At 37.0% G+C, this 57,671-nt stretch carries 62 protein-coding genes, 1 pseudogene and 1 other annotated feature (2 of these 64 cut by a window edge); of the genes and pseudogenes, 16 read left to right on the top strand and 47 right to left on the bottom strand.

Annotation, left to right across the window (positions count from 1 at the left end):
* Positions 1-299: the start of an ORF6N domain-containing protein gene (locus RRV45_RS15315; RefSeq protein WP_315665565.1), read on the bottom strand. It extends 388 nt beyond the left edge of the window; the window shows 299 of its 687 coding nt (coding positions 1-299); it begins with the start codon at positions 297-299; the stop codon falls past the left edge of the window.
* Positions 300-423: 124 nt separating this feature from the next.
* Positions 424-654 carry a helix-turn-helix transcriptional regulator gene (locus RRV45_RS15320; protein ID WP_315665566.1) on the bottom strand — a complete coding sequence of 77 codons (231 nt, stop codon included), beginning with the start codon at positions 652-654 and terminating at the stop codon, positions 424-426.
* Positions 655-889: 235 nt separating this feature from the next.
* Here RRV45_RS15320 and RRV45_RS15325 point away from each other — a divergent pair, with 235 nt between their 5' ends.
* From RRV45_RS15325 to RRV45_RS15335, 3 genes are all read left to right on the top strand, one after another.
* Complete coding sequence (locus RRV45_RS15325) at positions 890-1,213, top strand: helix-turn-helix domain-containing protein (RefSeq protein WP_315665567.1); 324 nt, start codon at positions 890-892, stop codon at positions 1,211-1,213.
* A gap of 208 nt (positions 1,214-1,421) precedes the next feature.
* Positions 1,422-1,574, top strand: coding sequence for a hypothetical protein (locus RRV45_RS15330; RefSeq protein WP_315665568.1), 153 nt, complete (start codon positions 1,422-1,424; stop codon positions 1,572-1,574).
* Positions 1,575-1,618: 44 nt separating this feature from the next.
* Positions 1,619-3,073 (top strand): recombinase family protein, encoded by a 1,455-nt coding sequence (locus RRV45_RS15335; RefSeq protein ID WP_315665569.1) that lies wholly within the window; start codon positions 1,619-1,621, stop codon positions 3,071-3,073.
* Here the strand turns inward: RRV45_RS15335 and comGA are convergent.
* Positions 3,069-3,803: pseudogene (gene comGA, locus RRV45_RS15340) on the bottom strand (competence type IV pilus ATPase ComGA); the annotation flags it as partial. The gene RRV45_RS15335 and the pseudogene comGA overlap by 5 nt on opposite strands.
* Positions 3,804-4,088: 285 nt before the next feature.
* Between comGA and RRV45_RS15345 the strand changes: the two are divergent.
* Together RRV45_RS15345 and RRV45_RS15350 are read left to right on the top strand one after the other, a co-directional pair.
* Complete coding sequence (locus RRV45_RS15345; protein WP_315665570.1) at positions 4,089-4,790, top strand: helix-turn-helix transcriptional regulator; 702 nt, start codon at positions 4,089-4,091, stop codon at positions 4,788-4,790.
* Positions 4,791-4,946: 156 nt separating this feature from the next.
* The gene (locus RRV45_RS15350) at positions 4,947-5,192 is read left to right on the top strand and encodes a DUF2626 domain-containing protein (RefSeq protein WP_066293532.1); all 246 of its coding nucleotides are present in this window, start codon (positions 4,947-4,949) and stop codon (positions 5,190-5,192) included.
* Positions 5,193-5,236: 44 nt separating this feature from the next.
* Here the strand turns inward: RRV45_RS15350 and RRV45_RS15355 are convergent, their stop codons facing one another.
* Entirely contained in the window at positions 5,237-6,301 is a 1,065-nt protein-coding gene (locus RRV45_RS15355) for a class I SAM-dependent methyltransferase (protein WP_315665571.1), read from the bottom strand.
* A gap of 174 nt (positions 6,302-6,475) precedes the next feature.
* Complete coding sequence (locus tag RRV45_RS15360) at positions 6,476-7,111, bottom strand: MBL fold metallo-hydrolase (protein WP_315665572.1); 636 nt, start codon at positions 7,109-7,111, stop codon at positions 6,476-6,478.
* A 110-nt stretch (positions 7,112-7,221) separates the two neighbouring features.
* Here RRV45_RS15360 and RRV45_RS15365 point away from each other — a divergent pair, with 110 nt between their 5' ends.
* Both RRV45_RS15365 and RRV45_RS15370 read left to right on the top strand, forming a co-directional pair.
* Complete coding sequence (locus RRV45_RS15365) at positions 7,222-7,707, top strand: hypothetical protein (RefSeq protein WP_315665573.1); 486 nt, start codon at positions 7,222-7,224, stop codon at positions 7,705-7,707.
* A gap of 114 nt (positions 7,708-7,821) precedes the next feature.
* Positions 7,822-7,995, top strand: a complete 174-nt coding sequence (locus tag RRV45_RS15370; protein WP_221846527.1) for a DUF2759 domain-containing protein — start codon at positions 7,822-7,824, stop codon at positions 7,993-7,995.
* A 48-nt stretch (positions 7,996-8,043) separates the two neighbouring features.
* Here RRV45_RS15370 and RRV45_RS15375 read toward each other — a convergent pair whose 3' ends face one another.
* The 11 genes from RRV45_RS15375 to RRV45_RS15425 form a co-directional block, all read right to left on the bottom strand.
* The gene (locus RRV45_RS15375) at positions 8,044-9,186 is read right to left on the bottom strand and encodes a YqgU-like beta propeller domain-containing protein (RefSeq protein WP_315665574.1); all 1,143 of its coding nucleotides are present in this window, start codon (positions 9,184-9,186) and stop codon (positions 8,044-8,046) included.
* Positions 9,187-9,310: 124 nt separating this feature from the next.
* Positions 9,311-10,498 (bottom strand): M14 family metallopeptidase, encoded by a 1,188-nt coding sequence (locus RRV45_RS15380; protein ID WP_315665575.1) that lies wholly within the window; start codon positions 10,496-10,498, stop codon positions 9,311-9,313.
* A 98-nt stretch (positions 10,499-10,596) separates the two neighbouring features.
* The gene (locus RRV45_RS15385) at positions 10,597-12,498 is read right to left on the bottom strand and encodes an LTA synthase family protein (RefSeq protein WP_315665576.1); all 1,902 of its coding nucleotides are present in this window, start codon (positions 12,496-12,498) and stop codon (positions 10,597-10,599) included.
* Between the two features lie 375 nt (positions 12,499-12,873).
* Positions 12,874-13,074 carry a YqgQ family protein gene (locus RRV45_RS15390; protein WP_315665577.1) on the bottom strand — a complete coding sequence of 67 codons (201 nt, stop codon included), beginning with the start codon at positions 13,072-13,074 and terminating at the stop codon, positions 12,874-12,876.
* Between the two features lie 34 nt (positions 13,075-13,108).
* Complete coding sequence (locus RRV45_RS15395) at positions 13,109-14,653, bottom strand: rhomboid family intramembrane serine protease (protein ID WP_315665578.1); 1,545 nt, start codon at positions 14,651-14,653, stop codon at positions 13,109-13,111.
* 143 nt (positions 14,654-14,796) lie between these two features.
* Positions 14,797-14,994 carry a hypothetical protein gene (locus RRV45_RS15400; RefSeq protein WP_315665579.1) on the bottom strand — a complete coding sequence of 66 codons (198 nt, stop codon included), beginning with the start codon at positions 14,992-14,994 and terminating at the stop codon, positions 14,797-14,799.
* A 63-nt stretch (positions 14,995-15,057) separates the two neighbouring features.
* A complete protein-coding gene (locus RRV45_RS15405) occupies positions 15,058-15,837 on the bottom strand; it encodes a DUF92 domain-containing protein (protein ID WP_315665580.1) in 780 nt (259 codons plus the stop codon).
* A complete protein-coding gene (locus RRV45_RS15410; protein ID WP_315665581.1) occupies positions 15,830-16,399 on the bottom strand; it encodes a 5-formyltetrahydrofolate cyclo-ligase in 570 nt (189 codons plus the stop codon). The genes RRV45_RS15405 and RRV45_RS15410 overlap by 8 nt, the downstream gene beginning before the upstream one ends.
* 68 nt (positions 16,400-16,467) lie before the next feature.
* The gene (rpmG, locus tag RRV45_RS15415; protein ID WP_057771568.1) at positions 16,468-16,617 is read right to left on the bottom strand and encodes a 50S ribosomal protein L33; all 150 of its coding nucleotides are present in this window, start codon (positions 16,615-16,617) and stop codon (positions 16,468-16,470) included.
* A gap of 77 nt (positions 16,618-16,694) precedes the next feature.
* Positions 16,695-17,333 (bottom strand): hypothetical protein, encoded by a 639-nt coding sequence (locus RRV45_RS15420; RefSeq protein ID WP_315665582.1) that lies wholly within the window; start codon positions 17,331-17,333, stop codon positions 16,695-16,697.
* A 33-nt stretch (positions 17,334-17,366) separates the two neighbouring features.
* Complete coding sequence (locus tag RRV45_RS15425; RefSeq protein ID WP_315665583.1) at positions 17,367-19,127, bottom strand: glycosyltransferase; 1,761 nt, start codon at positions 19,125-19,127, stop codon at positions 17,367-17,369.
* 338 nt (positions 19,128-19,465) lie between these two features.
* On the opposite strand from RRV45_RS15425, the gene RRV45_RS15430 reads away from it, so the two are divergent.
* A complete protein-coding gene (locus tag RRV45_RS15430; RefSeq protein WP_315665584.1) occupies positions 19,466-19,846 on the top strand; it encodes a hypothetical protein in 381 nt (126 codons plus the stop codon).
* 3 nt (positions 19,847-19,849) lie between these two features.
* A complete protein-coding gene (locus tag RRV45_RS15435) occupies positions 19,850-20,320 on the top strand; it encodes a hypothetical protein (protein ID WP_315665585.1) in 471 nt (156 codons plus the stop codon).
* Positions 20,321-20,360: 40 nt separating this feature from the next.
* Here RRV45_RS15435 and phoU read toward each other — a convergent pair whose 3' ends face one another.
* The 9 genes from phoU to RRV45_RS15480 all read right to left on the bottom strand — a co-directional run bounded on the left by phoU (position 20,361) and on the right by RRV45_RS15480 (position 31,087).
* Positions 20,361-21,017: a phosphate signaling complex protein PhoU gene (phoU, locus tag RRV45_RS15440; RefSeq protein WP_315665586.1), complete on the bottom strand. Its 657-nt coding sequence runs from the start codon at positions 21,015-21,017 to the stop codon at positions 20,361-20,363.
* Between the two features lie 26 nt (positions 21,018-21,043).
* Positions 21,044-21,859, bottom strand: coding sequence for a phosphate ABC transporter ATP-binding protein PstB (gene pstB, locus RRV45_RS15445; RefSeq protein ID WP_410489385.1), 816 nt, complete (start codon positions 21,857-21,859; stop codon positions 21,044-21,046).
* Positions 21,860-21,900: 41 nt separating this feature from the next.
* On the bottom strand, positions 21,901-22,779 hold the full coding sequence (pstA, locus tag RRV45_RS15450) for a phosphate ABC transporter permease PstA (protein ID WP_315665588.1): 879 nt from the start codon (positions 22,777-22,779) through the stop codon (positions 21,901-21,903).
* On the bottom strand, positions 22,779-23,741 hold the full coding sequence (pstC, locus tag RRV45_RS15455) for a phosphate ABC transporter permease subunit PstC (protein WP_315669049.1): 963 nt from the start codon (positions 23,739-23,741) through the stop codon (positions 22,779-22,781). The genes pstA and pstC overlap by 1 nt, the downstream gene beginning before the upstream one ends.
* Positions 23,742-23,796: 55 nt before the next feature.
* Positions 23,797-24,789, bottom strand: coding sequence for a PstS family phosphate ABC transporter substrate-binding protein (locus RRV45_RS15460; protein ID WP_315665589.1), 993 nt, complete (start codon positions 24,787-24,789; stop codon positions 23,797-23,799).
* 196 nt (positions 24,790-24,985) lie between these two features.
* Positions 24,986-27,151, bottom strand: a complete 2,166-nt coding sequence (locus RRV45_RS15465; protein ID WP_315665590.1) for a peptidoglycan D,D-transpeptidase FtsI family protein — start codon at positions 27,149-27,151, stop codon at positions 24,986-24,988.
* 151 nt (positions 27,152-27,302) lie between these two features.
* Positions 27,303-28,520 carry an MFS transporter gene (locus tag RRV45_RS15470; RefSeq protein WP_315665591.1) on the bottom strand — a complete coding sequence of 406 codons (1,218 nt, stop codon included), beginning with the start codon at positions 28,518-28,520 and terminating at the stop codon, positions 27,303-27,305.
* Positions 28,521-28,643: 123 nt separating this feature from the next.
* Complete coding sequence (locus RRV45_RS15475) at positions 28,644-29,252, bottom strand: superoxide dismutase (RefSeq protein ID WP_315665592.1); 609 nt, start codon at positions 29,250-29,252, stop codon at positions 28,644-28,646.
* Between the two features lie 224 nt (positions 29,253-29,476).
* Positions 29,477-31,087 carry a Na/Pi cotransporter family protein gene (locus RRV45_RS15480; RefSeq protein ID WP_410489386.1) on the bottom strand — a complete coding sequence of 537 codons (1,611 nt, stop codon included), beginning with the start codon at positions 31,085-31,087 and terminating at the stop codon, positions 29,477-29,479.
* Positions 31,088-31,346: 259 nt separating this feature from the next.
* Between RRV45_RS15480 and RRV45_RS15485 the strand changes: the two genes are divergently transcribed.
* Entirely contained in the window at positions 31,347-32,120 is a 774-nt protein-coding gene (locus RRV45_RS15485; RefSeq protein ID WP_315665594.1) for a DUF1189 domain-containing protein, read from the top strand.
* 41 nt (positions 32,121-32,161) lie between these two features.
* Here the strand turns inward: RRV45_RS15485 and RRV45_RS15490 are convergent, their stop codons facing one another.
* Positions 32,162-33,868 (bottom strand): methyl-accepting chemotaxis protein, encoded by a 1,707-nt coding sequence (locus RRV45_RS15490; RefSeq protein WP_315665595.1) that lies wholly within the window; start codon positions 33,866-33,868, stop codon positions 32,162-32,164.
* 169 nt (positions 33,869-34,037) lie between these two features.
* Between RRV45_RS15490 and RRV45_RS15495 the strand changes: the two genes are divergently transcribed.
* Positions 34,038-34,361: a hypothetical protein gene (locus RRV45_RS15495; protein ID WP_315665596.1), complete on the top strand. Its 324-nt coding sequence runs from the start codon at positions 34,038-34,040 to the stop codon at positions 34,359-34,361.
* 131 nt (positions 34,362-34,492) lie between these two features.
* Entirely contained in the window at positions 34,493-35,665 is a 1,173-nt protein-coding gene (ispG, locus tag RRV45_RS15500) for a flavodoxin-dependent (E)-4-hydroxy-3-methylbut-2-enyl-diphosphate synthase (RefSeq protein ID WP_315665597.1), read from the top strand.
* A 58-nt stretch (positions 35,666-35,723) separates the two neighbouring features.
* Here the strand turns inward: ispG and RRV45_RS15505 are convergent, their stop codons facing one another.
* A complete protein-coding gene (locus RRV45_RS15505) occupies positions 35,724-36,104 on the bottom strand; it encodes a DUF4190 domain-containing protein (RefSeq protein ID WP_315665598.1) in 381 nt (126 codons plus the stop codon).
* 294 nt (positions 36,105-36,398) lie between these two features.
* Here RRV45_RS15505 and RRV45_RS15510 point away from each other — a divergent pair, with 294 nt between their 5' ends.
* Entirely contained in the window at positions 36,399-36,971 is a 573-nt protein-coding gene (locus RRV45_RS15510) for a hypothetical protein (protein ID WP_315665599.1), read from the top strand.
* A gap of 31 nt (positions 36,972-37,002) precedes the next feature.
* On the opposite strand, the gene RRV45_RS15515 is transcribed toward RRV45_RS15510, so the two are convergent.
* From RRV45_RS15515 to RRV45_RS15525, 3 genes are read right to left on the bottom strand one after another with little or no spacing between them, the layout of a single operon-like run.
* Positions 37,003-37,416, bottom strand: a complete 414-nt coding sequence (locus RRV45_RS15515; RefSeq protein ID WP_315665600.1) for a Fur family transcriptional regulator — start codon at positions 37,414-37,416, stop codon at positions 37,003-37,005.
* 37 nt (positions 37,417-37,453) lie between these two features.
* On the bottom strand, positions 37,454-38,290 hold the full coding sequence (locus RRV45_RS15520; protein WP_315665601.1) for a metal ABC transporter permease: 837 nt from the start codon (positions 38,288-38,290) through the stop codon (positions 37,454-37,456).
* On the bottom strand, positions 38,284-39,087 hold the full coding sequence (locus RRV45_RS15525; RefSeq protein ID WP_315665602.1) for a metal ABC transporter ATP-binding protein: 804 nt from the start codon (positions 39,085-39,087) through the stop codon (positions 38,284-38,286). Before RRV45_RS15525 ends, RRV45_RS15520 begins: the two co-directional genes overlap by 7 nt.
* 161 nt (positions 39,088-39,248) lie before the next feature.
* Here RRV45_RS15525 and RRV45_RS15530 point away from each other — a divergent pair, with 161 nt between their 5' ends.
* Entirely contained in the window at positions 39,249-39,503 is a 255-nt protein-coding gene (locus tag RRV45_RS15530) for a DUF2624 domain-containing protein (protein WP_315665603.1), read from the top strand.
* Between the two features lie 75 nt (positions 39,504-39,578).
* On the opposite strand, the gene RRV45_RS15535 is transcribed toward RRV45_RS15530, so the two are convergent.
* Positions 39,579-40,472: a deoxyribonuclease IV gene (locus RRV45_RS15535; protein WP_315665604.1), complete on the bottom strand. Its 894-nt coding sequence runs from the start codon at positions 40,470-40,472 to the stop codon at positions 39,579-39,581.
* A 26-nt stretch (positions 40,473-40,498) separates the two neighbouring features.
* The gene (locus tag RRV45_RS15540; protein ID WP_315665605.1) at positions 40,499-41,812 is read right to left on the bottom strand and encodes a DEAD/DEAH box helicase; all 1,314 of its coding nucleotides are present in this window, start codon (positions 41,810-41,812) and stop codon (positions 40,499-40,501) included.
* 194 nt (positions 41,813-42,006) lie between these two features.
* On the opposite strand from RRV45_RS15540, the gene vrrA reads away from it, so the two are divergent.
* Both vrrA and RRV45_RS15550 read left to right on the top strand, forming a co-directional pair.
* On the top strand, positions 42,007-42,621 hold the full coding sequence (gene vrrA, locus RRV45_RS15545; protein WP_315665606.1) for a VrrA/YqfQ family protein: 615 nt from the start codon (positions 42,007-42,009) through the stop codon (positions 42,619-42,621).
* Between the two features lie 181 nt (positions 42,622-42,802).
* The gene (locus RRV45_RS15550; protein WP_315665607.1) at positions 42,803-43,741 is read left to right on the top strand and encodes a 4-hydroxy-3-methylbut-2-enyl diphosphate reductase; all 939 of its coding nucleotides are present in this window, start codon (positions 42,803-42,805) and stop codon (positions 43,739-43,741) included.
* 52 nt (positions 43,742-43,793) lie between these two features.
* On the opposite strand, the gene RRV45_RS15555 is transcribed toward RRV45_RS15550, so the two are convergent.
* From RRV45_RS15555 to era, 15 genes are all read right to left on the bottom strand, one after another.
* Positions 43,794-44,909, bottom strand: coding sequence for a Nif3-like dinuclear metal center hexameric protein (locus tag RRV45_RS15555; RefSeq protein WP_315665608.1), 1,116 nt, complete (start codon positions 44,907-44,909; stop codon positions 43,794-43,796).
* Positions 44,906-45,616: a tRNA (adenine(22)-N(1))-methyltransferase gene (locus tag RRV45_RS15560; RefSeq protein ID WP_315665609.1), complete on the bottom strand. Its 711-nt coding sequence runs from the start codon at positions 45,614-45,616 to the stop codon at positions 44,906-44,908. Before RRV45_RS15560 ends, RRV45_RS15555 begins: the two co-directional genes overlap by 4 nt.
* 225 nt (positions 45,617-45,841) lie before the next feature.
* Entirely contained in the window at positions 45,842-46,204 is a 363-nt protein-coding gene (gene cccA, locus RRV45_RS15565) for a cytochrome c550 (RefSeq protein ID WP_315665610.1), read from the bottom strand.
* A 232-nt stretch (positions 46,205-46,436) separates the two neighbouring features.
* Positions 46,437-46,967 (bottom strand): hypothetical protein, encoded by a 531-nt coding sequence (locus RRV45_RS15570; RefSeq protein WP_315665611.1) that lies wholly within the window; start codon positions 46,965-46,967, stop codon positions 46,437-46,439.
* Positions 46,968-47,049: 82 nt separating this feature from the next.
* Positions 47,050-48,177 (bottom strand): RNA polymerase sigma factor RpoD, encoded by a 1,128-nt coding sequence (gene rpoD, locus RRV45_RS15575; RefSeq protein ID WP_315665612.1) that lies wholly within the window; start codon positions 48,175-48,177, stop codon positions 47,050-47,052.
* Between the two features lie 50 nt (positions 48,178-48,227).
* Positions 48,228-50,039 (bottom strand): DNA primase, encoded by a 1,812-nt coding sequence (gene dnaG, locus RRV45_RS15580; RefSeq protein WP_315665613.1) that lies wholly within the window; start codon positions 50,037-50,039, stop codon positions 48,228-48,230.
* Positions 50,040-50,203: 164 nt separating this feature from the next.
* Positions 50,204-50,341, bottom strand: a complete 138-nt coding sequence (locus RRV45_RS15585) for a DUF188 domain-containing protein (RefSeq protein ID WP_315669050.1) — start codon at positions 50,339-50,341, stop codon at positions 50,204-50,206.
* On the bottom strand, positions 50,281-50,496 hold the full coding sequence (locus RRV45_RS15590; RefSeq protein WP_315669051.1) for a DUF188 domain-containing protein: 216 nt from the start codon (positions 50,494-50,496) through the stop codon (positions 50,281-50,283). The genes RRV45_RS15585 and RRV45_RS15590 overlap by 61 nt, the downstream gene beginning before the upstream one ends.
* 568 nt (positions 50,497-51,064) lie before the next feature.
* On the bottom strand, positions 51,065-51,883 hold the full coding sequence (locus tag RRV45_RS15595) for a pyruvate, water dikinase regulatory protein (protein ID WP_315665614.1): 819 nt from the start codon (positions 51,881-51,883) through the stop codon (positions 51,065-51,067).
* Between the two features lie 29 nt (positions 51,884-51,912).
* Positions 51,913-52,545, bottom strand: a complete 633-nt coding sequence (locus RRV45_RS15600) for a helix-turn-helix transcriptional regulator (protein WP_315665615.1) — start codon at positions 52,543-52,545, stop codon at positions 51,913-51,915.
* Between the two features lie 259 nt (positions 52,546-52,804).
* Positions 52,805-54,877: a glycine--tRNA ligase subunit beta gene (gene glyS, locus RRV45_RS15605; protein WP_315665616.1), complete on the bottom strand. Its 2,073-nt coding sequence runs from the start codon at positions 54,875-54,877 to the stop codon at positions 52,805-52,807.
* Positions 54,870-55,760, bottom strand: a complete 891-nt coding sequence (gene glyQ / locus RRV45_RS15610; RefSeq protein WP_315665617.1) for a glycine--tRNA ligase subunit alpha — start codon at positions 55,758-55,760, stop codon at positions 54,870-54,872. The genes glyS and glyQ overlap by 8 nt, the downstream gene beginning before the upstream one ends.
* Positions 55,761-55,977: 217 nt before the next feature.
* Positions 55,978-56,151: a binding site (T-box leader), on the bottom strand.
* Between the two features lie 201 nt (positions 56,152-56,352).
* Entirely contained in the window at positions 56,353-57,105 is a 753-nt protein-coding gene (gene recO, locus RRV45_RS15615) for a DNA repair protein RecO (RefSeq protein WP_315669052.1), read from the bottom strand.
* 30 nt (positions 57,106-57,135) lie between these two features.
* A complete protein-coding gene (locus RRV45_RS15620) occupies positions 57,136-57,279 on the bottom strand; it encodes a YqzL family protein (RefSeq protein ID WP_315665618.1) in 144 nt (47 codons plus the stop codon).
* Positions 57,280-57,470: 191 nt separating this feature from the next.
* Positions 57,471-57,671 carry the 3' portion of a GTPase Era gene (gene era / locus RRV45_RS15625; protein WP_315665619.1) on the bottom strand. 714 nt of this gene lie beyond the right edge of the window, so only the last 201 of its 915 coding nucleotides appear in the window; its start codon lies off the right edge, out of view; the stop codon is at positions 57,471-57,473.

Below are 57,671 nucleotides of genomic sequence, written 5' to 3' on the forward strand. Positions count from 1 at the left end.
TAAGCATCCCAAGCTTCGTCAGTGTTTAAAGATTTCGCATGAAGCCATGCCCCTTTTTCGGTCCAGAGGTATAATACAGATGTGAATTTTAGGCTATCTTCAAATTGAGGATAGGCTTTTTTAAACTGACGAAGTTCTTCTTCATTTAATTCAATAAAATGTTTGCCGCTTGTATAGCGATTCCGATTCCGCGAATAATTTTGACTAATAATCTTAGTTGTAGTTCCATACGCTTCTGCCAACTGTGCTGTTGTTAAAACTCTTGCCCCGTTTTGTTCAATAATTTGTAGTTCGTTCATTTCTCCATCTCCCTTTTGTGATTCGTTATGCAGTTTTCTTTTGTTTTTCGAGAATTCTTGGTAAAGAAGTTTTCTCGAATAACGCAAGCCATAATTTAATGGTCTGTACTGATGGTTGTTTCACTTAGTTGTCACCCTTTCTTTTTGTCCATTTTGGGAAATCTGAAAGCAAAAAAATATCATCTAATGAGCAATCCAAAATTTTCGCCGCTAATATCGCTTTGCTTGCTGGCAGCCCTCTTTTCCCCTGTTCGATTTCGTTGTACTTTGAAAGTGACTTATAACCAAGCATTTTAGCCATTTCTTGCTGTTGCAAACCCTTTGCTTCCCTTAGCTGCCTAATATTTGTTGTCATTTTAATTAACCACCCCCTCATAATTATTTTCCCAATATGGGAAGTAGATTAACCTTAGTATAGCTTCCCATATTGGGAAAGTCAACAGTTACTTTTGTCTTTTTTGGGATATTCAATCTCCATCTATTTAAATTCTACAAATTGGAAGATACAATAAGATGTGGTCGTTCTAGTTTAAATTTACATAGATAAAACAAGGCAGTTTAATGTACTCTTAGGGGAAGGGGGGAGCTCAATGAATAAATACGGTAATAGAGTAAGGGAACTTAGAGAAAAGCATAACGACACCCTCAATGATCTGGCGCAAAAATTAAATATGACATTTAGCTCTTTAGGAAAGTACGAAAGAGGAGAACGGAAAATCACCCCAGACTTTTTGGAACAAGTAGCAAAAGTGTATGATGTTCCTTTTTCATATTTTTTTGGTGTAGAATCCGAACCACCAAAAGAATTAAAAGAGATTGGCGCAGATTGGGTTGCGTTCGCCAAGGATATGAAAGAAAAAGAAATCACTCCTGATGAAATAAAAGCGATATTGAATATTATGAAAAAGATTTAACGGAATGTTCACAATTAATTAAACAATATTTCGACAACAAACGACACTAATATAAATATAAGAAGAAACACGAATCCATATCCGTAAATTATTTAAATTGTCGAAAAGGGGAAATTTAATCTTTTTGGAATACACCTTACAATATAGTCAATTACAGTATATAATTAGTAAAAAACAAGAACATGCGTTCTGTAAGGAGTGTCGTTTCTTGAAAGTAATGACTTGTTTAGAGTTGGCAGCAGGGAAATCAGTAAAAATAGGCGATTTTCTAATAATTGGCGTTAAAAAACCAACAGAAAATTGCACGATCAATCAATCCGAACAATTATTATTAAGTAGCGACAACAAAAAGGTAATATAAAAAGAGAGCGTGCCTATGCTCTCTTTTTCAATTTGGAGGTAGTAATGAAAGTTGCAGCATATATTCGAGTATCAACACACATGCAAGTGGAAGACGGTTATTCATTGTCAGCCCAAAAAGAACGATTAAAAGCCTTCGCTTTCTCGCAGGGGTGGGAAATTGTTCAATATTATGTGGATGAAGGAATTTCGGCCAAGGATATGGAACGACCAGAACTTCAACGAATGTTAAAAGGAGTTCGTGAAGGGTTATTCGATATTGTTCTTGTTTACAAATTGGACAGGCTCACTCGATCAGTTATTGACCTGGACAAGTTATTAAAAGAGTTCGCTAATCATAACGTCATGTTTAAAAGCTCTACAGAGGTGTATGACACGACTACAGCGACCGGTAGACTATTTATCCGTTTAGTTGCTTCTATGGCGCAATGGGAGCGTGAGAATCTTGGAGAACGAGTTAGAATGGGGATGCTCCAAAAAGCCGAGGAAGGAAAATGGGTTCTCAATATGGCTCCGTTCGGTTATGACAGGGACGGGACCGATTCACTAAAAATAAACACTGCTGAATCTTTAGTGGTGAAAGAGATTTATTCTTTATATAGTAAAGGTTTAGGTATGCACAAGATAGCTAGAAAATTAAATGAAAAAGGTGTTTATACTAAAAAGAATAAGCCGTGGAGTCAAGTGACAATTAATTACGTATTAACCAACCCAACCTATAAAGGCACTATGCGTTACAATTATCGAATGAATAGCGAGCAATATTTTGAAGTGGAGGATGCGGTGCCGGCCATCATTTCAGAAAACGATTTCGAATTAGTTCAAAAAATAATAAAAAGCAGACAAGAATTTCATCCGCGCCAAGCAACTTCGAAACATATCTTTAGCAAAGTTTTGAAGTGTGCAAGATGCGGAAAAACGTTAATCGGGAAAAGTAGCCAAACCAAACGAGGGGATAAGAAATATTATTCTTATAACTATTATTGTCCTACTCGTCAAAGAGGACTATGTGACCTTCCTTTGATTAATCAGAATCACTTAGAAAAAAAGTTTTTACAGTTATTTGATAATCTAAATATCGAAGATGTAGCAAGAGGTGTACGTGAACAAAAAAGCAAAGAAAGTGAAGTAGATCATCAAGCGATCATTAAGGATTACCAAAAAGAATTAGAGGAAATTGAAGAAAGGCGTAAACAATGGCAGTATGCTTGGGTAAAAAAAATGATAAAAGATACAGATTTCACCAAGAGAATGAAAGAAGAAGAAGAAAAAGAAAAAATGATTCTCAAGGAATTAGAAAAACTAACACCTCAAGAATCATCTACACCTATTGATAATATAATTGAATCTTGGTCAAATGTAAAATTAAATTGGGAAAACTTGACCGTTGAGGAAAAGAAGCAGTTTGTGGCTATTGGGATTGACCGGATTGTTATTGACCGGATCAACATGAATAAATCACCGGATGCATATGTATTCAAAGATGTTATTTTCATTTAACATCTTTGTATGTTCCTATTGTAATGACTGAGTGTCCCGTCAGAGCTGCTCGCACAGCAATTTTTGCCGTTTCCGCATCTCTTATTTCCCCAACCATAATAATGTCTGGGTCATGCCTTAAGATAGCCTTTAATCCAGCAGCATAAGAAACACCCGCCTTTTCATTCACTTGTACTTGGAGAACCATATCATGTTCTTTTTCAATTGGGTCTTCTAGCGTAATAACATTGCGATTAAACATGTGAGAGGTTTCGTTCAAAAGGGAATAAAGAGTAGTGGTCTTACCTGATCCGGTCGGCCCTGTGAATATGATTAAGCCGTGGGCATGTTTGAGTAAGGCAAGCATTTTACGGGTCATGGCTGGAAATAAGGAAATTTGAAAAAAAGGGATCTGCTCTTGCTGAGGAAGGATTCGAATAACAAGGCTTTCGTTGTGGCTGGATGGCAGAGTGGAGAATCGCAAGCCAATTACTTTTCCATCAATAACGTATGAGTAGGCTCCGCTTTGTGGACGTCTTTTTTCGCCAATATCCATCGATGCGGTGAATTTAAAATGGGAGATCAGTCTGTCGCATTCTTCTTTAGGGAGATAGAGTCTTGGTACAAGTTTATTTGCGAGGCGCCATTGAATGAGTGTATCTTGTCTGCGGGGGACAATATGAATGTCTGAGGCTTGATTACGAACTGCATCCTTAATAACTTTTTCTGCTAATTTTTCAATCATGTTCAACTGAACATCACACCACCTTATAAAATTTAGAATTGTCACTAAAGACTATATTCGACCTTATTATATATTTTCCTTTAATTTTTGACAAACTTTTCGCATGAATAAAATAAAATTTCTTACACTAATAGATATACCTCAATTCCCAAAGACCATTTTTACCCATAAATTGCGGCCAAGAAAAAGTCATGGATATTTGTGAACATTTTATAAACTTATAGTGAATACAGTGTTAACTCTAAAAAACTGTATTATAATGGGATCAATATAGTTCTGAGGTGAGCTTACGTGGAACAAACTTTAAAAATTACAAATGTTTTATCAGATCCAACACGTTATTATATTTATCAATACATTACGCAAAGGCATAAGGAAGTAACTGTCCAGGAAATTGCAGATAATTTTAATATTCATCCAAACGTAGCCAGGCTCCATCTTTCAAAGCTAGAGGATGTAAATATGCTTGCTTCTGAGACGCAAAAAACAGGAAAAGGCGGGCGGCCAAGCAGACTTTATCGTTTATCAGATGATGTAATTCAGCTTCATTTTCCGTATCGAGATTATCAGCTTCTATCAAAGATTGCTATGCAATCATTGCTTTCGCTTGGTGAAGCAGCTAAACAGGCATTATATGATACAGGCAAAAGATTTGGACAAGAATTAATCGAGCAAGAAACGAGCCGTCCTGCTCAATTTAATGAATCACTTTCGTTCGAACAAAAATTAAATATTATTAAAAATGCAGCTATCATGTCAGGCTTCCATCCTGAGTTTGAGGCCAATGAAGAAGAATCAAAAATATATTTTCAGATCTTCAACTGCCCATTTAAAGAAGTAGCAGAAGACTTTTCCGAGTCCGTTTGCAATATGCATGCTGAGTTCCTTAAGGGGATGTTTGAAGCATTATTTGATTCTGTAGAATTAGTTGAACGAGCAAATATGCTAAATGGCTGTGAGTCATGTTCTTATCATGCAATTGTTACAAAATAATGAACTGTTAGTTCGAGGGGGTATTGGATGCGTGATCCCGCCGCGCTCCGCCTTCAGCTTCGTTAAACAATATTCATAAAGAGTGGTTTACTTTTAAGTTGGGAATAACTTATAATATGTAATGATGTACTTGTAATGGTAAAAGGAGGGATACATATGGATCGTATGTACAGAGTATTAGGATTCTGGACAGGGATTTTTGCAGTTATGTTCTTCGTAGGCGACATGTATACAACATCTTTAATCTTCTTTGGCCAAACAGGATTTTTCCTGCTATTAAGCTACTTAAAGCTTTCAGAGCGTATGTATATGTATGTTTTTGCCGCATATTTAACAGTGTTCTTTGTTGGCTTCACATACTGGTCAACGTTCATGATGACTCCGGGTGTAAGCGGTCATTAAGAAATATACCTACATAATAAAAAAGCGATGCGTGCATCGCTTTTTTATTTTATCCCTTTTTTCTGCAAAATGACATGAAATGATCCGCTAATTCCTGATGGCATGATGAGGCTTCGGATCGCTCTATTTCTTTTGCTTACTTCTGAAAATGGATCAGGGTCATAATGATTTTGCAAATCATCTAATATGCCTGTTTCTAATAAAAATTCATCCTGTCTCCATTTCTGTTGAAAGGCTAATCCCAATTGATCCCCAATTCTGATAAGAGAATCAAAATGAACATGACTTGTAATATCCATCTCTCCTGGATGCACGAGGACATGATTAAATTGCTGATGCTGATAATATCCTCGAAGACTGCCATCTCTTCTTCCTTGTTCCAGCCACTCTTCGTTCGTATAACCGTAGTCAACAGTGAGAACCAATCCTTTTGAAAGCGCAGTGGCTATGCTGCCGATGATCTCCTCCATTAATAATGGAATTTCAATTCTTTGGTTATTTTTTAATTTCAATCCGCTGCTCTTTATAAAGTTCATTATTTTCTCATTCTCCAATGGTACAGCTATTTCGACAAATTGATCATCGTTTAAGCCAACCATCAGCTCCATTAATTGTCCACTGTGGTTTTCAACAACATGAACAGGAAGAGCATCATACAACTCGTTTGAAAAGATTAAACCCTCAAATGGATTAATTTCGTCTAAACTTTCAATTTGTTTCACGTAGTCGTTAAAGTCAAGCACATCTTGCTGCACCTTGCGATGATACGGACTTGCTTCCAAAATATAATAATGAATCGGGACCGATGAAAGATGGTTCCATTCATCAATAAATGCTTTTGCAAATCGGCCAGTTCCTGCTCCAATTTCACATATTGCAGGAGCAAGCTTCAATTGAGTCATTTGCTTAAAATACCATTTGGCAATGGATCTTCCGTAAATATCTGATATATTGCTTGTTGTAATAAAATCCCCTGTCCGGCCAATTTTCTCTTTATCTCTCATATAATAGCCGAACTCAGGATGATATAGTGCCATTTCGATATAATCCGCATATGTAATCCTTTTTAGTGGATGGTTTAAAATAAACTTTTTTAAAAAACTTATCATATATGCTCCTTTTTTGAGTTAACACTATTGACATGGTGATAACTTTATTATATTGTAGATTAAGTAGCTTAACTATATCCCCTCCCATTATATGAATAGAACATCCCCCAGAAAGCCCTTCTCTTTTGAGAAGGGCTTTCTTATTTAATAGCCACCTTTTCACAATACAAATCTTTAAAAGCCATTTAAAAATGGGTTCGTATCCATTTCTTGCCCGATTGTAGTTGCAGGTCCGTGCCCTGGAAGAACAATCGTTTCTTCTGGCAGTACTAATAATTTATTATGTATGCTATTTAATAACTGCTGATGATTTCCACCAGGCAAGTCGGTTCGCCCTATGCTTCCATAAAACAATGCGTCACCGGCAATGACTAAGCCTGAATCCTTCATATATATGGAGATACTCCCCGGTGAATGTCCTGGAGTCTCATAAATTTGGAAGGTAAAATCCCCAATCGTGATCTCTTGTTCATTATTGATAATGGTATCCGCAGGCTTGCCGCTAATATTCGGTATCATATCATATTTTGAGGAACCATTTAAAGCTGGGTCAAGGAGCCAATCAGCCTCTTTTTCATGAATATATACCGGGATATTGTATTCATCTCTAATATCATCAACTGCTCCAATATGGTCAAAGTGAGCATGGGTAAGAATTATCGCAAGCGGCTTTAAATTCGCTTTCTTAATATGGCTGCTTAACTTTTCACTTTCCTCGCCTGGATCAAATATTAAGCATGTGTTATTATCCTTTGACAATATGTAGCAATTCGTTTGTAATGGACCTAGTGGAAGCTGATTCCATTCCAATATTAACACCTCCAAAAGCTTATGCTAGCCTCTATTCTACACTATCTGGATTGAACAATTAAAGGAAACGGCTTTAAAAATATCCAAGCAATCCTAAAAAGGAGAAGAAAATGAACATAGTTTATGCAGTTGAAGCAAATAGTATTATTGAAGAAGTGCCTGAATTTAAGGCTCTTGTCCTTAGTGACACAAATATTATTGATTTTTTTGAATCAATTTATATATATGAATCAGAAAGTGATGCTGTAGAATCGAAGAATCTATTACTCGAAGCAGAGTTGTTTGAAAATCAATTTGAGCTTATACTGACCAGCCATGGAGTACCTGGAGAAACCTTTACAGATTTTGGATTCATCACAAGCACTCGTACATTTCTCTTAAAAGAAATGGTCTGTGTATTCTCAATATGCGTTGGTGCAAAGGAAGAGATTGAAATGGCACTATTTCAGCTTGAGGAGCACTTGATTTTTAAAACGGTGAATGAAGAGGCTGATATTTTTTTCGTGGAAAAGCACTTAAAAGAATTAGTAAAAGGGATAGCCAATGCTTATGACATAGAAGTGTCATTTTTTGAACTCGACAAACAGAGGAAATAAATATAAAATATAATACGAGTGTAAAAATAGATTACATACAAGTTTTATTAAAAAGTTTTTCTTAATTACGAGGCATTTGCCTGCTGATGATTATTAAAAAGGGGGCTATTTATTATGGGACTAGTTATTATTTTTGCATTGGTTGCTGTCCTTGCAGCTATCGGTACATTAAGTGCGCTTAAGAACAAAAATGTTCTTGGTATCGTTTTCGGTGCTGGCTCATTTGTTGTTTTCGGCGGATTTGCTCTATTAACACTAATTAACAGTGGTTACCCTGCTGTGCATTAATTTTTCAAAAAAAGACTGTCCGTATAAATGGACAGTCTTTTTGATTTCTTAATTGTCCTTAACGAGCGGAATGATTGTTTTTGTTTCTAAATTAATCAGCTTTTCATAATAAAACCCATATAAGCATTTATCTCCGCTTGGAGCACAGCTTAAAGGCTCATTCTTCATGTTATCTATAATCACTTTTTTATCCTCATTGACAAGATTAAATGCAATAAGCTGAAATCCGGTGTCATACATATCCATCTCAGTACTGAAAAGAGGCTGGAATGAAAAAAAGCGATGATTTTGATCAAAGTCAAAGTATGGAACAAGCCAGTCGGCATAACGGGTTAAGTGCGGTACAGAAATGGATGCAAGCTTCTGAAGGTCCTTTGAGAAAAATGTGTATTCTGCTTCATTGCTATTTTCTGGGCTGACCGAAATGGTCATCAATAAATCTTTTATAGCCTTGATATAATATATCTCATTAAACAATGTTTCTTCACTCAGCTCTGTTATTTTTCTTTTGATGAGAGGAGCGAAGAGAGAGAGATCATTTTGACCCCAATTTAAGTAAATAATTTCATCTTTAGCCATCCAGTATAAGAATGGCTCATTATTTTCAATCTCCTCCAATGTCCTATCCTTTATTGATAATAGGTATATTGAATACTCCCAGTCCTCTGTAAATGACGAAATAAGGATTTTGTCCTCATCATAAGGATTCCATTCGAAATTGAATTCAAAGGCACTTATCCGTTTATTCAAGACTTCTTTTCCCTTTGTATCGACAACCGTAATGATTCCTTCATATGAGTTTGGAGCGGAATGAATTAATAGATTATTGCCGGAAGGACTAGCCTTCACCGATGAAACAGGTGCCTCGCTTTCAAAAATCAAATCGGTTTCACCTGTAAAGATATTATAGGTGTAAATATTTGTCCCAAGATCTACATTTGTCATATAAATAATCGTTTCATTATCTAACCAGCCATTTATTGAATTAAATTGACCGTTTTGAATAGGGATGGGGGCTTGGACCTCATTTAACAAAAAAGATGGAGGAATCTCTGTTTTATGTAATGATTTGCTATGCTTTTGGTTTGGCTGTACCCCTATTTCTTTTTGGGGCTGACACCCAATTAATAAAAAGAGGAGGAAAAAACATAAAAAATAAAACAAAATGCCACTGCTTTTAATTTTTTTCAACAAATCCCCCCCTTTTTCCCATACATTGTAATACGGAATATGATTAGAAATGTTTCATATTAGCTGATTTTTATGAATAGGAAAAAGCCGAAAAACGGCTTTTATTTAAATTTCTTCATTCATTTTACATGTATAAGGCTGCTAGGTAAATACCAAGCACTTCTTCAAATATTTCATCAAATTGGGATAAAGGCAAGGGGTTTATTCCCTTTCCGAGCTCAACGGTAAATCCTGGACGGCGGAATTCTTTAATGAACCAATCTTTATAGCCCGCATAGCTTTCAATATATTGAACTGACCTATATCCGCTCACTCTAGCAAACTCTCTCGCCAATACACTTGATTCTGGAGGTTCCATTCCTTCATACCCCCAATAAAATTCCTCGCCTTGTGTATGAAAGGCAAGCACACGGTTAAATTGTCTCGATCTCGTTAATTCGGCCATCGCAATGGCCTCAGGCTCTGTTAATGGGGCTGTACCCGGATAATCTCTCGGGGCTGGGGACTTTTCAGGAGATCTATCCTTTTCAGTTTCCCATTTTGCAGGATATTGATCATTTAAATCAACACCTCGAATATTAGCTTTCCAGCCGCTGAAATCTGTACTGCCCCGATTGATTCCAATAACACGCTCTCTGACGTCCTCAGTAGGTCCATTGATAACTAAATTTACCCCATCCGCATTTACCATAGGAACAATGGAAAGATCCACTGACTCGTATAACGGCATCGTCTGGAGTCCTCTTATCGGTTTTACATTTGTTAAGGATAATAGGAAATGGTTCAATAAAGACATTATTATACCCGATGTTATCCATTCATTCGCATGAAAGGAAGCATTAAAATGCACCTTTTTCCTGCCTCTTCCTAAGCGAATCTCTTGAATCGGCTTCCCAAGTACAGTGTTGCCAATTGTGTTTACCTTTATGAAGGGATAGATTGACTGTAAGCTCTGAATATCTTCTGATAGTGCCTCAAAGTTATAATTCCTTTTCCCATTTGCAACGGGAGTAATCACCCTAGATGGAATTAAAATGGTTTCTCCTGCTTGAAGTTGATTTGGGTTAGTTTTTGGGTTCAATAGAAGTAATGCATCAACGGAAAGATGTCTGGCTTTACTTAGTTTCCAATAGGTATCCCCAATCTTTATTTTATATGATACTGCTTTAAAGCCAGGAATTTGAATTTCCTGGCCTACGTTTAAGGAGTTTGGATTAACCGAAGGATTCGAATCTATTAATAAATTTAGAGGGACCATGAAAAGGCGGCTATAATACCATAGTGTATCTCCAGCACGTACTTTAACTTTCATTTTAACTACCTCCCTTATCCATTCATTTTTATGAATGGATAAGGGAAAAAATGCAGGTGCAGTAAAAAAGCCTGCAATTATTTGCAGACTTTTTCACTTTACTGGGCATCAATATGAACATCATTTTTAAAAACATTAGAACCCATAAACTCTTTATCTTCATAGAATCTCAGCAAGTCACCATAAATGATTTTGTCGGAGTATTCGAGTTCATTTTTTGCTTTTTCTATATATGGTTCACAGGCATTATTGTCGATTGGCTCTCCAGTTTTCTTATCATAGCAAGTTTCGCGAGTGTAAATATAATCTTTTGTTATAAAGCTTCCATCTCGCAGGACAGTAAATTCCAATTTATCCTTTGAGAATACATCTGAACCAAAATCAATATTATTCTTCGTGTTAATGCCTAATAAATGAAGAATTGTTGGTTTGACATCAATTTGACCAGATACAGTGGATAATGTTTTACCCTTCTGCCCAGGAATATGAATGATGAATGGCACTCTTTGGAGCTGTGTACTTACAAAAGGTGTAACTTCTGTTCCTAGAAACTCACCCATTGCTTTATTATGGTTCTCTGAAATACCATAATGGTCTCCATAAATGATGATGATCGAATCATCGTATAAGCCCTCTTCTTTCAGCCTTTCAATAAATAATTTTAAAGCCTCGTCTGTGTACCTAACTGTTGGAAAGTAATTATTAACTGTTTTATTATTTGACGTATACGGTTCAATAAAGCGATCCTCTTCACCTAGTTCGAATGGGAAGTGATTTGTTAACGTAATAAATTTAGCGTAAAAGGGTTTCGGCATTTCCTTTAAATGCTGAATCGATTGTTCAAAGAAATCAATATCCTTCATCCCCCAGCCTACGGAGTTCTCTTCCGTAATTTCATAATCAGGCAGAGAGTAGAAACGGTCATACCCTAATGATTGATACATGATATCTCTGTTCCAGAAGCTCTTATTGTTCGCATGCAAGGATGCAGTGAAATAGCCATTATTGCTTAAAATATCCGGTGTCGCAGTATATTCATTCCCAGAATGTGTAAAGAATACCGCACCACGGCTTAAAGGATAAAGAGAGTTCTCTACGATAAACTCCGAATCGGAAGTCTTGCCTTGGGCAGTTTGGTGATAAAAATTCTCAAAGTAATAGCTATCTTTAATAAATTCATTTAAAAACGGCGTAATTTCCTGTCCGTTTACCTTTTCATTAATAACAAAACTTTGAGTTGATTCCATAGAAATTAAAATGACATTTTTATCCTTTGCAATCCCAAACATTTCATCGTCCGGTTTTTTGTAGTTAGCATGGATATAGTTATCAATATCGACTAACTCGCTGCCATCAGCTAACGCTCTTTGTGCAGATGACTTTGATTGAAGGAACATATCATAAATATGATAATTATATGTCCCGATATTTTTGACAAGCATTTCGCGGTCAAATGTACGGGTGAGCAACTGAGGACGCTCCGTCTCAGAAAGTCCAAGATTAAAAAAAGCAATCGCAGCTGTAATTAAAAAAAACGCTCTCCGGTCCACTTTAGAGAATTCTCTGTAAGAAATAAATGCAGGTTTAAGGACGACAATTAATGCCAAAATAATAAAATCAGCAAAATATAATATATCAGTAAAGCTAAGCAATTCATTTACACTGCTGCCAAGATCACTCATATTGCTTGTTTGAAAAAGGACAGGAATCGTTAAGAAGTCATTAAAGAATCGATAAAAGACTACATTGGCAAATAATACTGCTGAAATGGCAAAACTTGTGAAAAGTATATATCTATTTCGGTTCTTTTCTTTAAGAAATAAGCTAATTCCCAAAATAAAAAGCAAGAAACTCAATGGGTTGATAAATAAAATAAATTCTTGTTTCCAATTTTCTATTTTAATATCGAAGCTAGTTTTGTAGGTAATATACGTTTTTAGCCAAAGCAGTACGATCGCAATTCCAATTAGCGATACCTTTGACCATTTGAAATTCTTCATAGTAAGTGTTACCCTCCCTGTTTTTTTGGAACAGATATGGAATTTTTTTAAAATTTTTTACATTTTTAGGGTGACCATTTAAAACTAAACCTTATCTTAACGCTTTTTTTACAAAAAATCAAATATGGCTTAATCATATTTTTATATAATTATAGATTTCTCTTTACCCAATATATTAGACGTTTTAAACCTCCAAAAGTTTCGTGTTTGTCCTTTTTTATAAAAATGACTAATTTGTCATAGTACTTTGTTTTCATTTAAAGCTGTTAGAAACCAACTCAATACTATGGAAGTCCTAGTGGCCGTATCACTATATAAAAATAAAAAAAGCATTCGCGCAAAAACGAATACTTTTTTCTTAACATTTATAAAGATTTAGCCCTTTTCTTTTAGAAGCTGTATCTCATGTCTTAATAATAAAATTGCCATTTGATAATCTTTCGTCTCCATTAGCTGTGCCTGATAAAGTTCCTTTATTTCAGCTTCCATCAGCTCCAAATCTGCTACCCTATCCCCTATATAAATAAATGTGCCAAACTTCTTCAGGAATTGCTGAATATCATAAATCGTTTTCATTCTTTTCCCTCATATCATTAAAATTTCTTCCAGTTTATTTTACTTGCTCATTTATCTGTTGCAGTAATTTCTGATAATCCTGTTGATCAGGCATTAAATCTACAGCAATCCTTACAAACTTTTGTGCTTCTGTGAAGTTTTCCTCCTGGACATACAGAAGGGCTAAATTATAATAAGCTTCATGAAAATCATTTCTTTTTTCGATAGCTAAGTGCAAATGCTCTTTTGCCTTCGCTATTTCATTTGTTTTTATTTCTGCATAGGAAAGCAGAAAATAAAGCTCTGCTGATGATGAATCATCATTATCATATTTCTGAAGGATGTTCAGAACTTTATCATATTCCTCTGTTTTCATATATTCCTGTGCCATTACTAAAGCAGAATGTTCATTTAATACTCGTCCTGGCTCATTAAAGCCATACTTCAACAACCCTGCTATAGATACAGCTGCAATGATTATAGAAACCGCCTGAATAAGCAGCCTTTTCTTCTTCGGAAAATGAACAATCCCAGTTGCCACAAATCCCCCGATTAATCCGCCAATATGCCCTGCATTATCAATACTTGGCATCGTAAAGCCAAAGACAAGATTGATTCCTAGAATTACGATTATGTTTAAACCCATTGTTCTGAAGAAAAGCTTTGGATATATAACTCCAAAATAAAGCAAGGCTCCAAAACAGCCAAATATCGCGCCACTAGCTCCTGCTGATAAGTTCGGGCTGAAAATAAAGCTTAATAATGAACCGAAAAAACCAGCAAGTAAATAGATAAATAGAAAACGGACATTTCCATAAATTCTTTCTACTGTCGTGCCTAAATAGTATAACGCAAGGGTATTCATTAATAAATGAAGCAGCCCTATGTGAAGAAAAATGGGTGTGAAAAACCGCCACCATTCACCTTCGAGAATAAGCGGATTAAACTTTGCACCATACTCAATAAGTGTAGAGGTATTCGTACTTCCGCCTTTCCATTCCAAGAAAAGAAACATAGCTACTTGAATTATGATAAACAAATATGTAAAAAAAGGCTTACCATATTGAAAAAGGGCCTGTTCCTTCTTATGCCGATTAGAGGCTTCCGATAAAGCTGCAAGCTTCACCTTTTCAATATCGTTCCATGTATACCCTTCACTATTAATTAATATTGGAAGGAGACCTTGAAAAATACTGTTAAGCTTAGTAAAGCTTTCTTCATAATGGGACCGATCGAAAATGATCGAGGTCACCATTGTTTTTTTATTTTCTGCTAGAATAAATGGCTTTTCAATTCTATATTCATAATCATCTACTGGCGGATAAGCGGAGATATATATATTTATGACATTCATTTCACCGCGCATAAGCTGCTTTCGAATTCTTTCTCCATTCAATGCAGTATGCTCAATGTCTTTTTGCATCCAGTTGCTCCAATCTAAATTATACTTGAGCAATCTAATAACCTGAGCCTCTTTGTTCTCCATCTTTTCCAGCCATAATTCATTCTGTTGCTGTGCTAATTGAACAATGCGATAATTCTGTTCTGAAATGAAGTAATGGGCAAGCTTCCAGAACAAATAATCTTCTTGTAGATTCACCGGGACCCCCTACTCTCTTTTTTAAGCTTACTAACATATATATTAATGTAAATAGGACATAACGCCAAAAAACTGAACCACATTTTTACTATAGGCAATTACTCCTGTAAACGCAAAAGAAAAAGACCTCAAAAGGTCTTTTTCTAGTGTGTTTCAGCAGGTCCTGTGGAGAAGACCAATTTCATTAAGCGGTCTTTCACTCCCGGAAGTCCCATAATGGAACTAACGAAAATTCGGCGCAATATAGTGCTTCTAAATAATACATTCATGGCACGGTACCGATTTTGAAAAAGAAAATATCCGCTTACTCCAATCATGATGATCGAAATAATACGTCCCATATTCATCCCTCCTCATTTTAGTTTGAGATGAATATATAAATTTTATCCAATTATGGTTCCAAATTATAAGAGGTAAAGTACACCTAATAATGAAGCTAGAAATCCCGAAGAAAAGTTGACGATATCATTATTCATCATAAAAAGACCTCTTTTGTAAATGGTTCCTTTCCCACAATGGCTCATTGCCTCTACTTCAGCTCCGCATACTTTACACTGAAAGACTACTTGGATAAACGCACCAAACATCGTATCTATTAAATTCCCAAGGAATCCAAATAGGAAAATTATGAAGAGTGCAGCAATTGAAATTGGAAATAAATAATAACAAAGGATCGCCACGGTAAAAGCCCCAAACAGCGCAGCAATGGTACCAAGAACGCTAATAGCGCCCGAGGTACCTGCCTCAACTGCTCTCAACGACCGAATAAAAACAGGTGCCCGTTTACTAAGGGATCCTATTTCAGAAGCCCATGTGTCAGAATTTGCTGCTGCGATTGATATCGCAAAGCCATAAAACCAAATTTCCTGAGGGTAAGTTAAATACAGAATGCTAAAAAGAGCAGCAGTTCCCCCATTTGCAACAACCTGTACCCAATCTCTGCGGGAGCCTTTTTCATGCTTTTGCTCAATTTTCACTTTGTTTCTTCGTTTAAATTTAGACCATAGGCTGGAGCTGGCAAAAAAGAAACCAAGCACGAGCAAGCCTCTAATCCCGAACCCAAGGCCAATAATTAAACCAGCTGCAAACGCAGCTATACTGCCTGATATGGTTAACAATCTAAGATAATATCCGCAAATCGCAGTAGCAGCTATAAACAGAAATAAAAAGCCAGCGTCATTCATTTACACATTTAATCTTTTCGTCCGTAATAATTTTACTGACAGGTATATCATGACCCTCAACTGGAAGTTTTTCCATAATTTGATCCTGAAAGGCAAGTGACAGCGTGTAGCCATTATACTTTGTTAGGAAACGGTCATAATAGCCTCCGCCAAATCCAAGTCGATATCCCTTTTCTGTAAAGGCTAAGCCTGGAACTATAATCAAATCAATGTCATCTGGTGATACTTCATTAGTTTCAGACTCAATAGGCTCTAGTAATCCATAGTAGACTGATTCCAATTGATCAAATCGGCATAAAGTGCGGAATACCATTTCCCTCGTTTTAGGCAGGCATTTCGGAATGACAATCCGTTTTCCCTCTTCCCAAGCTCTTCTAATAATTTGATATGTATCAACCTCTGGCTGCTTTGAAATAGTTATCCCAACAGTCTCAGCTTCCTGCCAATATTTATCCTGATAAAGATGATTAGCAATTTTATAGGAAAGCTGTTCATATAGAGGTTTGTTTATCATTGAAAGTTTCTCCATTATTTCTTTTCGCAGTTTCTTTTTGTCTTCCATTATTACAAAGCCCCCCCCAGTTATGAGTTTATAGCCAACAAAAAAAGCAGTAGGAATCACCCCACTGCTTATTTTGTCTCACGATGTGTAGTAGAACGCTTTTCTCTTGGGCAGTATTTTTTAAGCTCAAGACGATCTGGATTGTTTCTTTTATTTTTTTTAGAAATATAGTTACGATCTCCGCATTCTGTGCAAGCTAACGTAATATTCACACGCATGTAATATCCCTCCAAACTATGTTCAAACTAGTTCGTTCATACGACTTTTCTATAATATCACTTTTCAACTGTAAATGCTAGTGTGTTTTTAAAAGTGCCTCATTTAATTTTATAAGGTCTGTCTCATTTTCCCCGCTAATTACCCATGATTTCCCTTCGATGGTTTGCTTTCCTAGGAAATGGCAATCATAGAGAAATAAACTGACAGCATCGCCATTAGCCATCGGATTATATTGAAGTTTTCCGGTTATAGGACATGCCCAAATATGATCAGTAAAGACATTTCTAATAGATTGAATAGTGCTGGTGCTGTTTGCCTTCCCTTGGCAATGACCATTGGCTAGATGTACTTTATGCTGGTCTAAGTGGAAGACAACCTTCTCGGAAGGTGAAATAAATGAAAAATGCTTATGCTCTTCAAAAAAGTGATTTCTATTGCTGCTTTGATAATGCCTATTTTGAATAAGCAGCTTTATATGCAGCTGACGTTCACGAAAGTTGGTAACACTAACATTATATAATTGTACAAACGGAGAGCCTTCCTCTTGTTGTAAGTAAACTGACAGCCCTTCTTCAGGAATCATAGATTCTACCCCTGGTGTCAGCCAATATGTCTTTCCTTCAATCCAAACCCCGGGAATTACCTCTATTCCTTCCTTATTCGAAATGATGATTTCCTCTGCAGCTTTTGGTTGAATCCAAGTTTTTATTTTCATCCTAATTTCACCTCCGGATAAATTGTCAACATATTAATCATTTTCATTATTACGATGAATAAGTAATTCTTCGTATACTTTGACTGTTTCTTCAGCCATTCTCTCCCAGCTAAAAATGCTCTCAACTCGTTTTTTTCCAAGCAGTCCGATTTGCTCTGCTTGCAATTCATTTTCTAACAAATATATTATTTGCTCGATTAAGCTATCTGAACTTCCCGGCGTCATGAGCATTCCTGATCTCTTATGCTGAACTATCCCTTTTAAGCCTCCAGTATTTGAAACAATTGTCGGCTTTCCCGCTTGCATTGCCTCAAGCGCAACAATTCCAAAGGGTTCATAGCGACTTGGAAAAACAGCAATACTACAATGGTTAAACAATGCAGATTTTTGCTCATCTGTTACATAGTCAACAAAGAAAAGCTGATTTTGCAGCTGTAATCTTTCTGCCCTCATCCGATATTCATAAAGTAGAGGACCTTTCCCGGCAACTATGAAATATACATCAGGAAATTTTCTTTGCATTTTTTGGGCAGCATCAATTATTGTGTCAAATCCTTTTTCTTTAACGATGCGTCCAATCGAAAAGATCAGACGCTTATTTTTTTGAATCGGAAACCCTTCTAAAGGATTCAAGCCTTCTTTCAAAGGCTTTATCGCAGATGTCCCATTTGGAATTATATGAAGATTTCTTTCGTTAGGTATACGAAACACCTGTTTAAGTTCTCTTCTCATATATTCACTGCATACAATGACGGTATCCGCTCCTGTGATTAATTGTTGTTCCTTCTCGTGAATAAATTTTTGAAGTTCTGTATGGATACCGTTGTTTCTTCCGTATTCCGTTGCATGAAAAGTTGCAATCAACGGAATGCGAAGGGAATTTCTTAAGACAATAGCAGAAGCCCCAACAAGCCAATCATGGGCGTGGATCAAGTTAAAACGGTGAATTTTATCAATCTCCAATGCCTTATTCAGCATGGCTAGGTTTAATCCGCCTATCCAGCTAAGGAAATCTTCATCCTGATGATTTAGAGGGGTTACACGATGTATTCGAACACTATCATTCGTCTCTTCATCAGCCGCTTCATTTGAATTTGAAGTAATGACATGCACTTCATAGCCCATTTTTTGTAGACAGTGTGCAAGTCCCTGAACATGTCTCGATAAGCCGCCAACAAGATGAGGAGGATATTCCCATGATAAAATAAGAATTCTTGGTTTTTCATTTTTGTTAATCATTACCCGTGAATTGTCTACTTCCCTTGATTTATTCCCCGCATTTGAAAACTCAAATTTTCTTTCTTCAAAGGCAACCTTCTGTTTATACTCATATTTCAAGGAAAAATCCCCGTTCCAATTATTAGGCACATAATAAGTATAGGTGCTAACCATCTTGGACCAAGGATAAGATAGCTCAGAAGGCTCTGGGCAAGCCCTAAGAAGTCCACTTTCACTTTCTAGCGAATCACTCCCAATGATATTAGAACGAAGTATAGGAAAGAAATGATGATTTGAAAGCTTAATCCCGATTTCAGCATAATAACTTCGATTATTCGATAGTCCCTCCACTATTCGCTGTGATTGATTACCATCAATTATAATTTCTTGATTATATTCGTTCCTTCCCCTTATGCCGACATCTGCGGCACTATAAAGCCGGAGAGCCTTCGTTACTTTGGAGAAGGATCTGTTGAAATACCATTCCACAAGATTTCTAATATGATGAGAACTATCCCATGATACATAACAAGTGCTGTTGGAAATCATTTTTAAATACATATATTTTTCAGTCATGTTGCACCTCATGCATAATAGAGAGAAAACACATATATATGAATAGTAGAGTAAATTTATTCCTTATTTCTATATGTTATCACTGAAAACTCACTCTCACAATGAACGGAATTTGTCGTTTATTGCGTTTTGTTATTATACTTGCATTTGCTGATGAAGAAAAAATTTTCATTTCCCACATTTGCCTAAACTTATGACTTTTTCGACAAAAATCTCATTTGTTCTGCTGATTGTAATCCGACATAAACCATTCTTATTTGTTTACTTAAATAATTCAAATCGAAATTTGTCACTATTAATGATAAAATATTCGGAGAACAATAATTGAGGTGACTTATTTGGAATATTTAATGATTGGCTTGCTCGCCTTTGCTGTCATTCTGCTAATCTGTTCAGTCTTTATGAAGGATCCGTATAAGATCATTCGTGAAGAAATAGACCAGCTTTCCATGCAGCAAATTCAAGATATGTATGTCATAAAGAAAAAATTAAAGGTTCTTGAAGAAGAATTGCTTGTAAACGATGTTGAATTTCAACCGATTTCTACTATACGCCCTCCTTCTATTTCATATGAGAAAAAGGAAATACATGATATTATCAAAAATCAGGTTTGGTCCTTAGTTCAGCAAGGACTAACAGTAGATCAAATTGCAAGGCAATCATCCCTGACACCAGGAGAAGTCGAATCAATCCTAGCTGAAAAGATCGGAAGAGGATAAGAAATGAACAAGAGGAATACACGTGCCTTTGCTTTTGGAATAATCGTTTCTGTTTGTATCATTGGCTCATTTTATTTTTCTGATATGAAGGAAGATAATCCCGAAGAATTAATTATTGAAAATGCAAAGGCCTTATTAGCTGAGCATGGATATGTTGTTTTAAAAAAAGATCAATTTCATGAAAAAGAGAAGGAAAATATAGAAGAACCCAAGAATACCGAACCACCAAAGCAGCCATCTTCAACACCAAAATCCGCTGAAGCTGTTACTGTTTACACATTAGAAATAATAAGTGGTATGGTTTCACATGATATTGCTGTAATGCTTGAAAAAGAAGAGATGATCGATGATGCGGTTCAGTTCGAAACATATCTTGAGGAAAATGGCTATAGTAAAAGATTACAGCTAGGATCGTTTGAATTAAAGGCTGATATGAGCTATAAACAAATTGCAAAGATAATAACAAAAAGCTAAAAAGGCTAAGAACCTGCCTGTTTAGCTTTTTTTCATTCTATTAATTCAAGTCATATTGCCTTCCTTTAACAAGGTACAAAATACTTTCCGCGATATTTGTGATATGGTCTGCAGATCTTTCAAGATATCTGCAAATAAATGAAAGCTGTAAAATTTGCGGCAAAAACTCTGGCTTTTGCATATTAATTTGCATTAAGTCCCTAATTGTCTGTCCATATAAATCATCAACCTTGTCATCCATCTCTGCCAGCCTTTTTGCTTTTACAATGTCTTCATCATTGAAAGCCTCTAAAGATAATCTCAACATTTCTAAAGTAATACTGTGCATTTCTTTAATGTGAACAATGGGCTTTACTAACGGCTCCGAGCCAATTCTAATTGTAGATTTTGCAATATTTACTGCGAAATCAGCAATTCTCTCAATATTTGTTGCAATTTTTATAGCAACAATAATACGGCGTAGATCAATGGCTACAGGCTGCTGTTTCGCAATTAATAAAATTGCAAAATCATTTATATCTTCATACATAAGATTCGCATTAGCATCATTATCAATGATCTCAAGTGCCATCTCAAGATCTTGGCTTTCTAGAGCGATAATGGATTTGGTCAGCGCTTCCTGGGCAAAGTTGCCAATCTCTAATAATTTTCCTTGCAATTCTTTTAGATCAATATCAAACTTTTCACGAACTGACATAACTGATAATCTCCCCTTACATTCAATTAACCGAATCTTCCTGTAATATAATCCTCTGTCCGTTTATCTGAAGGTGTTGAGAAAATTTTATTCGTTTCCGCGAACTCAATAACTTCTCCGTTTAGGAAGAAAGCAGTTTTATCAGAAATACGTGCTGCCTGCTGCATATTATGAGTAACGATAATGATACTGAATTCCCTCTTTAATTCCTGTACTAATTCTTCTACTTTCAATGTTGAGATCGGATCAAGTGCTGACGTTGGTTCATCCATTAATATAACATCAGGCTCAATCGCTAAACAGCGGGCAATGCAAAGACGCTGCTGCTGACCGCCTGAAAGTCCATAGGCATTCTGATGTAATCGGTCTTTTACTTCATCCCAAATGGCAGCACCTTTTAAACTTTTTTCAACAATTTGATCCAGGATTTTTTTGTCACGAATGCCATGAATTTTCGGTCCATAGGCTACGTTCTCATAAATGGATTTTGGAAATGGATTTGGCTTTTGAAACACCATTCCAACCTTCGTACGTAATTCTTCTACCCCATATGATTTATCAAAAATGTTTCTGCCCCTGTAAGATATTTTACCTGAAGTTTTTACAATTGGCACTAGTTCAATCATTCGATTCAATGTTTTAATGTACGTGGACTTTCCACAACCAGATGGACCAATAATAGCTGTCACTTCATTTTCATATATATCTAAATTTATATTTTTCAACGCATGGTTTTCCCCATACCATAAATTAAGCTGGTCTGTCTTATAAACGATATTTTTTAATGGTTCTGTTGCTTGAGTATCCGCTCCTTGAGCATTACGTTCCTTTTGTCTTTCCATAGTTGCCATCATATTTCAGACTCCCTTCATCCACTTAACTCCTAATATCTTCTTTGGAATTTATTTCGAATCAATACAGCGATAGAATTCATGCCAATTAACATGACGAGCAGCACAATAATTCCTGCAGCAGCTATAGACTGAAATTCCGCTTGAGGTCTACCAGTCCAGTTATATATTTGCATTGGCAGAACGGTAAACATATCAAAAACTGACTTTGGTAAGAATGCAAGGAATAATGGCAATCCAAGAACGACTAATGGAGCTGTTTCCCCAATAGCTCTTGATAATGCAAGAATTCCGCCTGTTAATATACCCGGAATAGCCGCAGGCAAGACGACCTGAACAATCGTCTGCCACTTTGTCGCTCCCATTCCATAAGATGCCTCTCTTAATTCCTTTGGAACAGATCTTATCGCTTCTTGGGATGCTACAATTATGATAGGAAGGACTAACAAGCTCATCGTTAATCCAGCAGCTAAAACACTCGTTCCAAGCGCAAGTGCACGAACAAATACAGTAAGCCCCAATAATCCAAAAACAATCGATGGCACGCCAGCAAGGTTTGAGATGTTAATTTGAATAAAACGTGTAAAGCGATTTTTCTTCGCATATTCTTCTAAATAAATAGCTGTTCCAACACCTAACAATAATGACACAGGAGCTACGACCCCCATAAGCCACACTGTACCAATCAATGCTGTTTTAACACCTGCCTGCTCAGGCTTTCGTGATGGAAGACTTTGCAAAAACTGCAAATCGAGATAAGCAATTCCTTGAGTGAGTATCCGATATAATAATATTCCTAAAACAAGTAAGCCAAACATCGTTGCAGTAAAAAATATAGTCTTAAAGAGAATATTTTTTAATAGTCTTGCTTTCATACGTTTAATAACTATTGAATGTTCAATGGTTTTCATTAATATTCCTCCCTAAAACGACGAGAGATAAATTGGGCAAATAGGTTCATTAATAATGTAAACAAGAATAGTGTAAATCCTACAGCATAAATACTGTAGTAAATTGTCGTTCCATATCCTGCATCGCCTTGGCTAACTTGAACAATATAGGCAGTCATCGTTTGAATCGAACTTGTTACATCCCAATTCATATTTGGAGTGGACCCGCCTGCAACGGCCACAATCATTGTTTCTCCAATGGCCCGCGAAACTGCGAGGACAATCGAAGCAACAATCCCTGAAATAGCTGCTGGCAGCACAACCTTTAAGGATACTTCCAGTTTTGTTGACCCTAATGCGAGTGCTCCCTCACGCATTGAACTAGGTACAGAAGACATCGCATCTTCTGAAAGAGATGCAATCATCGGAGTAATCATGATCCCAATTACGATACCTGGGCTTAACGCATTAAATATTTCAAGGGTAGGAATAAATTCTCTTAAGATTGGTGTAACGAACGTTAAGGCAAAAAATCCATAAACAATCGTTGGAATTCCTGCTAATACTTCTAATATCGGTTTAATGATTCTGCGAGTTTTGTCTGATGCATACTCACTCAAAAAAATCGCTGTTGCTAATCCAATAGGTACAGCTACAATTGCAGCAATAATGGTTACCTTTAACGTGCCTAAAACGAGTGGCATTACGCCATATGACCCCTGTGTTGGCGAAAATGGATACCATTTTTTCGCAGTAATGTATTCTATAATGGAAACTTTACTAAAGAAAGTGAATGTTTCAAATATCAGTGTGAACACGATTCCAAGAGTTGTTAATACAGAAACAACAGCTGTTAATAACAAAAGAAACGGCACTACCCTCTCAACACTTAAGCTAGCACTTTTCTTTTGTTTTTTTGCTTGAATCATTTCCTGTACAGAAAATGATGAATTTTGTATTGCCAAAGAAAAAACCCCTTCCATCCACAACAAGATGAGAAGCACAATAATCGCGCTCCCCACCATAAAGTTTTAGTGATTACTTAAGACTTTCTAATGTTTCTAACGCCTTTTTATAATCTTCATCTTTTAATTTTACGTAACCCACATCTTCTGCAAGAACAGCACCATTTTCAAGAGTGAATTTTACAAATTCATACACTTCTTCTTTTTTCACTGATTCGTTCTTTACATAAGTGAAAAGTGGACGTGATAATGGAGCATACTCTCCGCTTTCAACACTTTCGTTTGTTGGTTCTACAGGACCGTTCCCGCCATCAATAGGTACTACTTTCAATGTATCTTTGTTTTCAGCGTAGTAAGCATATCCGAAGTAGCCAATTGCATTTTTATCCCCAACAACCCCTTGCACAAGAACATTATCATCTTCTGAAAGTGTTGCTTTTTCTACGATTGGTGCATCTTCTAAAATCACTTCATTGAAGTAGTCATATGTTCCAGAATCTGTTCCCGGAGAATAAAACTTAATTTCTTCTTCCGGCCATCCTTCACGGATATCAGACCATTTCCTTGCTTTTCCATCTTCTACCCACATTTTCTTCAACTCATCAACTGTTAAATGATCAACCCAATCATTATCTTTATTAACCACAACTGAAAGACCATCATTAGCTAATTTTAATTCAGTATATGCAATCCCAGCTTCTTCAAGTTGAGCTTTTTCTTCATCTTTAATTGGGCGAGAAGCATTACTGAAGTCAGTAGTTCCAGCGATAAATGCTTTAAAGCCACCGCCAGTCCCAGAGGATGCAACAGAAACTTTTACTCCAGGCTGTTCTATACCAAACTCTTCAACAACAGCTTCCATGATTGGAAAAACTGTAGAAGAACCATCGATTTTAATTTCACCTTGAAGTTGCTTATTTTCTTCACCAGCTTGTTCTGTCTTGTTTCCTTCAGATCCAGTTTGAGAACCGTTTGTTGTTCCTTCTTCTGCTGTACCACAAGCTGCTGTGAATGCCAGCACTGCCCCAATCATTGCTGATAGTGCTAAGTACTTAAAGCTTTTCATTTCTTTATTCCCCCTAAGATTTTTTCTTAATTTGTCCTACGAGTATTAGAATATACAATGACTGTAAACACGGTTTTAATGGAATGTAAAGCTTTTGTAAATCGGTATAAATCATGTGTAAATTTGTCGAAAGATGGGTACAGAAAAAAGAAAAAAAAGCCTGTCACTACAATGGTGACAGGCCTTATCTATTTTCTTATTCAGTTTCTTCTCCTTCTGTTTCTTCCATACTATTTTCATTATCTTGAGTGGCATGCTCGACATTATTACCCATTTGCCGCTGTTTCTTTAATTCAAAATATGTGTCCATGACTCTTTGACCGATGACTAAATTGGCAGAATGGCCTCGGCCTCCTTGGTATGCCCATGGAACCATAACAGCCATTGCAATTTCAGGATTGTCTTCAGGTGCATATCCTGCAAGACTTAAGTTTATTACTTCTGGCGGTTCTTTACCAAACTTTTTGCGTTCAGGTCCGTCATAGAATGCCTCCGCTGTACCGGTCTTACCGGCCGGATTATAACTTTTCCCGCCGAAATAACCGTAGGCAGTTCCGCCCGGCTCTTGAAAAACTTTTTTGAAGCCGAGTTGGACACGATCAAACCATTCTGGTTCAGCATCTACATGATTAAGAACCTTAGGCTGAATTTCTTGGACTATCGGCCCCAGCTCATTATTTTCCAGCAGTGGCTCACGAATTTCCTTTACAATATGAGGTTCCATTCGATTTCCTCCATTAGCAATGGTAGAAATATATTGAGCTAATTGCATATTGGAGTACGTATCAAACTGACCGATAGATAAGTCAAGTAAAAGTCCTGGAACATTTCCGTAATAACCTTTAAAGCCTATTGTCTCATTTGGTAAATCAATCCCTGTTCGAACTCCTAAACCAAATTGAGCAAAGGAATCCCTAAACGTTGCAAATCCCTTGTCTAGTTTTAACGGAAGTGGTGCATTAGGAATGTAGGTCCCTTCACCAATCCTGATGGCGGTATGAAACATATAAACGTTCGAGGAATACTTAAGTGCATTAATATCATTCATCGTACCAAGGTTTTTCCACGATCTCTTTGGTGGGGTTCTGCTAATTAGTATGGGAGAATCATAAAAAGATGTATTAGGCTTAATAACACCTGTTTTATAGCCTGTAAGGATAGTTGCCCCCTTAATGGTCGAGCCAACGTTATAACTCGTTGTTATATTACCTAGTGCATCATCCTGCATTACGCTTTTGCCCGTTTCTTCATTCTTTACAATTCTCTTTCCTGCCATGGTCATAATTTCACCTGTATGCGGATCCATTAAAACCACATAAGCCCTATCAAGCAAAGCAGTTCCGCCCTTTGCTTTCGCTGCCTTCAATTCTTCTTCGATGATCTTTTCTATTGCGACTTGAAGATCCATATCAATGCTTAGAACGAGATCCATCCCTCTTTTGCCTTCGGTAATTGGGATTGTTTCCAGGACATTCCCTGCCTTATCAGTAACATTTTTCACCTTAGCCTTTTGACCGTGCAGCACATCTTCATATTGCATTTCAATATAGCTTTTTCCTACACGATCATTACGGCTATAATCTCTTGCTAAATAATAATCGAGCTGCTCAGCAGGCAAGCCTTCATCTGAATCCGTTATTTTTCCAAGGACCGACTTCAAGGTTGAACCAAAAGCATAAGCTCTCTCCCAATCCGTTGTAGTGTCAACCCCTGGGAGAAGCTGAAGATTTTCACTGACAACAGCAAACTCCTCTGGTGTAACATCTTTGTTTTTAACAATTTGCGGCGTCAGCGCATAGCCGCTTGTAAAATCACGATAGATGGCAAGAATCTCTAAATCTTTCTCAGTGAGTTCGTTTAACTCTTCCTCTGTAACACGAGCAACCTTTAGACGATAAATCTCTTTATCAAGTTCTTTGCCTTCAAATTTTTCTTTTAATTTATCAATTTCCTTTTCTGAAACCTTTTCATCAGCACGGTCTTTATTATTCAGGATCCAATAATCTTTTTTATCTCTCTCTTGTACCTTATCGGTATCTTTTTCGATTAGTTTTGCAAGCCTTTCTGCCACTTCTAGCATCTCAGCCTGCTTTGCTCCGCGATTTGTATAAGTTATTGCATTTTGTGGAGTGTTATCTACAATAACCTTTCCTGTCCGATCAAACATCTTCCCTCTCGGTACTGGATTATTGACCGTAACATCCTCTGTCCGTTCAATTTCTCGCCTATAATCATCGCCATACACAATTTGCACAATGCCCAACCGAAGGACTAGCACTGAAAATAATACAAATACAATAAAAAATAAAATGTTCAGCCTGACGGGAACATGTGATTTTTTCTTCTTTTTCTTTTTATTCAATTTATCTCGACACTTCCTTTAGTTAACAAGTAACTTTCTATTTCTCTTATCCCATTCTATAAGAAATCAGCAAATTATTCTAGGAAGAACATGCGAGATGCTAAAGCAATATTTGTAAACAAGAGGGAAGGGAAGAGCTCACACTCTTCCCTTACGCAGATTGAAGCTGTATCTTTCTGACGAAGATATAGATTATGGAGTGACCAGCGCCAAGGAAAAGCAGAAGGATAGGAATGCTTTTTTCCTCGTTAAAAAAGGTGACAGCTCCCAGGAAGCACAGGATTGAAAATACCCTGCCCAAATTCACAAAAATTTCCCTTACGACAATATATTCGATTCTCATTTCAGCAGCCTTCCACCCTTTTCCTATTACATCATATGTCATGGATATATAGGGGACGAGCAGAAGAGGATAAGCTATCGCAATTGTGGCTGCATAGAAGAGCAGTTTAGAGTAGCTGATATCAAAGATAATCAGGAATATCGCCAAATATAATATTAAACCTCCAACCAAGATAGCCCTTTTCCGATACTGCTTTTTTAGGAGCCTGGAAACGAAATAGTATGCGATAAAGGAAACTCCTGAGTTGACTAGTCCATATGTCCCTAAGGCAAGTTCACTGCCTGTTGAAATAAAAACAAAAACAGATATGACAAATGCAAATGTCCCTTCACGCAGCCCTTGAAAGAAGTGAGCATTAGTGATTAGCTGCCAATTCTTATTATTTTTTCGCTCTGCTAATATTCTTCTAAAATAATACTTTCCTTTTGCCGGCCGTCTTTTTATGAAAAAGCTTAAAAACACGGCCAAAGAAAATAACGCTAAAGATGTCCCAAAGATGATTGTATAACCTGTGAATTTTTCTAACTTAGAAATGACTAAGCCCGCGGCTATCGGACCAATCATCCCTCCTACAGAAGATAAAATCCCCAGAAAGCCATTAAAAAAATCCCGATTTTCCGGTTCGGTGATTTCAAATGTTAAAACATTAAATGCAAGCCAATAAAAACCATATCCTATGCCAAGCAAGGTACCGAGAAGCAGCAAAAATTTTGATGCTTGTGTCCCTATTATTAATACAGATAAATAGAAGGCGGCAAGAAAAATAACGCCAATTCGGAGGACAATTACGCGATCTACTTTCTTTGCCCACCTGCCTGCCAAAATAAACGTTAACGGCTGAATGACAACAACGGTAAGATTATACAACCCTAAATCTTTAAAATCACCTGACTGCTTCCAAAGATAAATATTCACAAACGTATTTGACAGGGCCACACTTAATGAATATAGACCCCCGATAATAAGCAGTAACCCTAAATCTTTCGTTAATTCAACTTCACCGATCAATTTTTTAACCTTACTCATAAAAAAACTCCCCTTTGTGTCTAAAGGGTAGTTTCTAACAAAGCAAATACTCTTATACCATTTTTTCAAGAATAATAAAAAACATGGCAAAGACCTCCCCCTGCCATGTTCAGTAATATTTATTTACTTTGCAGCTGTATAGCGCTTTGAAACCTCATCCCAGTTTACAACATTCCAGAATGCACCGATGTAGTCTGGACGGCGGTTTTGATATTTTAAATAATATGCATGCTCCCAAACATCTAATCCAAGAATTGGAGTTTTGCCTTCCATTAATGGAGAATCTTGATTTGGTGTGCTTGTAACTTCAAGCTCGCCATTATTTACTGCAAGCCATGCCCAGCCAGAACCGAAGCGTGTCGTAGCAGCTTTAGCAAATTCTTCTTTAAAGCTATCAAAGCTTCCGAATTTTCCATTAATAGCGTCAGCTAATTCGCCAGTTGGCTCGCCGCCGCCATTTGGAGAAATGACTTGCCAGAATAAAGAGTGGTTTGCATGTCCGCCCCCATTATTGCGCACTGCTGTACGTGCAGCTTCTGGAACAGCATCTAAGTTTGCAATGACTTCTTCAACTGATTTAGAAAGAAGCTCTTCATTTCCTTCTAATGCGTTATTTAAGTTTGTTACGTAAGTGTTATGGTGCTTAGTGTGATGAATATTCATCGTTTCTTTGTCGATATTTGGTTCTAAAGCATCATAAGCATAAGGTAATTGTGGTAATTCAAATGCCATAATAAATTCCTCCTATGTAAAAATAATTTTCCACTCAAATGTTTCTAAATTTCTTATAATTCTGAAATTAGAATCATTCTTTATGGTACATTCTAAGATTACCAAAGTTGGATAATCGTTTCAATAAAAATGCTTCTCCACTCATATACATTTCCCTAAATCTTATAATATATCCTAATAAATAATTAAAGAGTAAGGAGTCCCCTCCTTACTCTTTACATGAATTAATCATCTTCTCCTAAAATCGCTTCTGCAATATTCACTGCATGATCGCCAATTCTCTCTAAATTACTTACAATATCAACATATACGATACCAGCTTGAGCTGAGCACTGACCCTCATTCAAGCGAAGAATATGCTGTTTACGAAGCTTTCTTTCCATCTTATCAATTTCTTCTTCTTTTTGTACAACATGCAAGGCTGCTTCTTTATCATTATGATCCAAGGCTTCTAAAGCTTCTGAAACAGTCGAAATAGTTAGCATAAACATATCGTCCAAATCAGCCATTGCTGAATCGGAAATTAAGACTTTATTAGCTAATTGATATTCAATAAGCTCAATAATATTCTCATAATGATCACCAACCCGCTCAATATCCCTTACTGCATCCATGAGCATTGTATGCTCTTCTGATTCATGTTCGGATAATGAGCTTGTCGATAGCTCTACTAAATAATCAGTAATTTTCCGATCCAAATTATTTAGCGCATCTTCAATTTGCATTGCATTATCGGAATGCTTTTGAAGCTTTGTTTTTAAATATTCATGTGTTTCTTCTAAACCTTTAATAGAGAAATGACCCATGCGCAAAACTTCCTCTTTTGCTTGACCTAATGCAATAGAAGGGGATTGCTCTATAAAAACTGGATCCAAGTGTTTTGCTTTATATTCAATGACTGAGTCCTCTCCAGGAATTAATTTCGTCACAATAAAAGCTAGTACAGCAACAAATGGCAGCTGCAAAATTGTATTGGAAGCATTGAAGATCCCATGTGCAAAAGCGATAGTCATTTCTGGGTTCAATCCCATTCCGGCTTGTATATTTCCTATTAATAAAGTAAATGGCTTTAATAATAATAAAAATATAGTTGTCCCGATTAAATTAAATAATACATGGACAGCTGCAGCTCTTTTTGCTGCAACAGAAGCTCCAATGGAAGCTAATACAGCAGTGATAGTCGTTCCAATATTATCTCCAAACAGGACTGGCAGAGCAGCTTTTAAATCAACAAGGTTTTCTGAAAATAATCCCTGCAAAATCCCAATGGTTGCGCTGGAGCTTTGTACAATCACTGTAAACACAGTTCCTACAATTACTCCTAAAATCGGATTTGCACTTAAATTAACTGTTAATTCATGAAAAGATTCTAGAGCTCTAAGAGGCTTCATTCCTGCACTCATTAGTTCTAATCCATAGAATAAAGCACCGAATCCAAAAACGATTTGTCCAAAATTATGGACCTTTTTATTTTTAAAGAAGAATAGTAATATTGCACCAGCAGCAATAATTGGTAAGGCATATGCTCCAACATCAATTCCAATGATAAACGCGGTAACCGTGGTCCCTATATTCGCACCCATAATGACTCCGATTGCTTGACGCAACGTCATAAAACCAGCGCTAACTAAACCAACGGTAATAACTGTTGTTGCTGAACTGCTCTGTATTGCAATAGTAACAAGAATTCCTGTTAGTACACCCATAACAGGGTTGGTGGTGAATCGATCTAATAAGTCTCTAAGTCGATCGCCTGCCGATTTCTGCAGACCGTCACCCATATATTTAAGACCAAATAAAAAAATTCCCAGGCCACCTAAAAATTCAAAAAGCATCTGCTGAAAATTCAGTTCCAACTTTTCCACAACTCCTAATCATTAATTCGACATTTTTCATCAAACCCTCTACAATTATTAAAGAATGTTAACAGGAAGTAAAGGGAACTTAGTTTAAATTTACAATACCTTAACAAAAGAGCTTTATATTACAGTTGTGTTACGGTTTTCAGAAAAAACTAATCAAATATTAAAAGCTTGTACAGATGTTTTTATCAAGTTAAAATAAAATGATGAACTTTTCTAAGGGTGTGTCTAAATGAATATTTTTAAACAATTATTTAAAAGCCTTTATTCTCCAAGAGACATTGCTATGTTCCGATTTCAAGGGATTGGAAAAACGATCCTATATGTCTTTTTCCTTACCTTAATTTCTATCCTTCCATCCATATACTATTTAAGTTCTGGATTAATAGATGGAGTTAATGAAGTAGAAAAAAGCCTAGGGTCTGAGCTGCCTCCATTTTATATTGATAATGGAGAACTCCATTCTGAAAAAGAAGCTCCCGTTATCCTCAACAAGGAGAATTTTACAATTATTTTTGATTCGACAGGTACTGTAGACACGAAAGAATTAAATAATAGCAAAAATACGATTGCCATCTTGAAAAATGACGCCTATTTTATCGCTGGCGGGCAGGTTCAATCATTGCCTTACTCTATGTTTAGTGATCTTTCGATTACAAATGATGATTTGCTCGGGATTCTTGCAACTGTAAATTCCTCACTAGGAATCATTATTCCGTTATTAGCTGCTGTCATTCTTATATTTGCAAGCGGGGCGAAATTTATTGAAGTTTCTTTCCTTGCCTTACTTGGTTTGTTTGTGAAAAAAATGCTAAATAGAAATATTCAATACCGCCACACCTGGCGGCTAGCAGCGTATAGCGTCACACTGCCAACTATCTTTTTTACAATTATGCATAGTCTTCAAACGGATGTACCAAATGGAGTGCTTATCAATTGGTTTGTTGCTTATATCATGCTGTTTCTAACCATTAAAGAGATCCCCCAGCCAAAAGAAAAAAAGTAAAACGCGCAAATAGCGCGTTTTACTTTTTTTGCTCTATATAATTATTGTACACCTTGTGAATAGCGAAACTCAGCATTCAGCTTGGCTAGTGATTGAGAAAGTTCCTTCAGCTTTTCCCCAGCTTCATGGTTTTTTCTTACTTTGATCATTTGTTTATGAGATGCTTCAACAACCTGTTCTGCGCTTGCAAAGGTTTCCTGCGAGACAGAGACAAAGTTTTCAGCAGCAGCTTCCATCTTAGGCAGTGTATCATTCAGCCCAACTAATTCACCCTGGGCATGACGAATCATTTCACTTACCGCCGCAATTTCGAGCATTAACACATCAAATGATTTCTTGCTGACCGATGCCGTTTCAAGATGGGATTGAAAGTGAACAAGCATGTCCTCGAATTCATTCGATGCCTTTAAAGAGATTAGTTCCATGTTTTCGATTGTATCTTTTATTTCTTCTGTTGCATGTGAAGATTGCTCCGCCAATTTTCGTACTTCGTTTGCAACCACTGCAAAGCCGCTGCCGGCTTCTCCCGCTCGCGCTGCTTCGATGGCTGCATTTAATGCAAGAAGCTTTGTTTGCCCTGCCATCTGCTGGATAAATGTAACAATTTCAGCGATAGATGCTGAGTGTTCCTTCACATGCTGAACGGTTGCCGATACGTTTTTGAATTCATCACTTAAGTGATGAAATGCTTCAATTAAATTTCCGACACTCAGCTCTCCATCATGAGCCGATTCATTCATCGATTGTGTTTTATTCATAACTTCATTCATATGTTCAAAAATATTATTGATTGACCCTCTCATGCTTTGAAACATTTGGATACTGTCATCTGAACTGCTGGCTGTTTGCTCAGCACCCAGCTTCACAATTTGAATAGCCTTCATTAACTGCTCGTTTTCCGTCATTACCTCACCGGATATATGCTGCAGGTCCCCGCCAGTTTCTGATAAATCATGTGTAGTAGCCGTTATTTTGTATAAAAGCGAGCTCATTTGTGTAATCATCGCATCGAAGCTTTTGATAAGAGATGTAATTTCTGGTGTAGTTGTGTTTGCCTTAACTTGAACATCTAAATTTCCATTCCGTGCTTCCTTCATAACCTCTCTCAGTCTTAATAATGGGCTTGTTAAATTTCTTACCAATAAAATAACAATGACTGAGGTAATGGAAAGACTTATGATGACGGCAATTATTATGTATTTGGCCATGTCATTAACTTCTTTTAAATATTGACTTTGCGGGATAGCAATGACATAAATTCCTTTTAGCTCTTGAACGGACTGAAATGAAATAGTGTAATGGTCGCCTTCTATATTTTGATGGATGAGCCCGTTTTGCTTTTTCATTATTTTATCTATCGTGGATTGGGAAAATTTGATCTTCGTATTTTTACTAATTTGGAATGGACTAGCTCCTTTTTCATTAATCAAGAAAAAGCTCCCACTTAGTCCATCCTGTGCAAGCTGTGCATCCTGGCTTTTAATCACTTGATTCATTTTTTTATTAAATTTGTCTTCATTGCCTACATAGATAAGCATAAGATTTTGAGACAGATCATAAATAGATTTTACTTCTTTTATCAATCGCTGTTCTATTAAATTTACTGCCGTATCCTTTGATTTTCCATAAGAGATATAGGCTATAGATGAAACTGTCAATAGGAGTAAACCTAATATTAGAACAAGCAGTCTTGATTGCAGAGTAATTTTTGCCAATAATGTTCGTGTTGCAGCTTGAATCTTCCCCATTAACAAATAATTTCCCCCTTCCAAAATCACTTTCATTATGTCAGAAAAATATTAAGATATTGTAAAGAGTTAGTAATATTTCCATTAATTTTTCCAACTAAAGTTCTATATTTTTCGTACAAGCATACATATTAGGTAAACAGCTAATTTATTCCGGGGGTTTTCCTATATGAAACGTCTTGCTCTCTTTCTACTATCAGTCCTTGTTATTTATGTTATTTATTTTGACCTGACAAAAGGGACACTTCCACTTCCTGCTGCAGAAGAACCAGTTATTGAAGCAATGGCGAAAAACGAAACATCGATGCCCTATTTTGAAAAAAAAGTGTCATCTGGAGATACAGTTTTATCGCTTGTAGAAAATAATATCGATGGTCCACTTACAGTTTCAATTTCCAAAGTCATTTCTGATTTTAAAGTATTAAATAATGGCTTGAGCCCTGAAAAAATCAAATCAGGCTATCTATATAAGTTTCCTGATTATCGCAACTAAACATCAATGCCCTTTGGCAGTCATTTCCCACTTAAGAAGTAGGAGACTTCTTCTGAATGAAGTTAAAAATTTACCACTGCTGGATAAACCATCATTCTTGTCAATTTCAATGAAACATTGATACAATAGCAATGGATTCAAAAAATGTATTATTAAGAACTGTTAATAGAAGGAGCGAATCTCCATTGAGTGAAATCATACATCGTACAAAAACACGTCCAGTTAAGGTTGGACCATTAACGATTGGCGGCAGTAACGAACTGTTTATCCAAAGTATGACGACAACTAAAACACATGATGTCGAGGCTACTGTAGCTGAAATAAAACGTTTAGAAGAGGCTGGCTGTCAAATCGTACGCGTAGCATGTCCGGACGAAAGAGCTGCTAACGCGATTGCAGATATTAAAAAACAAATTAATATTCCGCTCGTTGTCGATATTCATTTTGACTATAAGCTTGCTCTGAAAGCCATTGAAGGCGGAGCAGATAAAATAAGAATCAATCCAGGGAATATCGGAAAGCGTGAGAAAGTAGAGGCGGTTGTAAAGGCAGCAAAAGAAAAAGGGATCCCTATCCGCATCGGGGTCAATGCAGGTTCATTGGAGAAAAAGATTTTAGAAAAATACGGTTATCCAACTGCGGATGGAATGGTTGAAAGTGCCCTTCACCATATTAAAATTCTTGAAGATCTCGATTTCCACGATATTATCGTTTCGATGAAAGCATCTGATGTTAATTTAGCAATTGAAGCATATGAAAAAGCTGCAAAAGCATTTGATTATCCTCTGCATCTTGGAATTACAGAATCAGGCACCCTTTTTGCGGGAACTGTGAAAAGTGCAGCAGGTCTTGGGGTTATTCTTAATAAAGGAATTGGAAACACACTTCGAATTTCTTTAAGTGCGGACCCTGTTGAAGAAGTAAAGGTAGCACGTGAATTATTAAAGGTGTTTGCACTTTCTTCTAATGCTGCAACATTAATTTCCTGTCCGACATGCGGCAGAATTGAAATTGATTTAATCAGCATAGCTAATGAAGTAGAGGAATATATCCAGAAAATCAAAGCACCGATTAAAGTGGCTGTCCTTGGATGCGCAGTTAATGGACCTGGAGAAGCGCGTGAGGCAGATATCGGTATTGCCGGTGCAAGAGGAGAAGGTCTCTTATTCCGTAAAGGGGAAATTGTTCGAAAAGTTCCTGAAGAGACGATGGTCGATGAATTAAAAATTGAAATTGACAAGATTGCGGCAGAGTACTTCGCTAAACAAGAAGAAGAAAAAAAGAATGCTGAAACAGTAAAGTAATGGATAAGGAAGAGGGTGACTATGTCACCCTCTTCTTTCATGTTAAATTTGACTATGTTTAAAAAAATGGAAGGATAAACATCCCAACAATTATCGATACTACTCCGATTCCAATTGCCCAGCTCCCTAAACTTAAAGCTCCCCTGCGACGGGCAACGAATCCAAGTACAATACCTGTTGCTCCAAATAAAACTGGGAATACGAACAATGAGATAATGGAAAGTACTAGTGCAGCAATCCCCATTCCTCTTCCTGCTGTTTCCGTTTCATTATCTCTCTCACTTAATGTATTTGTTCTTCCCCTGTCTAACGAAATAGGCGCAGCAATCTCAGCAGAGGTTTCTTCAGTATAGTCCGCAGCTCCATATTGGTTCCTATCCCCAATTTCATTCGCTTGACGAAGATCATAATCCTCGTAATCACGTTCTTGATCTGCCATCCAAATCCCTCGCTTTCAAATATGGAAACATCACTTTCCATTTTGCAACCCGACTTTTCCTGGGAAACAAAGGTTTATTTGCTGTAAATAGGAGGTCAAGCAAGTCCTAAAATACTCACAAAGCTCTTTCGATTCCCGTTAAAAGTTTTTTGGAGCATTAATATTGTTTACGGAAATGGCTATTTTAAAGATGTTAATGTTTTACTGTCCCCCATGTTTTTACTAATTTCCTTTAGCCAAATACATACTTCTGATAAGATAAAAGATGAACTTGTTTAAAGGAGAGTATAAGAAATGATAAAGCGGTTTGGAATAGATATTGATGGGACTGTGACATGTCCGACCTCACTGATCCCATATATTAATAAAGCCTTTAATTTAAATATTACTTTAAATGATGTAAAGGAATATGATTTAACTCATTTGGTAGACATAACTAAGGATGAGTTTGCTCATTGGTTTGCCGAAAGTGAGCCTCTCATTTATGCTCAATCACCGCTTGCTGCAGGTGCTAAGGAGGTTTTAAATAAATGGGAAAAGGAGCATGAATTATTTATCATTAGCGCCAGGGGTTCACATTTACTGAAGCTAACAGAGGAATGGTTTTTAAAGCATGCGCTATCTTTTCATCATATTGAGTTAATTGGAACACATTATAAGGTAAAAACAGCCAAAGATTACAAAGTCGATATCTTTTTCGAGGATAAGCATGATAATGCTGTAATGATACACGAGGAATGCCAAATTCCAGTAATATTATTCGATACTCCATATAACCAGGATCCAATACCTCCTGGAGTGATTCGCGTCAACAACTGGATAGAAGCAAACGAATGGGTAGATAGATGGATAAGAGAAGGCAAATAAAAAACGGCATGATGCCGTTTTTTATTTTTCCTTAACTGACACATTCAGGGCAGCGTCCATATATCTCAAACTTATGACCAGAAATATCATAGCCCTTTAAATTGTCCTGAAGCTCCTGCATTGGGCATGTATCAATTTCCTTTGTTTTCCCACAATCCATACAAATAAAATGATGATGATGATGTTCATGCGCACATGTAAAGCGAAAATGCTTTTCACCAGAAAGTTCGGTCATTTCAAAAATGCCAAGTTCAACAAATAAAGATAAATTTCTATAAATGGTATCGAAGCTCAAGCCTGGATAATCATCCTTCATCCAAGTTAAAACATCACGTGCTGTTAAATATTTATTGCTATTAGCAAAAAACTGCAGCATCTCTTCTCTTTTTCCAGTATGCTTATATCCCTTTTCCTTTAAAAGCTGTAATGCCTCATTGGTATCCACTTCATTCACCTCATAAATGAACTCTATGTTTGATGTGCTAAATGCTGGTTCTGATTTTTTTAAATAAAATAGTCATAATTAATATGAAGACTGCGATCATAACGATTGTTCCGCCTGGAGCTATATCTAAATAATAGGAAAGTGTCAGCCCGCCTAATACGGAGGTTTCACCAAATAACACTGAAAATAAGATGGTTTGTTTAAACCCCTTTGAAATACGAATACTGGCTGCGACAGGCAAGGTCATTAAAGCCGAAACCAGCAGAATACCCACAATGCGCATCGAAGCGGCAATCACAAGTGCAACCATGATGATAAATATAAAATGAACTCCTCTTGCTGCTATCCCTGAAGCCTTTGCATGCTCTTCATCAAAGGAAAGTAAAAATAATTCTTTATACAGAAGGAAGATCATTGATATGACAAGAATACTAATTATCATAATCGTCCATAAATCAACCCGGCTTACCGCACTGACACTTCCAAATAAATAGCTAAACAAATCTGTATTAAAGCCATCCGCAAGAGAAATAAAAATAACGCCTATTCCAATCCCTCCGGATAAAATTATCGGGATGGCCAGCTCCTGATAATGCTTATAAACAGACCTAAGCTTTTCAATAAATAAGGATCCTGTCACTGAAAAAGCCATTCCCATATAGATTGGATTCAATCCGCTTAATCCTGTCACTTTCTTTTCCAGAAAAAGACTCGCTGCTATTCCTGCAAGGGTAACATGGCTTAACGCATCGGCAATGAGTGACAACCTTCGAACTACGATAAACACACCTAATAATGGGGCAATGATTCCAATAATGATTCCCGTAAAGAAGGCATTTTGCAAAAACTCATATTGAAGTATCCCCGCTAGCATTGACCTGTTCCTCCATGCTGGTGATGATGGTGATCATGATTATGTGTCAAGATATGAATGTCATGACCATAAAAGTCAGACATCTCCTCCATTTTCAACTGCTCAAACTCTTTTGTTTTCCCATGAAAATGTAAATGCTTATTTAAACAAGCAACATGGGTAACCTTGTCAGAAATGACTCCAATATCATGAGTTACTAAGAGAAGGGTAATCCCTAAATCTTTATTTAGATCATCAAGCATTTGGTAAAAGGATTGCACATTTTGTGCGTCAACCCCTACTGTAGGCTCATCCAAAATCATTAGTTTCGGATCACTGACTAAAGCTCTCGCTATGAAGACACGCTGTTGCTGTCCGCCAGAAAGTTCCCCAATATTACGTTGTTGAAAAGGGAGAAGTCCGACTGAGCCGATAGCTTCTACTACCTTTTGCTTGTCTTCTTTATTCATAAACTTAAAAAGACCAAGCTTTTTTGTTAACCCACTAGCTACAACTTCATAAACGGTTGCCGGAAAACCAGTGTTAAAAGAATTTGCCTTTTGAGAAACAAAACCAATTTTGTGCCAATCCTTAAACTTGCTTATGTCTTGGCCAAATAGCTGAATTTCACCTTTTTGCGTTTTTAGCAGACCTAAAATTAGTTTTAGTAAAGTGGATTTCCCCGAACCATTTGGACCAACAATTCCTAGAAACGCCCCTTCTTCTATGGCTAAATGAATATCCTCCAAGACATTTTCTTTCCCATATCGATAAGATAGTTGATTGATATTTATAATAGGCTTATCATGTGCCACCATTTTGTATCACCTTTTTAAATTAAGAATCATTCCGATTTACAAATGAAAGTATACAGGATGAAAAAAGGTTTGTAAAGAAACAAGCCCTTTTCCCAAAATTACTCTTTGCTGTCACAAATTTCCTATATCCTTCATAAAGTTATACGGAGGAGTGATGAGAGATGAAGATCTTTGAAAATATCATCAATCATAAAATAAGCAATATAACTGCCGATGAATTATTAAAATATGGAACTCAATTCCAAATCTCAATTACGAAGGGGCAAGCAAATAAAATTGCATCTTTTTTGCGTGGAAAAAATATTAATATTTTTAATGATGCCGAACGTTCTAAACTTGTTAAAGAAATCGCAAAACTTGCTGGTCCAGAAACAGCTAAACAAGTTAACCAATTGTTTATTCAGTTTTCGAAGTAATCTTTATTTAAACCCTGTTTTTCCAATAGAAAAAGCTGCGAAGTCTTCACAGCTTTTTCTTCATTTATTAATGAGTTATCCTTGCATAATTATATCCAGAAGATTATCGTTAAATTCTTTAGTTTGCAACATTGCTATTTCATGTTTATATGGTGCTTTTTTATTATTCTTGTCCTCTCCAACGAAAGGCGTCTCTAGAATTTTTGGGATATCTTTCAACTGGGGATGGTGGACAATATAATTTAATGCTTTAAAGCCAATATGGCCAAAGCCAATATTCTCATGACGGTCCTTCCGCATCCCGAGCTCATTTTTACTATCGTTAATATGCAATACCTTCAAACGGTCAAGCCCAATAATACGATCAAATTGATCTAATACCCCATCAAAGTCTTCGACAATGTTATAGCCGGCATCATGTGTATGACAAGTATCAAAACAGATTGAAAGATGGTCATTATAATTAACACCGTCTATGATCATTGCTAGCTCTTCAAAGGATTTTCCGCATTCAGAGCCTTTTCCAGCCATCGTTTCAAGGGCGATTTGGACTTTTTCGTCCCCTTTTAAGACCTCGTTAAGCCCTTCAACAATTTTCTTAATTCCGGCCTCTGTCCCCGCTCCAACATGGGCACCAGGGTGTAAAACTATTTGCTTTGCCCCTATTGCCTCTGTACGATCAATTTCCGTTCTCAAGAAATTAACCCCTAGCTCAAAAGTACTCGGATTTTCAGTATTTCCAATATTAATAATATAAGGTGCATGGACTACAATATCAGATATTCCATTTTCCGCCATATGCTTCAGGCCAGCTTCAATATTCAAATCCTCGATCTTTTTTCTTCTCGTATTCTGTGGGGCGCCAGTATAAATCATAAAGGTATTTGACCCGTACGATACGGCTTCCCTACTGGCAGCTAAAAGCATGTCCTTTCCACTCATTGATACGTGTGAACCAATTTTCAACATAAAGGTTTCCTCTCTCCCTTTGAAGATTATTTTTTACGCTGTAATCTTTTTTGGCGTTTTTTGAAGCTTTCTATTTCAGATTGCATTTTCTTTTTATATCCAGGCTTTACCTTTTTTGGCTTTTGAACAATCGACTGTGCCTGTTTATCGATTTCATCCGTCTGCTTCTGGCGGCTTTTACGCTTATTTCTCTTGCCTAAATCCGCCCATTCCCCTTTTTGAAGATCAACGTGGCGGAAATCGATCCCCATTTTTTCTAGACGATTTAATGCATCTTCATCAGATGTTTCATAAATGGTCAGTGCAATACCAGAATTACCTGCACGGGCTGTTCTCCCGACACGGTGTATATAAAAATCTAAATCAGCAGGCAATTCATAGTTAACAACATGACTGATTCCTTGAATATCGATCCCTCTAGCAGCTAAATCAGTGGCAACAATATATTGGAATTCCAGATCTTTAATTTGCTTCATCATTTTTTTACGTTCACGAGGATTAAGATCACCGTGAATTCGGCCCACTTTCAATCCTTTATTTATTAAAGAATCAGCCACTTCATCCGCCATTTTTTTCGTATTTGTAAAAACGATAGCTAAATACGGATTGTAAACATTTAATGCTTCATAGACAAGCTTAACTTTATTGCGATGGCGAGATGGCATAATCCAATGTTCTATTTTGGCAGCTGTCACCTGAGCTGGTTCGATTTGAATGTATTTCGGATTTTCCATATACTTTTTTAAAAATGGTTTTAATTTTTCTGGAATGGTTGCGGAAAAGATCAGCATCTGCAGCTTTTCAGGCATTCTTGCTGCAATCTGATCCACATCCTCGATAAAGCCCATATCAAGCATGAGATCCGCTTCATCCACAACAAGCATATTAGCAGTATGGACAAATAAAGCATGTTCCTTAATCAAATCATTAATTCTTCCAGGAGTTCCGACAACAATTTGGGGCTGTGTTCGTAATTTCTCAATGGATCTCTGTTTATCTGTTCCACCAACATAGCAACGGGCTGATATGCCTTGGCCCTCTTGACAATGCTTGGTAACCTTTAGAATTTCATGATAGATTTGGCTTGCCAGTTCTCTTGTTGGGGCAGTAATGACAGCTTGTACCTCCTGCTTTTCATAATCAACTTTTTGTAATATCGGCAAAATATACGCATGCGTTTTACCAGTCCCCGTTTGTGATTGCCCGATGGCGCTATCACCTTTTAATACGGTTGGAAATAATCTTTCCTGTATTTCAGTTGGCTCATAAAAGCCTAAATCCTTCACTGCTTCCATAATAAATGTTTTAAACTCATAACGTTCAAACTTATTATCCTTCATTTATATAGCTCCTTGTTTGTCGATTCATGTAATCATCCTGTTATTATAATAAAAATTGCATGAAATAACCACTTATACCTTCTTTATCATCATTTTTACTTTATATTTGTTTATTTAAAGAAAAAAAGTCCGAAAACCATTTTGTAAATTATGCATAGTTTATTACTAATAGAGAATAGATTGGAGGTCATGTTATGATACATGGACCAAGGGCGCCTTTTCACGGGGGATTTCATCGGCACCCTTATAGGAATCAAATGCCTTCCCGACCGCCAATGGGGCCCTCTCCCTTTTCCCCTATGTCAGGAGGAGGGTTTAGAGGACCTGTTGGACCATCGCAAATGAGACGAGGGGGCGGAGGCTTATTATCCAAGCTGTTAGGGCGTGGGAACCCTCCTCGCTCTCAGACTCATGGTTTGGGGGCAGCACCGCTGCAATCAGCGAGCAGAGCAGCTGGAGCTGGAGGTAATGGTGCAGGAGGAATCCTAAAAAACCTTAGCAATCCTGGAGCCATTACAGGTTTCTTAGAAAATACACAAAAAGTATTAAACACAGCTCAGCAATTTGGCCCAATGATACAGCAGTATGGCCCAATTGTAAAAAACATACCAGCGATGTGGAAGCTATATCGTGGATTAAAAAACTCAACTGATGAAACAGAGGAAAATGTTCATGACAATAAAGAGCCCGTCAAAACGAAAAAAGCACGTAACCAGGCTAACAAAACAGACGTGCAATCCGAACAAAGTTCTATTCAAAGCGAAAAAAATAGAGAAATAGGAACTTCTAAGCCGAAGCTCTACGTTTAAACAGACAGCTCATCTCTTTTTGTCCATGATATGAAACACAACCTTAGTGATCCTCTTTTAGTATTATTATTATCAAATGTCCGATATAATAGTATACGTGATTTGTTCATTATCTAAATGAACATGAATAAAAAAACTAGTCACTATATATAGATACAAACTTAAGGGGGTTTCTTTGATCATGGAGATTATAAAAATTTCACCGCGCGGCTATTGCTACGGGGTTGTAGATGCCATGGTAATTGCGAGAAATGCTGCACTCGATAAAACTTTGCCTAGACCAATTTATATTCTAGGTATGATCGTTCACAACAAACATGTTACCGATGCCTTTGAAGAAGAGGGGATCATTACATTGGACGGAAGCAACCGTCTGGAGATTCTTGAAAAGGTAGATAAGGGAACAGTTATTTTTACAGCACATGGAATTTCTCCACAAGTGAGGGAATTAGCAAAGCAAAAAGGACTCATTACGATAGATGCAACATGCCCTGATGTTACAAGAACCCATGATTTAATCGAGGAAAAAACGAAAGAGGGCTTCAAAATTATCTATATTGGCAAAAAAGGACATCCTGAACCAGAGGGAGCAGTAGGAGTAGCCCCTGACGATGTATTCCTAGTGGAAACGATAGAAGATGTCCATGCATTAAATATTCAAAGCGAAAAGATTGTTGTCACGAATCAAACAACGATGAGCCAATGGGATGTTAAGCATGTCATGGAGCAAATTGAAGAAAAATATCCACATGCTGAATTTCATAAGGAAATTTGCCTTGCAACACAAGTTCGGCAGGAGGCTGTTGCAGAACAAGCCGGTGAAGCTGACGTACTGATCGTAGTTGGCGATCCAAAAAGCAATAACTCTAACCGATTAGCTCAGGTTTCGGAAGAAATTGCCCATACTAAAGCCTATCGTATCGCTGACGTATCCGAGCTAGATATCAACTGGATCAAGGATGCCTCTACAGTTGCCGTGACATCAGGCGCATCAACACCAACCCCAATTACAAAAGAAGTCATTTCATTTATTGAACAATTTAATCCGAATGACGAGAGTACTTGGATGATAGAGAAAAAAGTACCATTAAATAAAATATTACCAAAGGTTAAGAAGTAAATAACAAAGAGGGCAGCCTAAAAATGGCCGCCCTCTTTTTTTTGAGCTTTGCTTAAATAAACTGAAAAGGATCTGTATGTATTTCTGAAGCAAAGATTGATACGGCATATCCCTTTTCTTGGCACATTTTTGTCAATTGCAAGGCTACACCTTTTTTCATGACTTTTTCTACATTATGTCCTGGGTCCACAATATTCAATCCCATCATCATGGCGTCAAGTGCCACATGATAATACATATCACCTGTTACGTAGACATCTGCTCCTTTAAATTTGGCAGAGGCAAAGTATTTATTCCCGTCACCCCCAAGCACGGCTACTTTTTTAACTTTTGAGTTGAGATCTCCTACGACACGTACTCCATTTACATCCAATGTTTGTTTAACGTGATTCGCGAATTCGCCTAATGTCATTTCCTGAATCTCGCCAATTCTTCCCAGCCCTATTACTTCACCCTTATTGTCCAGCTTATAAATATCATAGGCAACTTCTTCATATGGGTGTGCATTAAACATAGCTTTTAAGATTCTTTTCTCTAATTGAGCAGGAAAAATCGTTTCGATCCTCAGTTCATTGACAGACTCCAGCTTTCCCTGTTCGCCAATAAAGGGATTTGTCCCTTCACCAGGTAAAAACTGCCCCATTCCGGAGGAAGCGAAACTGCAATGACTGTAATGACCAATAGCTCCAGCACCAGCATCTCCTAACGCCTTTTTAACATCGGCTGCACTATCTTCCGGAACAAAGACAACTAGTTTCTTCAATTCAGTTTCGTATGTAGGATATAAGACCTCGGTATTTACTAGCTGCAGGGCTTGGGCTAACATATCATTAACTCCTCCTGTAGCAATGTCCAAATTTGTATGAGCTGCATAAACAGCAATATCATGCTTAATCAATTTCTCAATGATTCTCCCGGCAGGAGTATCGGTTGCAATCGACTTAAGCGGACGAAAAATAGGCGGGTGGTGAGCAATAATGAGTTGAACATTCCTAGCTATCGCTTCATCTACTACCTCTTCTAGCACGTCCAGTGCAATCATGACATTCTCAATCTGCTTATTTAATCTGCCAATTTGCAGCCCAATTTTATCTCCTTCCATGGCGTAGCCTTTTGGAGAAAATTGTTCAAATAACTGGATAACTTCATGCCCATTAACATTTTTCAATGACCTAATACCTCCCCAACCATCTTTATTTTCTCTAATAGTTCATTTTTTTTCTCTACTGTTTCCTCTGTGTTTGCTGCATTTTCAAGTTGTCCTAGTATTCTTTGCCAATTCCTTAATTCTCCCAGCCATTTCTTCTTAAAAACAGCTGATTTCTCCTTCAGCAGAAAAGGTCCAAAAAGTAATTCTATTTGTAGATCCCATGCTTGTTTTTCCTTGGCATCCCCTTTTTCTGCAACTAAAATCTCATATATTTTTTCATCTTCTTCAAGTATTTCTTCAGCAACTAATACCCAGCCATTTTCTATAAGCCAGCTTCTAATCGTGATAGCACTAACATTTGGCTGTAATATCAACCTTTTTATAGTTCCTAGCTTTTCCTTGCCCTCTTCCAAAATATTCGTGATTAAAGCTCCACCCATACCGGCAATTGTGATACAATCCACTTCACCCTCTGAAATCACCTTTAATCCATTTCCTTTGCGAACATTTATCTTGTCATTTAACCCTTCTGCTTCAACTTGGCTTTTAGCGGATTGATACGGTCCTTCGACCACTTCACCAGCAATCGCAAAAGGGATCAATCCTTGTTTCACAGCGTAGCATGGCAAATATGCGTGGTCTGATCCAATATCAGCCAGACGGCAGCCTTTAGGAATATAATTTGCAACAGCCTCTAAACGCTGTGATAATTTCTCAGTATTCAATTTAGTCACCACTTTTCAAAGTAAAAATATGAGCCTGTAATTACTAGCTTCATTCAGTTAAATCGTCCTTATAATAGTATTAAATATAGTACTGTATTGCAAAGTCTTAATCTTAGGAGGCAAAGATCTAGTTAAAAAAAACCCTTTACAGATGCAAAGGGCTTTTTCTTGCAGAGCTCAAAGGTCCCGAGTATGGATCTTCAAGCTTACATTTAACATATTATTTTATTTTAATTCCGCTAGCCAAGCAGCCATTTCGCCTGCTTTATCTGCAGGAACTAAACCTGGAGGCATTGACCCTTTACCATTAATAAGAATATCAGCGATTTCATCCTGTGATAATTGGTCACCTACACCTAGTAAACCTGGTCCAACTCCACCTTGGTATTGATCACCGTGACATCCGATACAGCTCTTTTGATAGATCTCCTCAGGGCTTGCCGCAGCCGTTTCTTCCGTCTTTTCACCGCCGCCTTCTCTTTCAGCAGCTAGCTGCTCAGCATCACCTAGTCCTTTGAAGGAAATCAGGAACATTGCAACAATACCGAAAGCAAAAATTAGTATGTACGGCATTACTGGATTTTTCATGTTTATACCTCCCTTATGTAAGAACATCTAAAATTAAGTAAATGATTATACAAACAATCTCTATTCTACTTCAAAATGAGAAGAAGGAAAAGCCCTTAAGTCAACTTTATCACACCAAATTCAAAAATTAGACAAAAACTCCAGCGATTTAAGATCAACTTCTGCTTTTCCCATTATATAAATGAGGAGAAATCATTTTCGCAACATTTAAAAACTTCAAAAAATCTTTTTATTATATGAATATAGAAGTGACTAATAAGATCATTCCCAAAACTCCTGATAAGATAAAGGATGGCATTTTTAGTTTCCAACCCGTTAACAACCATAAGAGACAGTTCAAAATTATTACTATGTAAAGGACTGTTAGACTATTTGGAAATAATCTTGAAATAAATTCAACAGTAGATAATAATAAAATTAAAGCTGATGCAATTATTGGTATTTGCAGTAAAATTCCTTTTCTAATAAAGTAAAAAGTGAATATAATACCAGCTAATACAAATAAAATAGAAAAGGCCATTTGCAAAGTAATAGACAATTCAGTAAAATGGATTAAAAATAGAGCTAACGGAATTAACATTAAAAAGAGGTAATGGTTTTTCCAATGCAATTTTCTTATAGTTGCTGGCTCTTTTATGTTTTCCGGTTCATTTCCTTCTGTGTAAAGCGCTAATAGGAAATCACAATAGTGCTCAGGGAGCATGCGATTTTTTCGCCAATTAATGATTTCGTTAACAATGATCTTTTTTCTTGTTTCGTTCATTAAGGATACACATCCATTTCAGCGGTAAAAAAAATAGTTTACCTCTATTGTAAGAAGTAAACTATTTCCTGACAATCATTTTCTATTCTAAAAAGTCTTTTAAACGCTTGCTTCTGCTCGGATGTCTTAATTTGCGCAAGGCTTTCGCTTCAATTTGGCGAATACGTTCGCGTGTAACACCGAATACTTTACCAACTTCCTCTAAGGTCCTTGTACGCCCGTCATCAAGCCCAAAGCGAAGGCGTAGTACATTTTCCTCACGATCGGTTAAAGTATCAAGAACATCCTCTAGCTGCTCCTTAAGAAGCTCGTAGGCAGCATGCTCAGAAGGTGAGGTCGCATCCTGATCTTCAATAAAATCGCCTAGATGTGAATCATCTTCTTCCCCAATTGGCGTTTCTAAAGAAACTGGCTCTTGAGCAATTTTTAGGATTTCTCTCACTTTATCTGGTGTTAAATCCATATCCTCCGCAATTTCTTCTGGAGTTGGTTCGCGGCCAAGGTCCTGAAGTAATTGGCGCTGAACACGAATTAATTTATTAATTGTTTCAACCATATGAACAGGAATTCGGATGGTTCTTGCCTGATCGGCAATTGCTCTTGTAATCGCTTGGCGAATCCACCAAGTTGCATAGGTACTAAATTTAAAACCTTTTCGGTAATCAAACTTTTCAACGGCTTTAATTAAGCCCATATTTCCTTCTTGAATTAAATCAAGGAATAGCATGCCGCGTCCAACATAGCGCTTGGCAATACTTACAACTAATCGGAGGTTTGCTTCAGCAAGGCGCCTTTTCGCTTCCTCGTCACCATTTTCAATTCGTTCTGCAAGTGAAATTTCCTCTTCAGCAGAAAGTAGGTCTACACGGCCAATTTCTTTTAAATACATTCTTACAGGGTCATTAATTTTAACGCCTGGAGGAACACTTAAATCATTTAAGTCAAACTCCTCTTCACCTTTTGCTAGTTCCTGAATATTAGGATCGGCATCATCGTCATTGTCACCAACTAACTCAACACCTTGATCTCCCAGGAACTCGTAGAATTCATCCATTTGATGAGAATCTAATTCAAAATGAGCCATTTTTTCTGCAATATCGTCATAGGCAAGAACGCCCGTCTTTTTTCCAACCTCAGTTAATTGTTCTTTCACTTGATCTAGGGTCAATTCTGAATCAACTTCTTTTGAACGAGCTGATTTTTCAGCCATATGTCCCCCTCCTTCCAAAGTCACAGACAATCCTTAAGATATATCCTAATCTATAGAGACTTGCGCAACTGAATAATTTCCGTTGCGATCAAGGCTGCCTTTACAAAATCATTTTTCCGCTCTGCTTCTTTTTGTTCAAGCAGTTTTTCTTTTATCTTTAACATTTTTTGATAATTAAACACCTGTTTTATATAATCCGTTAATTCTTGTTCACTTAATTCATCATTTATTTCCATCATTTGAATATCAGCGACAATTCTTTTTAACTTTTCATCACCAATAAAGTTAATAAATGCACTTGTATCCGGCATGTGCCCTTCTTCATAAAAGCCTAATAAATAAGTAATGATTGCTTGATGCTCATCGACATTAAACGTATTTCCTTGAAGCAAATTCTGAACCTTAAATGCAAGGTCACTATCGTTAAGCATATGTGCAATTAAATTTCTTTCAGCTGTATAATATGCAGGTTTTAACTGCTTCGATTGCTTCGGGAAAATCAGCTGTTTTTTGACAGTCTGGCTACTCTGACCCTTAGTCTTCCGGCTTTCTGAAAAATTAATTTGTTTTTCCTGTTCTTTAAGTGCTTCAAGTGATAGGGAAAATTCATTCGCAAGATGACGTAAATAATAATCCTTTTCTACTGCATTATCTAATTTGCTAATTTCAATTAATACTTCTTCGATATAAAGCAGGCGATCTCCTTCATCCTGCAGCTTTTTCCCTCTGCGGTAGTAATGGAGCTTGAACGACATAAGTGTATGGCTGCCATCTATTACCTCGTGACGAAACTTTTCAGAGCCAAATTTTTTGACGTAGTCGTCTGGGTCAAGGCCGTCTGGCATTAAAGCTACCCTCACTTGACACCCTGCATTGGATAACATATTTGCTGCTCTAAAAGCCGCTTCTATTCCAGCATTGTCGGAATCATAGCAAACAGTAATTGATTGGGCATTTCTCTTTAAAGCGGAGACATGGTCATCTGTTAAGGATGTTCCCATTGTGCCAATACCGTTTTCAACTCCTGCAAGATCGGCAGAAATGACATCCGCAAATCCTTCAAATAAAACAGCTTGCTGTAGTTTCTTGATTTGAGGTCTAGCTAAATGAAAATTATATAAAATTTTACTTTTATTAAAGATTGGCGTTTCAGGACTATTTAAATATTTGGGTTCATCATCCCCTAAGGATCTTCCTGAAAAGGCAATCGTTTTTCCACTTCGGTCAAAAATCGGAAACATAATTCGGTTGCGAAATCGATCAAAATAACTGCCATCTTTTTCGCGTTTAATAATAACTCCAGCTTTTTCCATAACATCGATTGGAAACTTTCTCTTGCCAAGAAATTTATATACAAAATCCCAAGAAGGAAGAGAGTATCCAATTTGAAACTTTTCAATGGTTTCAATTGTAAATCCTCTGCCAAGCAAATAGTCTAAAGCATGCTGACCATCTTTTGTGTTTAGCAGCAGATGATGATAAAATTTACGCAATAGCTCATGTGCCTCCAGCATTTGTTTAATATCAGGAGGAACATCACTTTGAACGGCTGCGGACTGAACAGAAATGTCAAGCTTAATATTCCCTTTATCAGCTAATTTGACAGCTGCTTCTTGAAAAGAATAACCTTCAAGATCCATTAAGAATGAAAATGCATTTCCTCCGGCTCCACACCCAAAGCAATGATAAATTTGCTTATCAGGTGAAACGGAAAAAGATGGTGTGTTCTCTCCATGAAATGGGCATAGACCGAAGTAATTTCGTCCTTGCTTTTTTAATTGAACATAATCGCTTATAATATCAACAATATCAACAGCTTGCCGAATCTCATTCACTTTTTCCTCGGCGATACGCTCTACCATGGGAACAACTCCAATTAATAAAATCAAGCGTGCCTACTGAACATTAAAATTTATCTTTTTAAGGTCACCGGGGGCAGATATTTTTAGCCTTTAATTAATATTTCTATAAAAATTAGCGAATTCCTTCAAAATTCGACAAAATCTTTGTCAATTCTTTCACAAACCTAGTACGGTCTTTCCGACTGAAAGCTTAGGCCCTTCCCTTGTATCCCCCTTCTACGCGCTTTAGCAGATAAATATTTCATATTAAGCGCGGTATGAATATCTTTCTCATCGTATGAAATCCCCTTTGGAGACAGAATATAAACTTCTTAAGGTAAAAGTGTGTCGATGCTAATCCAATTTCCTGTTTTACAACGATGTCCCGTTTCTGCACATGATTCATGATGAATAAATCACAAGCTTCTTTACTAGGGTCAATAAATTCCCAGTAAGTTCCACCCGAGTTGTTTTTCATGTGAGCATAGGATGCAATAAAAATAGCTTCAACAGAATAGTCATTAACTATTTCGACAAATTCTTCCTTTACAGGGCAAGAATCGGCATCAACCAATATAATTGGATTGCCTAATGTTCTATTTATTCTACATCACTCCACATAATCCTTCTTTCTAAAAATAACTTTTAGCTAGAGCAAATTCATCCTATTCAATGCAGTTGTTATAATTACAAGTAGATTTCATCAAGCCGGGTTTATTGATCTAAAATGCTTTAAGAAAAAAATACTTCTTAAGACAGCATTTTTTCATCCAATCCAATTCAATCGATAATGTCGAATTGTTTTTAATCCGGTCACTTGACTTCTCACAATAAATAGTCTATTCGTTCATACTCAACTCTAAACCTAAACTATAACATTTTTATCACAATTTTTTATTATAGTATAAAAAAAACTGAATTTCTATTGTTTTTCGGTATTTCTATTAATATTTTGTTTTTTATAGCAATTAATCTATTTAAATTTTCAAAAGGTTCCGTAACCTTTTTCCCAAAAAAGAAAAAGGCACATAATACAGAATTATGTGCTAGCTTTTTGGAAAGCTTCTGTGGTATTGATTTAATATTAAATTTGCTGTTTCTTCTACCGCTTTATTTGTGACGTCAATGACTGGACAATTTAATTTATTGACGATTTTTTCAAAGTAATTGATTTCTTCTTTTATCCGTTCAATGTTTGCATAGCTAGCATTATCGCTTAATCCTAAAGAAATCAGCCGTTCTCTACGAATATGATTAAGCTTTTCCGGGCTAATTTTTAAACCAAAGCACTTTTCTGGCTGAACTAAAAACAATTCCTCAGGAGGATCCACCTCTGGCACAAGCGGTACATTTGCAACCTTTAGTCTTTTATGTGCTAAGTATTGTGATAGTGGTGTTTTAGAAGTTCGGGATACTCCTACAAGAATAATATCCGCTTTAAGCAGCCCTCTTGGATCACGGCCATCATCATATTTAACAGCAAACTCAATAGCTTCTATTTTCTTAAAATAATCATCGTCTAGTTTTCTAACAAGACCTGGTTCGAAAAGAGGTGTTTTTCCATGTAATTGCTGTATTTGATCCATTAACGGTCCAATTATATCACAAGCATATATCCCTTCCTGCTCAGCCAGTTGATTAATATAATGGCGCATATCAGGCTTAACAAGTGTATATACGATCATCCCATTATCCATTTTCGCTAAAGAAATTACTTCGTCAATATGAACCTTGTCCTCCACATATGGAAATCGCTTAATTGTTACTCCGCTGCCATTAAACTGGCTGACGGCTGCTTTTGTAACTAACTCGGCAGTCTCCCCAACAGAGTCAGACACAACATAGATGATTGGCTTTTTTGTCATCCCTTAACACCATCTCCTCTGTTCATGATTTAATTATCTTCTGCAAGCGCAAGAAATGCTTTTGTTAAATTTGTTTTCGTAATTCTGCCTATTACCTCAAAGCCTTTTTCCGTTTCTTTAACAATCGGCAGCGCGTCAATTTGTTTCTCAATTAATTTCTTTGCAATATCAATTAATAAGTCTTCCTTTTCACACATCGTAATGTTAGGCATTCTTGTCATGATTATGTTTACAGGGATATTCGTTAATTCCTGTTTCCCGATACTTGCACGCAGCAAATCCTTCCTGGAAAGAACGCCAACAAGTAAAGATTCCCTATCAACCACGAATAATGTTCCTACATCTTCAAGGAACATTGTACATATAGCATCATAAACCGAAACATTTTCATTTACTACTACAGGTATAGATTGATAATCCTTTACATACAGCTTATTTAAATTATCTGTAAGCAACTGTGTACCAGATTTTCCTGTATAGAAATACCCAACCCGCGGCCTCGCATCCAAAAAGCCTGCCATTGTTAAAATGGCTAAATCTGGTCTTAATGTAGCTCGGGTTAAGTTTAGCTTTTCAGCAATATTTTCACCTGTGATCGGCCCGTTTTCCTTCACAATCTCTAATATTTTTTCTTGCCGCTTATTTAATTCGATTGTCCTCACCACCTAAATAGAAAAGCGTAAGCGCCTTTGTCAAGCACATAAAACGTTATACTTTTATAAAATTATTATATACTATTTAGAATAAATGAAAAAGAAATGAGCATTAAGGCAGGAGTTTATCGGAAAGAAGCTGTCCTGCATGGTGCCTGGCTCCACAATAATATAAACATCAAGAGCATACTCCACTAATTGACACTAGACAATAAATGTGGAGCTTGGCATCTTTTCATTAGAACAGCTCCCAGTTGGAAAATCCAAGTTATTTAACAATAATTTCGTTTACATTTGCAAACTTTTTAATCAGCTCAGCCAGTAAAACCATTTGATTTAGTCTGTTTTGTCGTAGTTCAATATTATCAGCCATGACCATTGTGTTATCAAAATATTGATCGATTTCAGGCTTCATTGATATTAACAAACTAAATTCATCACTTTCTGAAGTATGAACATGAAACTTTTCTTTGACAATCATATATTTATTGTACAAATTATTTTCGAATTCATTTTCAAATAAAGCGGGATTAACTTCACCAGGATTTTCAGCTTTAGATGAAATATTTAGAACACGGCTTAAAGCTTCCATGCTTTCCTTAAAGCCATTATCCTCTTTTCTAGTTTCTAGTACCTCAGCTCTCCTTACTAGAGATGGAAGTGCACCAATTTCATTGCCTAAAACTGCTTCGATTAAATCATATCTCACATGCTTTTCCTGAAGGATATGTTTAATTCTAAGTTTAAAGAATGCGGTTAATTCCCCAGCAAGTTCTGATTTCGATTTCTTAGCAATTCCAGCTTCTTCAACTAGGGCGAGCCCAGAATCGATCAGCCATTCTAGAGATAGATTCCACTCTTTATTAATAAGTGTCTGGACAATACCAGTTGCTTGGCGTCTAAGCGCATATGGATCCTGCGAACCGCTCGGAATAATGCCAATAGCAAAGCAAGAGGCGATTGTATCCATTTTTTCTGCTATTGACAGCGCTGCCCCAGGGTGGCTGCCCGGGGTACTGTCATCAGCATTTCTTGGCATATAATGTTCATTTATCGCTTTAGCAACTGCTGGTTTTTCTCCCTTTTGCAAAGCATACTTTTCACCCATAAAACCTTGTAATTCCGGAAATTCGTAAACCATGTTAGATACGAGATCAAACTTACAAATTTCACTCGCTCTATCGGCTGCATCTTTGTCTTCAATGCTAAAATCAAGCTTATCAGCCATTTTATTCGTTAATTTTCTAACGCGACTTACCTTCTCTGCAAGCGTACCGATTTCTTCATGATACACAATAGATTTTAATTTTGCTAATGAAGTTTCAATTTCAGTTTTTTGATCTTCTTTGTAGAAAAAGGCTGCATCAGATAGTCTTGCTCTTAGTACCTTTTCATTTCCCTTAGCTACTTTCTCTATATGCTCATGCCCGCCATTTCGAACGGTAACGAAAAAAGGAAGAAGCTTGCCTTCATTAGATTTCACAGGAAAATATCGCTGATGCTCTTTCATCGAAGTGATTAAAACCTCTTCAGGGATCTCGAGAAACTCTTCTTCAAAACGTCCAAAAAGAGCTGTAGGATATTCAACAAGGTTCGTAACCTCTTCTAGCAAATCTTCATCAATTGGAATGACCCAATTATTTTCCTCGGCGATCGTTTCTAATTGTGATGTGATTGCACCTTTTCTTTCTTCAGGGTCAACTATCACATATTGACTAAGCATAGCCTTAACATAATCCTTCGGCTCATGTATTTCAATTTTGCTTCCTAAGAAACGATGCCCAAGTGTCCAATTGGATGTCTCAACCGCTGTAATTGAAAAAGGGATCACTTCATTTCCAAATAACGCAAGCAGCCATTTAATTGGACGGACGTATCGAAGATCATTATTTGCCCACTTCATATTTTTCGGAAATGTCATGGCTGTAATAATTTGCTGCAATTCCGGCAGCAGATTGACAGTTTCTTGACCTTGAATAAACTTTTTTACATGGACATATTCAACGCCATTTATTTCTTTAAAGAAAATATCCTCTACACTAGCTCCTTGCCCGCGGCAAAACCCAATAGCTGCCTTTGACCAATCACCATTTTCATCAATCGCAATTTTTCTTGCTGGACCCTTTGCTTCCTCGTGAACATCCTCTTGAGCTTCCTCCACTCCTGTAACGTGAACTGCTAATCGCCGTGGTGAAGAATAAGCAACAATATGGTCAAAGTTCAACTTTTTTTCCATTAACCATGCTTGAATTTTGTCTGATAACTGGTTCATTGAATTTGTAACAAATCTTGCGGGAATTTCTTCTAATCCTATTTCTAAAAGGAGATCTCTTTTAGTCACGATTTCCTTCCCCCTTTGATTGCAAAATTGGGAAACCAAGCTTTTCACGCTCATCATAGAAGGTTCTTGCAATTTTTCTTGCAAGGTTACGGCAGCGTCCAATATAACCGGTTCTTTCTGTAACCGATATCGCCCCTTTTGCATCTAACAAATTAAAAGTATGTGAGCACTTTAATACATAATCGTATGCCGGGTGAACGAGCCCAGCCTCCATTTGCCGATGAGCTTCTTTTTCATAAATATTGAACAGATTAAAGAGCATATCGACACTAGATGTTTCAAAAGTATATTTGGAATGCTCATATTCAGGCTGCAGGAAGATATCTCTCACCGTAAATCCGTTTGTCCATTCAAGATCAAATACATTTTCTTTCTCTTGAATATAGGAAGCGAGACGCTCAATTCCGTATGTGATTTCTACTGAAACTGGTTTACATTCAATTCCTCCTACTTGCTGGAAATACGTAAATTGAGTGATTTCCATGCCGTCCAGCCAAACTTCCCAGCCTAAGCCAGCACATCCTAGGGAAGGATTTTCCCAATTGTCCTCAACAAATCGAATATCATGCTGGAGCGGATCAATGCCAAGCGCACGTAAAGAATCTAAATACATCTCCTGAATATTGTCCGGTGAAGGCTTCATAATCACTTGAAACTGATGATGCTGATAAAGTCTATTTGGATTTTCTCCATAGCGGCCATCAGCAGGACGGCGTGACGGCTCTACATATGCCACATTCCATGGTTCAGGCCCAATAGCACGCAGGAAAGTATAAGGACTCATCGTTCCTGCTCCTTTTTCCACATCATAGGCTTGCATTAGAATGCAGCCATAATCTGACCAGTGTTTTTGTAGAGTTAAAATCATATTTTGAATGTTCATTACGCACCTCTCAATTTAAAAGTGTAAGCGCCCCGCTTAGCGATGTATGGACTGGACCTTCCCCGACTGAGATAAAGGAAACACGAAGAGCGTGAGCGATTCGATGTTGACTTATCGTAGGGAGGGGAGAGGAAGTCCAATAGTCGCTGGGCGCTGGAACTAGATAGTTCTCAAATTTAAAGAAAAAAACAAAAAACTCCCGTCTCTATGCCTAATGCATAGGGACGAGAGTTTACCCGCGGTTCCACCCTAATTGCTGCAATCGTTGCAGCCACTTTCTTCCGGCGTTGCTCAGAAGCGCCTTCCTTAATCTTCAATACCCTAGCTCTCACCATCCTAGGTTCGCTTTTTATTAAATAGATTAAGTACTCTTCTTCATCATAGCAACTATTAATTTAATAATTTGAATCATATACGATACAAAATTGAATGTCAAGTAAGAAAAGCGGAAGCGCCTTGCCCAGGGGCGACAAGCATAAGATAAGCCAGCGAGAAGGTTGTTCTTTAACCTTCTTGATGGATTGGCTTATGACCTCGAGCCCCTAGGCGCTGCAGCTGGACACTTCTCAAATTCGAAAAGTTATCGTTTATATTAAAGCATATCCTCAAATTTAGCCATTTGATTTAGAAACCTTTTCGTTTTTAAATTAAGCCCAGAGTATTCATCATAATAAGCATTAATGACTTTTTTAAGCTCAGCCTTCGTTTCCGGTTTAACAGAAATATTACCAAGGCGAGATAAATCAAAAAAATAAAAAAGCCGTAATAGCTTCACTGTTGCTGGAGAAATTTTAAAATGATATGGATCTTTTTCCAGGCATCGGTGGCAAATGAGTCCACCCTCTCTTATTGAAAAAGAAAAATGGCCATCTGCACTGCTGCATACGGTACACTGGTTTAAAACTGGATACAATCCTAACGAATTCAACATTTTCATTTCGAAGATATTCACAATAATTTCTGCATCAAAACCTTCATTGACTAAGTTTAAAGCTTGAAAAACTAATTCAAATAAATAAGGATTGGGCTTTCTGTCGTCAGTTCCTTTATCTGTTAGATCAACAATATAGCTTGCATATGCTGTTAGGAAAATATCTTCGCGGATAGAGCGCATAGAAGTAATCATTTCACCTTGTTGCAGACTTCCTAATCCACTGCTTCTTTGAACTAAAAAATAGCCGTATGTAAAAGGTTGGGTGACAGCAGCGAGCCGGCTGCTCGGCTTTTTTGCTCCACGTGCCATCACACCAATCTTACCCCATTCCCGGGTGTATAAAGTTACAATTTTGTTTGTTTCACCATAATTTGTTGTTCTAATAATGATGCCCTCACATTTTTCAAGCACCATAGCCACCATCCCTAAGTTTTAGACAATCTATGAGATGGAAAAGTCTGCTTCAGTTAGTTCTGCGTCCTGATTTCCGGGTATATCTTGAGTTTCCTGTTCTAGCTCTTTAAAGAGAAGATATGTGTCTATATTACCTGTCTGTGAAAAGACTTTCCAGGTAAAATCCATCATCGAAAACCCCACCTTTCCGTTATTCAACGCAATTTTCTTTTATCCCAAATCCTTACCATTTATCATAGCCTGTCTTTTGAATTTCATAAGAGAAAAATATTGTAAATTGAAATCATACATAATTACTGTTAAAGCGTAATACCTTAGTTAAGGCTGGACAATTAACATTAAATACACATTTTTTAAAAAAATTAATATTCATCCTCACGGAAACCAAAATCACGCAGCTGCGACATTTTATTTCGCCAATCTTTTTGAACCTTTACCCATAATTCTAAAAACACTTTGGATCCAAGCAGATTTTCAATATCAACCCGAGCTCTCTGACCAATTTCCTTAAGCATTTTCCCTTGCTTCCCGATGACAATCCCTTTTTGGGAATCCCTCTCGAC

It is taken from the genome of Bacillus sp. DTU_2020_1000418_1_SI_GHA_SEK_038, assembly GCF_032341175.1.
In the GTDB taxonomy this organism is placed as follows: domain Bacteria; phylum Bacillota; class Bacilli; order Bacillales; family Cytobacillaceae; genus Cytobacillus.

What these genes read in the sequence shown, in the direction of transcription:
- RRV45_RS15550 (WP_315665607.1), top strand. Translation starts at nt 42,803, where the DNA reads ATGGAGATTATAAAAATTTCACCGCGCGGCTATTGCTACGGGGTTGTA.
- RRV45_RS15435 (WP_315665585.1), top strand. Translation starts at nt 19,850, where the DNA reads ATGAACAAGAGGAATACACGTGCCTTTGCTTTTGGAATAATCGTTTCT.
- ispG (WP_315665597.1), top strand. Translation starts at nt 34,493, where the DNA reads ATGGATTCAAAAAATGTATTATTAAGAACTGTTAATAGAAGGAGCGAA.
- RRV45_RS15510 (WP_315665599.1), top strand. Translation starts at nt 36,399, where the DNA reads ATGATAAAGCGGTTTGGAATAGATATTGATGGGACTGTGACATGTCCG.
- RRV45_RS15480 (WP_410489386.1), bottom strand. Translation starts at nt 31,087, where the DNA reads ATGCTTTTTGAATTTTTAGGTGGCCTGGGAATTTTTTTATTTGGTCTT.
- RRV45_RS15405 (WP_315665580.1), bottom strand. Translation starts at nt 15,837, where the DNA reads ATGAATGACGCTGGCTTTTTATTTCTGTTTATAGCTGCTACTGCGATT.
- RRV45_RS15350 (WP_066293532.1), top strand. Translation starts at nt 4,947, where the DNA reads ATGGATCGTATGTACAGAGTATTAGGATTCTGGACAGGGATTTTTGCA.
- RRV45_RS15475 (WP_315665592.1), bottom strand. Translation starts at nt 29,252, where the DNA reads ATGGCATTTGAATTACCACAATTACCTTATGCTTATGATGCTTTAGAA.
- RRV45_RS15460 (WP_315665589.1), bottom strand. Translation starts at nt 24,789, where the DNA reads ATGAAAAGCTTTAAGTACTTAGCACTATCAGCAATGATTGGGGCAGTG.
- pstA (WP_315665588.1), bottom strand. Translation starts at nt 22,779, where the DNA reads ATGAAAACCATTGAACATTCAATAGTTATTAAACGTATGAAAGCAAGA.
- RRV45_RS15365 (WP_315665573.1), top strand. Translation starts at nt 7,222, where the DNA reads ATGAACATAGTTTATGCAGTTGAAGCAAATAGTATTATTGAAGAAGTG.
- RRV45_RS15325 (WP_315665567.1), top strand. Translation starts at nt 890, where the DNA reads ATGAATAAATACGGTAATAGAGTAAGGGAACTTAGAGAAAAGCATAAC.
- RRV45_RS15495 (WP_315665596.1), top strand. Translation starts at nt 34,038, where the DNA reads ATGAAACGTCTTGCTCTCTTTCTACTATCAGTCCTTGTTATTTATGTT.
- RRV45_RS15540 (WP_315665605.1), bottom strand. Translation starts at nt 41,812, where the DNA reads ATGAAGGATAATAAGTTTGAACGTTATGAGTTTAAAACATTTATTATG.
- RRV45_RS15320 (WP_315665566.1), bottom strand. Translation starts at nt 654, where the DNA reads ATGACAACAAATATTAGGCAGCTAAGGGAAGCAAAGGGTTTGCAACAG.
- vrrA (WP_315665606.1), top strand. Translation starts at nt 42,007, where the DNA reads ATGATACATGGACCAAGGGCGCCTTTTCACGGGGGATTTCATCGGCAC.
- pstB (WP_410489385.1), bottom strand. Translation starts at nt 21,859, where the DNA reads ATGGAAAGACAAAAGGAACGTAATGCTCAAGGAGCGGATACTCAAGCA.
- RRV45_RS15355 (WP_315665571.1), bottom strand. Translation starts at nt 6,301, where the DNA reads ATGATAAGTTTTTTAAAAAAGTTTATTTTAAACCATCCACTAAAAAGG.
- cccA (WP_315665610.1), bottom strand. Translation starts at nt 46,204, where the DNA reads ATGAAAAATCCAGTAATGCCGTACATACTAATTTTTGCTTTCGGTATT.
- RRV45_RS15470 (WP_315665591.1), bottom strand. Translation starts at nt 28,520, where the DNA reads ATGAGTAAGGTTAAAAAATTGATCGGTGAAGTTGAATTAACGAAAGAT.
- RRV45_RS15590 (WP_315669051.1), bottom strand. Translation starts at nt 50,496, where the DNA reads ATGAAAAACAACTCGGGTGGAACTTACTGGGAATTTATTGACCCTAGT.
- RRV45_RS15385 (WP_315665576.1), bottom strand. Translation starts at nt 12,498, where the DNA reads ATGAAGAATTTCAAATGGTCAAAGGTATCGCTAATTGGAATTGCGATC.
- RRV45_RS15425 (WP_315665583.1), bottom strand. Translation starts at nt 19,127, where the DNA reads ATGACTGAAAAATATATGTATTTAAAAATGATTTCCAACAGCACTTGT.
- RRV45_RS15390 (WP_315665577.1), bottom strand. Translation starts at nt 13,074, where the DNA reads ATGAAAACGATTTATGATATTCAGCAATTCCTGAAGAAGTTTGGCACA.
- RRV45_RS15595 (WP_315665614.1), bottom strand. Translation starts at nt 51,883, where the DNA reads ATGACAAAAAAGCCAATCATCTATGTTGTGTCTGACTCTGTTGGGGAG.
- RRV45_RS15370 (WP_221846527.1), top strand. Translation starts at nt 7,822, where the DNA reads ATGGGACTAGTTATTATTTTTGCATTGGTTGCTGTCCTTGCAGCTATC.
- RRV45_RS15400 (WP_315665579.1), bottom strand. Translation starts at nt 14,994, where the DNA reads ATGGGACGTATTATTTCGATCATCATGATTGGAGTAAGCGGATATTTT.
- RRV45_RS15505 (WP_315665598.1), bottom strand. Translation starts at nt 36,104, where the DNA reads ATGGCAGATCAAGAACGTGATTACGAGGATTATGATCTTCGTCAAGCG.
- pstC (WP_315669049.1), bottom strand. Translation starts at nt 23,741, where the DNA reads ATGGAAGGGGTTTTTTCTTTGGCAATACAAAATTCATCATTTTCTGTA.
- RRV45_RS15530 (WP_315665603.1), top strand. Translation starts at nt 39,249, where the DNA reads ATGAAGATCTTTGAAAATATCATCAATCATAAAATAAGCAATATAACT.
- RRV45_RS15570 (WP_315665611.1), bottom strand. Translation starts at nt 46,967, where the DNA reads ATGAACGAAACAAGAAAAAAGATCATTGTTAACGAAATCATTAATTGG.
- RRV45_RS15485 (WP_315665594.1), top strand. Translation starts at nt 31,347, where the DNA reads ATGAATATTTTTAAACAATTATTTAAAAGCCTTTATTCTCCAAGAGAC.
- RRV45_RS15525 (WP_315665602.1), bottom strand. Translation starts at nt 39,087, where the DNA reads ATGGTGGCACATGATAAGCCTATTATAAATATCAATCAACTATCTTAT.
- RRV45_RS15535 (WP_315665604.1), bottom strand. Translation starts at nt 40,472, where the DNA reads ATGTTGAAAATTGGTTCACACGTATCAATGAGTGGAAAGGACATGCTT.
- phoU (WP_315665586.1), bottom strand. Translation starts at nt 21,017, where the DNA reads ATGTCAGTTCGTGAAAAGTTTGATATTGATCTAAAAGAATTGCAAGGA.
- rpmG (WP_057771568.1), bottom strand. Translation starts at nt 16,617, where the DNA reads ATGCGTGTGAATATTACGTTAGCTTGCACAGAATGCGGAGATCGTAAC.
- RRV45_RS15335 (WP_315665569.1), top strand. Translation starts at nt 1,619, where the DNA reads ATGAAAGTTGCAGCATATATTCGAGTATCAACACACATGCAAGTGGAA.
- RRV45_RS15410 (WP_315665581.1), bottom strand. Translation starts at nt 16,399, where the DNA reads ATGGAAGACAAAAAGAAACTGCGAAAAGAAATAATGGAGAAACTTTCA.
- rpoD (WP_315665612.1), bottom strand. Translation starts at nt 48,177, where the DNA reads ATGGCTGAAAAATCAGCTCGTTCAAAAGAAGTTGATTCAGAATTGACC.
- RRV45_RS15380 (WP_315665575.1), bottom strand. Translation starts at nt 10,498, where the DNA reads ATGAAAGTTAAAGTACGTGCTGGAGATACACTATGGTATTATAGCCGC.
- RRV45_RS15420 (WP_315665582.1), bottom strand. Translation starts at nt 17,333, where the DNA reads ATGAAAATAAAAACTTGGATTCAACCAAAAGCTGCAGAGGAAATCATC.
- RRV45_RS15620 (WP_315665618.1), bottom strand. Translation starts at nt 57,279, where the DNA reads ATGATGGATTTTACCTGGAAAGTCTTTTCACAGACAGGTAATATAGAC.
- RRV45_RS15520 (WP_315665601.1), bottom strand. Translation starts at nt 38,290, where the DNA reads ATGCTAGCGGGGATACTTCAATATGAGTTTTTGCAAAATGCCTTCTTT.
- dnaG (WP_315665613.1), bottom strand. Translation starts at nt 50,039, where the DNA reads ATGGTAGAGCGTATCGCCGAGGAAAAAGTGAATGAGATTCGGCAAGCT.
- RRV45_RS15490 (WP_315665595.1), bottom strand. Translation starts at nt 33,868, where the DNA reads ATGGGGAAGATTCAAGCTGCAACACGAACATTATTGGCAAAAATTACT.
- glyQ (WP_315665617.1), bottom strand. Translation starts at nt 55,760, where the DNA reads ATGAACATTCAAAATATGATTTTAACTCTACAAAAACACTGGTCAGAT.